The sequence below is a fragment of the Vallitalea pronyensis genome (assembly GCF_018141445.1).
Lineage (GTDB): Bacteria > Bacillota > Clostridia > Lachnospirales > Vallitaleaceae > Vallitalea > Vallitalea pronyensis.
The window spans coordinates 2,569,532-2,627,202 of the sequence record NZ_CP058649.1 but is presented as its reverse complement, the minus strand read 5'-3'; the positions used below and the strand labels follow the sequence as shown (position 1 = coordinate 2,627,202).

44 protein-coding genes and 2 pseudogenes (1 of these 46 cut by a window edge) are annotated in these 57,671 nt (G+C 35.6%); 9 read left to right on the top strand and 37 right to left on the bottom strand.

All coding sequences use genetic code 11. From position 1 onward, the window contains the following. Positions 1-38 precede the first annotated feature (38 nt). From HZI73_RS10880 to ahpC, 17 genes are all read right to left on the bottom strand, one after another. Positions 39-2,039: a beta-galactosidase trimerization domain-containing protein gene (locus HZI73_RS10880; RefSeq protein WP_212698255.1), complete on the bottom strand. Its 2,001-nt coding sequence runs from the start codon at positions 2,037-2,039 to the stop codon at positions 39-41. A 23-nt stretch (positions 2,040-2,062) separates the two neighbouring features. Next, complete coding sequence (locus HZI73_RS10875; RefSeq protein ID WP_212698254.1) at positions 2,063-3,475, bottom strand: MFS transporter; 1,413 nt, start codon at positions 3,473-3,475, stop codon at positions 2,063-2,065. 74 nt (positions 3,476-3,549) lie between these two features. Further along, on the bottom strand, positions 3,550-5,289 hold the full coding sequence (locus HZI73_RS10870; RefSeq protein ID WP_212698253.1) for an extracellular solute-binding protein: 1,740 nt from the start codon (positions 5,287-5,289) through the stop codon (positions 3,550-3,552). An 89-nt stretch (positions 5,290-5,378) separates the two neighbouring features. Then, positions 5,379-6,281, bottom strand: coding sequence for a carbohydrate ABC transporter permease (locus HZI73_RS10865; protein WP_212698252.1), 903 nt, complete (start codon positions 6,279-6,281; stop codon positions 5,379-5,381). A gap of 2 nt (positions 6,282-6,283) precedes the next feature. After that, positions 6,284-7,237 carry an ABC transporter permease gene (locus HZI73_RS10860; protein WP_212698251.1) on the bottom strand — a complete coding sequence of 318 codons (954 nt, stop codon included), beginning with the start codon at positions 7,235-7,237 and terminating at the stop codon, positions 6,284-6,286. A 23-nt stretch (positions 7,238-7,260) separates the two neighbouring features. Then, entirely contained in the window at positions 7,261-8,175 is a 915-nt protein-coding gene (locus tag HZI73_RS10855; protein ID WP_212698250.1) for a glycoside hydrolase family 130 protein, read from the bottom strand. 181 nt (positions 8,176-8,356) lie between these two features. After that, positions 8,357-10,861 carry a beta-mannosidase gene (locus tag HZI73_RS10850; protein ID WP_212698249.1) on the bottom strand — a complete coding sequence of 835 codons (2,505 nt, stop codon included), beginning with the start codon at positions 10,859-10,861 and terminating at the stop codon, positions 8,357-8,359. Positions 10,862-10,913: 52 nt separating this feature from the next. After that, complete coding sequence (locus HZI73_RS10845) at positions 10,914-12,500, bottom strand: sialate O-acetylesterase (RefSeq protein ID WP_212698248.1); 1,587 nt, start codon at positions 12,498-12,500, stop codon at positions 10,914-10,916. Between the two features lie 55 nt (positions 12,501-12,555). Beyond that, a complete protein-coding gene (locus HZI73_RS10840; RefSeq protein WP_212698247.1) occupies positions 12,556-14,685 on the bottom strand; it encodes a glycoside hydrolase family 52 protein in 2,130 nt (709 codons plus the stop codon). Then, complete coding sequence (locus HZI73_RS10835) at positions 14,678-16,720, bottom strand: alpha-amylase family protein (RefSeq protein ID WP_212698246.1); 2,043 nt, start codon at positions 16,718-16,720, stop codon at positions 14,678-14,680. The genes HZI73_RS10840 and HZI73_RS10835 overlap by 8 nt, the downstream gene beginning before the upstream one ends. 264 nt (positions 16,721-16,984) lie before the next feature. After that, positions 16,985-18,556, bottom strand: coding sequence for a response regulator (locus HZI73_RS10830; protein WP_212698245.1), 1,572 nt, complete (start codon positions 18,554-18,556; stop codon positions 16,985-16,987). After that, the gene (locus HZI73_RS10825) at positions 18,549-20,321 is read right to left on the bottom strand and encodes a sensor histidine kinase (protein ID WP_212698244.1); all 1,773 of its coding nucleotides are present in this window, start codon (positions 20,319-20,321) and stop codon (positions 18,549-18,551) included. The genes HZI73_RS10830 and HZI73_RS10825 overlap by 8 nt, the downstream gene beginning before the upstream one ends. A 183-nt stretch (positions 20,322-20,504) precedes the next feature. Then, entirely contained in the window at positions 20,505-24,380 is a 3,876-nt protein-coding gene (locus HZI73_RS10820; RefSeq protein ID WP_212698243.1) for a sugar-binding protein, read from the bottom strand. Positions 24,381-24,787: 407 nt separating this feature from the next. After that, a complete protein-coding gene (locus HZI73_RS10815; protein ID WP_212698242.1) occupies positions 24,788-26,818 on the bottom strand; it encodes a beta-galactosidase in 2,031 nt (676 codons plus the stop codon). A gap of 85 nt (positions 26,819-26,903) precedes the next feature. After that, on the bottom strand, positions 26,904-28,340 hold the full coding sequence (locus HZI73_RS10810; RefSeq protein WP_212698241.1) for a sulfatase-like hydrolase/transferase: 1,437 nt from the start codon (positions 28,338-28,340) through the stop codon (positions 26,904-26,906). 319 nt (positions 28,341-28,659) lie between these two features. After that, on the bottom strand, positions 28,660-30,186 hold the full coding sequence (ahpF, locus tag HZI73_RS10805; RefSeq protein WP_246552456.1) for an alkyl hydroperoxide reductase subunit F: 1,527 nt from the start codon (positions 30,184-30,186) through the stop codon (positions 28,660-28,662). A gap of 14 nt (positions 30,187-30,200) precedes the next feature. Next, on the bottom strand, positions 30,201-30,764 hold the full coding sequence (gene ahpC / locus HZI73_RS10800) for an alkyl hydroperoxide reductase subunit C (protein ID WP_212698240.1): 564 nt from the start codon (positions 30,762-30,764) through the stop codon (positions 30,201-30,203). Positions 30,765-31,228: 464 nt separating this feature from the next. Here ahpC and HZI73_RS26695 point away from each other — a divergent pair, with 464 nt between their 5' ends. From HZI73_RS26695 to HZI73_RS10780, 5 genes and pseudogenes are all read left to right on the top strand, one after another. After that, a complete protein-coding gene (locus tag HZI73_RS26695; protein ID WP_281418875.1) occupies positions 31,229-31,351 on the top strand; it encodes a hypothetical protein in 123 nt (40 codons plus the stop codon). Beyond that, a pseudogene (locus HZI73_RS26870) lies at positions 31,348-31,503 on the top strand (AraC family ligand binding domain-containing protein); the annotation flags it as partial. The gene HZI73_RS26695 and the pseudogene HZI73_RS26870, both read left to right, overlap by 4 nt. Positions 31,504-31,557: 54 nt before the next feature. Continuing rightward, positions 31,558-32,061, top strand: coding sequence for a helix-turn-helix transcriptional regulator (locus HZI73_RS10790; RefSeq protein ID WP_212698239.1), 504 nt, complete (start codon positions 31,558-31,560; stop codon positions 32,059-32,061). After that, positions 32,061-33,527, top strand: coding sequence for an alpha-L-fucosidase (locus HZI73_RS10785; RefSeq protein ID WP_246552454.1), 1,467 nt, complete (start codon positions 32,061-32,063; stop codon positions 33,525-33,527). The genes HZI73_RS10790 and HZI73_RS10785 overlap by 1 nt, the downstream gene beginning before the upstream one ends. 14 nt (positions 33,528-33,541) lie before the next feature. Then, positions 33,542-34,993, top strand: a complete 1,452-nt coding sequence (locus HZI73_RS10780; RefSeq protein WP_212698238.1) for a GH39 family glycosyl hydrolase — start codon at positions 33,542-33,544, stop codon at positions 34,991-34,993. 360 nt (positions 34,994-35,353) lie between these two features. On the opposite strand, the gene HZI73_RS10775 is transcribed toward HZI73_RS10780, so the two are convergent. The 7 genes from HZI73_RS10775 to HZI73_RS10745 form a co-directional block, all read right to left on the bottom strand. Continuing rightward, the gene (locus HZI73_RS10775; protein WP_212698237.1) at positions 35,354-36,097 is read right to left on the bottom strand and encodes a hypothetical protein; all 744 of its coding nucleotides are present in this window, start codon (positions 36,095-36,097) and stop codon (positions 35,354-35,356) included. Positions 36,098-36,102: 5 nt separating this feature from the next. Beyond that, positions 36,103-37,320, bottom strand: coding sequence for a trypsin-like serine protease (locus HZI73_RS10770; protein ID WP_212698236.1), 1,218 nt, complete (start codon positions 37,318-37,320; stop codon positions 36,103-36,105). Between the two features lie 698 nt (positions 37,321-38,018). Continuing rightward, the gene (locus tag HZI73_RS10765; RefSeq protein ID WP_212698235.1) at positions 38,019-39,203 is read right to left on the bottom strand and encodes a hypothetical protein; all 1,185 of its coding nucleotides are present in this window, start codon (positions 39,201-39,203) and stop codon (positions 38,019-38,021) included. 333 nt (positions 39,204-39,536) lie between these two features. Next, positions 39,537-41,549 (bottom strand): AAA family ATPase, encoded by a 2,013-nt coding sequence (locus tag HZI73_RS10760; RefSeq protein WP_212698234.1) that lies wholly within the window; start codon positions 41,547-41,549, stop codon positions 39,537-39,539. 15 nt (positions 41,550-41,564) lie between these two features. Then, positions 41,565-42,026: a hypothetical protein gene (locus HZI73_RS10755; RefSeq protein WP_212698233.1), complete on the bottom strand. Its 462-nt coding sequence runs from the start codon at positions 42,024-42,026 to the stop codon at positions 41,565-41,567. Between the two features lie 15 nt (positions 42,027-42,041). After that, on the bottom strand, positions 42,042-42,962 hold the full coding sequence (locus HZI73_RS10750) for a hypothetical protein (protein ID WP_212698232.1): 921 nt from the start codon (positions 42,960-42,962) through the stop codon (positions 42,042-42,044). Position 42,963: 1 nt separating this feature from the next. Beyond that, the gene (locus tag HZI73_RS10745) at positions 42,964-43,194 is read right to left on the bottom strand and encodes a hypothetical protein (protein ID WP_212698231.1); all 231 of its coding nucleotides are present in this window, start codon (positions 43,192-43,194) and stop codon (positions 42,964-42,966) included. 222 nt (positions 43,195-43,416) lie between these two features. On the opposite strand from HZI73_RS10745, the gene HZI73_RS10740 reads away from it, so the two are divergent. Continuing rightward, positions 43,417-44,549, top strand: a protein-coding gene (locus tag HZI73_RS10740; RefSeq protein WP_246552452.1) for an IS3 family transposase whose coding sequence is annotated in 2 segments (ribosomal slippage) — positions 43,417-43,663 and positions 43,663-44,549 — 1,134 coding nt in all. Because the reading frame shifts where the segments join, the coding sequence is not laid out codon by codon here. Positions 44,550-45,875: 1,326 nt separating this feature from the next. After that, positions 45,876-45,965: a putative holin-like toxin gene (locus tag HZI73_RS26865; protein WP_408648281.1), complete on the top strand. Its 90-nt coding sequence runs from the start codon at positions 45,876-45,878 to the stop codon at positions 45,963-45,965. 488 nt (positions 45,966-46,453) lie between these two features. Here the strand turns inward: HZI73_RS26865 and HZI73_RS10735 are convergent, their stop codons facing one another. From HZI73_RS10735 to HZI73_RS10695, 9 genes are all read right to left on the bottom strand, one after another. Beyond that, positions 46,454-46,774, bottom strand: a complete 321-nt coding sequence (locus tag HZI73_RS10735; RefSeq protein WP_212698230.1) for a hypothetical protein — start codon at positions 46,772-46,774, stop codon at positions 46,454-46,456. Between the two features lie 142 nt (positions 46,775-46,916). Next, positions 46,917-47,123: a DUF6075 family protein gene (locus HZI73_RS26690; RefSeq protein ID WP_212698229.1), complete on the bottom strand. Its 207-nt coding sequence runs from the start codon at positions 47,121-47,123 to the stop codon at positions 46,917-46,919. Further along, positions 47,113-47,271: a DUF6075 family protein gene (locus HZI73_RS26685; RefSeq protein WP_212698228.1), complete on the bottom strand. Its 159-nt coding sequence runs from the start codon at positions 47,269-47,271 to the stop codon at positions 47,113-47,115. Before HZI73_RS26685 ends, HZI73_RS26690 begins: the two co-directional genes overlap by 11 nt. 21 nt (positions 47,272-47,292) lie before the next feature. Continuing rightward, positions 47,293-47,568 (bottom strand): hypothetical protein, encoded by a 276-nt coding sequence (locus tag HZI73_RS10720; RefSeq protein ID WP_212698227.1) that lies wholly within the window; start codon positions 47,566-47,568, stop codon positions 47,293-47,295. Between the two features lie 410 nt (positions 47,569-47,978). Beyond that, positions 47,979-48,557 carry a VapE domain-containing protein gene (locus HZI73_RS26680; RefSeq protein WP_330619757.1) on the bottom strand — a complete coding sequence of 193 codons (579 nt, stop codon included), beginning with the start codon at positions 48,555-48,557 and terminating at the stop codon, positions 47,979-47,981. Then, positions 48,553-48,918 carry a VapE domain-containing protein gene (locus tag HZI73_RS26675; protein WP_212698225.1) on the bottom strand — a complete coding sequence of 122 codons (366 nt, stop codon included), beginning with the start codon at positions 48,916-48,918 and terminating at the stop codon, positions 48,553-48,555. The genes HZI73_RS26680 and HZI73_RS26675 overlap by 5 nt, the downstream gene beginning before the upstream one ends. A gap of 69 nt (positions 48,919-48,987) precedes the next feature. Continuing rightward, positions 48,988-50,226, bottom strand: a complete 1,239-nt coding sequence (locus HZI73_RS10705) for a hypothetical protein (RefSeq protein WP_212698224.1) — start codon at positions 50,224-50,226, stop codon at positions 48,988-48,990. A 19-nt stretch (positions 50,227-50,245) separates the two neighbouring features. Beyond that, on the bottom strand, positions 50,246-50,419 hold the full coding sequence (locus tag HZI73_RS10700) for a helix-turn-helix domain-containing protein (protein ID WP_212698223.1): 174 nt from the start codon (positions 50,417-50,419) through the stop codon (positions 50,246-50,248). 46 nt (positions 50,420-50,465) lie between these two features. Beyond that, positions 50,466-50,687, bottom strand: coding sequence for a helix-turn-helix transcriptional regulator (locus tag HZI73_RS10695; protein ID WP_246552450.1), 222 nt, complete (start codon positions 50,685-50,687; stop codon positions 50,466-50,468). A 123-nt stretch (positions 50,688-50,810) separates the two neighbouring features. On the opposite strand from HZI73_RS10695, the gene HZI73_RS10690 reads away from it, so the two are divergent. Both HZI73_RS10690 and HZI73_RS26940 read left to right on the top strand, forming a co-directional pair. Then, positions 50,811-51,239 carry a helix-turn-helix domain-containing protein gene (locus tag HZI73_RS10690; protein WP_212698222.1) on the top strand — a complete coding sequence of 143 codons (429 nt, stop codon included), beginning with the start codon at positions 50,811-50,813 and terminating at the stop codon, positions 51,237-51,239. Positions 51,240-51,409: 170 nt separating this feature from the next. Continuing rightward, positions 51,410-52,385 (top strand): annotated as a pseudogene (locus tag HZI73_RS26940) (tyrosine-type recombinase/integrase); the annotation flags it as partial. 111 nt (positions 52,386-52,496) lie between these two features. On the opposite strand, the gene guaA reads toward HZI73_RS26940, so the two are convergent. The 4 genes from guaA to HZI73_RS10665 all read right to left on the bottom strand — a co-directional run. Then, positions 52,497-54,032 (bottom strand): glutamine-hydrolyzing GMP synthase, encoded by a 1,536-nt coding sequence (gene guaA / locus HZI73_RS10680; RefSeq protein ID WP_212698221.1) that lies wholly within the window; start codon positions 54,030-54,032, stop codon positions 52,497-52,499. Positions 54,033-54,357: 325 nt separating this feature from the next. Further along, positions 54,358-55,173, bottom strand: a complete 816-nt coding sequence (locus HZI73_RS10675; RefSeq protein WP_212698220.1) for a carbohydrate ABC transporter permease — start codon at positions 55,171-55,173, stop codon at positions 54,358-54,360. Beyond that, positions 55,173-56,036, bottom strand: coding sequence for a carbohydrate ABC transporter permease (locus HZI73_RS10670; RefSeq protein WP_212698219.1), 864 nt, complete (start codon positions 56,034-56,036; stop codon positions 55,173-55,175). Before HZI73_RS10670 ends, HZI73_RS10675 begins: the two co-directional genes overlap by 1 nt. Before the next feature lie 395 nt (positions 56,037-56,431). Next, on the bottom strand, positions 56,432-57,671 hold the 3' portion of the coding sequence (locus HZI73_RS10665) for an ABC transporter substrate-binding protein (RefSeq protein ID WP_212698218.1). The gene runs 152 nt beyond the window's last position; only the last 1,240 of its 1,392 coding nucleotides appear in the window; its start codon lies off the right edge, out of view; it ends in the stop codon at positions 56,432-56,434.

The following is a 57,671-nucleotide window of genomic DNA, read 5'->3' as shown; positions in this document are numbered from 1 at the left end:
ACGTTATTAAATTCAATCTTGTTCACATGATAGCTTATTTATTCAATGACTAACATACGATGACCACATAGTTTTTCTATGGTAACTTTCAATTTGCCTTCATTATAATCAAAGTCTAAAGACTCCATCTCTGGTACAAGATATACTTTCCTCGGTTTTATCTTACGCATATCTTTGTTTCCCATCATATTGACTTGCATCTGAATACCATAAACAGGTAATTTCGTATCAACCAACTCCAAACGTTTAGATTTTTTTTCTGCTATATAGTGACTCATATGAATAATCAAACGATTATGTTGCTTTCTAACTGTCACTTCTCCACTACTTGGTAATGACGTTTCAATGATAGGGGTTCCCATTAAATCATGGATAGCTTTTTCAATAATCTCTCTATAAACACGTACACCGTTGACTATATAGTCTGTGAACAATGGATGACTGATATAAATAACTTCTCCGGTATTAACAATACCAGCTTCTTGAATTTTTTCATCATGAGGAAACTGTCGATGGGAGCAAAAACAATCATAGGTTCTGTTATAGTAAGGTTTATACAGTGCTGCTTGGATCTGGTCTTGGTTATTAGCAAATACTTTTGATCCTTTTTCATACAATGCATACAACATATCATCAACTTTTTCACTAAATCCATTAAGATCCAAATACATTGGTGTATAGTCTGCATCACCTTCATATGTAATTGCAGCTTCTTTTAATAGGTATTGTGATTCATCTTTATTTAACCCTGATTTATGGGTAGCAATAACCTTACCTCCATTTTTAATATAGTCACTTATCTTCATAGAAGCTTCTTTATCAAAGGTTACACGATCAGGTAAAATGATTAATTTATACTTATTAAAATCATCTTGCCACTTTATAAAATCAAATTGCTGCTTAAGTTCAAGCATCATGCGTAACGCACCTTCATCAGCGAGCATGTCTTTTTCAAAAGCATGGTGGACCATCACAATACCTATTTCTGAAATTTTCTCATCATGAACACACCATGGTTCTCTAGCCTCAATTTGAGCATAAATTTGTCCAATTCTTTTATAGGTTGCCGTGTCAAGAACACCTCTTGGATGCAATTGGTCACCAATGGAACATTTTGAACCATTAGCCAGCATTCTAAAACATTCAAATTCTAGAGCTTCTTCATTTCTGAGTGATCCAAAATCTCCCCATGCATTATGGAACTTACCGTTCATACCAATGCATTCACCATTAAAGCGATTGTGGTAATTCACATAGAGTGGAAACAGATTATATCCCCACAATTCTGACGGCAACGATTCTACTTCAACATGGGTTTGATACTTGCCTCGTTTTTCAATGTTATAATCAGGCTCATACCCACCATCCGGTGTCCACTGTCCATTAAAGAATATGGTTTTGGTTTCATCCATGGATTTAACATAGTCATATATATCTTTTTGGAACGCTTCAAGAACTTGATAGTCATGCTTAAGTCTGTCCTCTTCTGTTTGTGGGTCCATGCCTAATGCCTTCATTTCAGAAAGACAAGTCTTACATAAACACTGCTCTTGAAAAATAATGTCAAACCAGAACCCTGCAAACGCATAACGCTCCATTAATTCTTTAATCTGTTCCTTCATAAACACTCTGTATTCTTTGTTATTCAGGCATAATTTTCTCCATTTATAAAAGTAATCATCAAAAGGCGTTTTTCCACCTAGAACACCTTGGGGAGATACCTCCAACCAGCTTTCCTTCTCAGCTGCAGTTTCTTCCCAACCCATTGGAAAATAAACATTGGCAATCATGCCCTCCTCTTTAAGTTCTTTCAGCATTTCACCTAATAGGTCCCTTTCACATGACGGATGCACTACACCTAAATCCGTATCACAATAATGCATGCCATGATGACATTTGGCAAACACATTAATACCATTTACATGAGCTTCCTTTAATGTTTTGACGAAGTCTTTTGAATCAAAATCCTTACCCACATCACCTATAAATGGGGATGTATGAAAATCTAAATGTATCTGTCTGTATGGTATTAGCATCATAAACTCCTTATAATCTTTATTATTTATTTAACCCTTTTTAGGGTTTGAATGCGATAATGAATGTATATAATCGTTAATAAATATACAATAACATTAACTGCATTAAGTCCTTGTTGAGGATATAAATTAATGTTATGTGCGTCAAATAATCTTTCGAACATACTAAACAATCCGGTACTTAATAAAATAGTGACATAACCCCATACACTTGAAAACAATGACACAAGGGATAACTGTATCGTCATCTTCTTTTCATCTAATAAATCAAACTGTAGATTTAAAAGTCCGGTACCCACGAAGCTCCATGCCAAAGCAGCTGATAATATTGCTGCAGGTATCATAATTTGTCCGTTGTTTTCATTTGCAAAACTCATCAATACATGATGCATCATTAATCCTACGAATGCAAATTTCAGCACTTTTCCTGTTCCTATTTTATCTGCTAGTCTCCCAATCCTAGGTGAAATAAATATTCTTATTCCATTTGCACATGCGCCGGTGATCATGATAAATGAAAAGGACAATGAGAGCTCTTTAATTTGATAACTAGCGTTAAAAGGCAAACCCATCTGAAATCCGGTGGTAAACAGTAAGCTTAACATTAATTCCCTTCGAAAACGGTTATTCGATAGAGCTAGCTTCATTTCTTTAAACAAAGACAACGTTTCCACTATTTCTTCTTCCTTTAGCTGTCTTTTTAGCATCCGTCCATGCATCTCACGCCCAATTGTATCCAGCCTTGTAATGCGTTTCTCCTTCATACGACTAAAAGCAATAAAATTAAGCATCACCAGTACTAAGAGTGCAAACCCTACAGTAACAAAACCCATTGTTTCATTCCTGGTTTGAAAAAAATCCATGACCAATCCCATACCTATGGTAGATATCGTAATAACACCAACACTAAAAGCATCGGTTTTAGCAAAATAGTAACCACGTTTACCATCTGGTACCATAGAAACAACCCAATCTTTAGCTGGAGAATTACCAATCTGAATACCTATATAACCTAGAAGATATAATCCTGCTGCTATCAATCGGACATGAGTGTTACCCCGTAAAAACAATGGTAAAAAGAACATTAATGCAAGTCCACTTTTCAATAAGACGCTTCCACATACAAAAGGTTTTCTCTTTAACATTTTCTGAACCCACACAGCCGTAAACAATTGTAAAACCGAAGCAATGTTACTGAGTCCAAAAACCACTGCAATACCTTCTTCTTGGAAATTCAAGCGAAGAAGTAAAGATGCAAGAAAAGTGCCTCCAGCAAGCTGTGTCATCGTAATAGAAGCAGCTTCCGAATATTTATACATGTTTAAACTCATGTTGACTTCTCGATCATTTTCAGGATAAGCCATCAAGTAAATTCTTCTAAACTTTCCACCTATATACCCTTTTACAATCTTAGTCAATGTTACTCTTGATTGTGACATACATGCTCCATTTCTCAAAAAAGGACCGGCACAAGCCGACCCTTCTTCTTATTGCTTATAACGCTTACTGTCTATTATTGAAGTGAAGGATTATTAGCTTCAATTCTTTCAACAATCTTAGCATCGATAAAATCTGTGTAATCACTTACATTGATCTTATCCATTTTTTCTGCATATTCTTCCCATACTGAATTAAAATCACCTTCATCCGTAAGGATTAACTTAGGTACATAAGATTTCATTAAGTCTCCAGCAGTAGCAAGAGCATATGTTGCATCTTCGTTATTGTTTGTTCTGGGATTCATACTCCATGCAAATCCATAGGCTCTTGTTGGTTCATATGTAAAGCCTGATTGTAAAGTTTCCCATCCGTATGCATCACACACTTCAAGATCAAGCACCGTATAAGAAGCTTTCATGAAATCTGGATCTCCATTAGGTCGACCAATGTTTCCATCGCTGTAATATTGTAAGTTACTGATCACTGGATATGGGTAGTCAAATGCTTTGACACCTCTGCTTCTTAAGTAGTTATCATCTTGCCATAATGCTAATTGCTCATCGGTGAATACAAAACTTCCATCATCAGCAACTGTGTATTCAACACCTTCTTCACCCCAGAAATTCAACTTTTGATTCTCTTCCTTAAGCAGGTCATTTAAGAACTTAAATACACGTTCAGGATCTTTACAGGATGTTGAAATCATAAGACCTTTAGATGCTTCTACTGGTGTTGGCTGATTATAGTACTCTGTGATACCTTCTTCTGCTAAAATGGGAAGACCAACATATGCACGTTCAGGATAGTCACTTGCTAATATAGCAGAGTTTGCTTGTTCAATTTGCCAGTACTGATCATGCATACCAAGAACTCTACCTTGGGTCAATTTTTCATTGTATTGGTCATAGTTCGATGTAAAACTGGATTCATCAAAGTATCCACCTAAGTACATTTCATTGACTTTCTTGAAATATGCTTTTGCTTCTGGTGATGCATAGAGTAACCTTGACTTGTATGTTCCATTAACCTCATCAACCAGTACTTCACCATCATCTTGATACCCATTTATAAATTTAATGGGGCCAAGAACACCAATGCCAAATCTCCAGTCATCAGACAGCATGGTGAAACCTAGCGTTTTCTGGCCATTGATTTCAGGATACTTATCCTGGTATTTCTTTATAATATCAAAATACGCATCAATGGTTGTGATTTCAGGATAATCAAATTCTTGTAAGACTGCCTGCTGAATATACATTGCCTTTCCAGGTTGCTTTGACCAAGGCGCAAGACCTCTTGAGTTGGATATACTATAAATATGCCCATCAGAAGCTCTTAGGAGTTCAAGATCATCTCCATATACTCTCTTTAAGTCTTCACCGTATTTCTCAATATAGTCATCCAAAGGAACGACTACACCGGCTTCTATAAATTTGCTCACATTTCTTGTTGAAATTAAGTCCGGCAATTCATTACTTACAAGTAACAAACCTTCTTTTGTCTCAGCATCATCAACTAAGTACTCTATTTCCAAGGTTACATTGGTATTTTCTAAGATTTTTTGTCCAATTGGTGTTTCTTCAGGATAGAAATCCGGTGGTGTTGCATCATTATACATTGAAATCGTAATATGCTCGTTTGAAACGTCATCTGTTCCTGAATCGTTGGCTGCTTTTCCATCTTTACTGCCACTGTTTTCCTTAGATGTAGAATTGTCCTTACCTTCATTATCAGAACGACTACAAGCTACCATTGTCAGCATGGTCAATATAAGCAATAAACCTACTACCTTTGTTAACATTGTCTTTTTCATAGGAACTACCTCCGTCTTTATTACTTTTTTAGTCATAATTCATAACAAAAAAGATTGTTCAATAATATATAAATGCAGGCCCGCACATATTATTCTTTTACGCCACCGACTACTAAGCCACCTACAAAATACTTTTGTAAGAATGGATAAATAGCCATAATCGGAACAGATACAACAACTGTCATCGCTGCACGGATACTTACCGGGGTAAGGAAGTTTCCGCTTTCTGAATTTCCCATGGAATTGGCATCTCCTTTAATCGTAGCAGCGGCTAGCATTTTCTTCAATTCATACTGAAGGGTACTAAGCTCTTGGTTACTGCTATTGTAAAGAAACGTGTCATACCAGTTGTTCCACTGCTGTACCGCAACGAATAACACCAACGTTGCAATAACAGGTTTAACTAATGGAAAAATAATCTTGAAAATAATCGTAAAATGATTAGCGCCATCTAGTTTTGCCGACTCCATTATACTGTCAGGCAAACTTAATATATAGGTTCTTGTTATAATGATAAAATATGCTTGCGCCAATGGTGGAATAATGTACACCCAGAAAGAATTCGTAAGATGAAGCGTTCGCATCAAGAAAAAGATTGGAATAATTCCAGCTGATACATACATGGTGTAAACCATTAATCGGGTTGTAATCCCACGAAGCACATACTCTTTACGGGATATAACATAAGCAACCATCACCATCACAGGAACACTGGTTCCTACACCTACAAGTGTTCTAAGTACGGACATCGTAACGGCACTAAGAAAATAGTTCTTGTCAAAAATACTTGCATAAGCATAGGTGGAAAACTTTCTTGGTAACATGTTTATACCGCCACGCATTGTATCCATACTGTCATTAAAGGAAATGGCGACGACATTTAACATAGGGTACAATGTAATCATGATAACAAATATACATAAAACCAATAATATCATACTAAATATTTTATCTTGGAGAGATTTATTATGCCACTCTTGTAACATTTTCATGATTAGAATACCCCCTCTCCAGTTGCTTTTTTGGAAATTTTATTAGCTGTAATGATAAGGATGATGCCAACCACCGACTTAAACAATCCTGCTGCTGTAGCAAAAGAATAATTCCCCTGCCCTATACCATATCGAATAACATACGTATCAATGACTTCTGCAAAATTAATAACGGAGCTATTACCAAGTAAATACTGTTTTTCAAACCCTTGATTAAGCAGATTACCTACATTTATAATGAACATAATCTTAATTGTAGGCATCAAACTAGGAAGTGTAATGAATCGTATGGCCTGAAAGCGGTTGGCACCATCGATTTTGGCAGCCTCGTACATATCCATCGATATGGCAGTAATAGCCGATAAGTATATAATAGCAGTCCAACCTGATTCTTTCCATATCTGAGAAGTCGTTGATACGAACCAGAAGTATTGTTCCATACCTATCCAATTGATGGGTTCGTCAATAATTCTCAAAAAAAGTAACAATTCGTTAAGCTCACCACCATCGACACTCATGACGCCAAGAATAATACTCGATGCAACAACCCATGATAGAAAGTGCGGCATATAGGAGACTGTTTGTGTTATCTTCTTTAGCCCCCTATTCTTAACTTCATTAATCATTAAGGCTAAGAACACCGCAAACACTGTACCAAGGACAATATCAAGTGCTCCCATAGCAATGGTGTTTCTCAAGGATCTTAAGAATACTTCATTGGAAAACAGCCTTTCAAAATTCTTCAATCCTACAAAATTATCCAACATACTTGTATTTGGTGACGGCTTGTAATTCGTAAAAGCCATCACCCAGCCAGCTAATGGCACATATGCAAATGTTAGGGTATATATTAAGAAGGGTATGCCTATAATCAACAGCTGATATTGTTGTTTAATGGTTTTTAACCATCTAGTTGTCTTTGTTTTTTTTTTGGTATTGATTAACGACCGTACCATAGTCAACTCGCCTTTCTAAATTATTATTTTGCTTGTAGGCAGAAAGCAAGAAGTTCTTCTACCGTTGTCTGTGCAAGACACACTCTTGTATCCGCACCACCATAATACACATTCAACGTTCCATCAGGCATGACTACAGCACCACTTGTAAATACTACATTAGGCACCTGACCCATACATTCATAAGGCTCTTCCGGAGCTAGGACGAACTTTCTTGGAGCAGCTACTACTTTACTTGGATCCTCTAGGTCAAGAAGGGCAACACCCAAAAAGTAGTTCTCTGTTGAAGCTGTGTTCTGTGTACCATGATATATTTCTAACCAACCATGTTCTGTCTTAATTGGCACTGCACCTGCACCGGATTTATTCTCATTCCACAACATAACCGGTAAATCAATTGGCATGGATTTTCCCCAAAAAACTAAATCAGGCGAATAACTAACCCATATGTAACCTTTTCCACGATCATCAACAGGTCGTTCCATTCTAGCATACAAACCATTGATTTTCTCTGGAAAGAGGACTGCATTTCTGTTAAATGGTAAGGATGTGTTTCCTACAGGTTCAAATGTAATAAAGTCTGTTGTTTTTGCGATGCCAAAAGTTGCACCAAATTTATTGTGAATGGCGTGACAGATATAATACTCATCGTCTATTTCTGTAATGCGCGCATCGTATCGATGTGAACCATACATTTTCTCAAAGGCTCTATAGGGATATTCAATGGGCTTATCACTTATATCAAAGTTAATACCGTCTTCACTAGTCGCTACATAGAAGTTGCAGTGAATCTCTGAATTCTCAGCTCTAAGTAGTAATAGCACCTTATCTTCAAAAATTGTTGCTCCTGCATTATAAACTGCATAGCAGTCAAAAGGCATATCTTCCGGCGTAATAATCGGGTTTGCCGTATATCTCTTTAAAAATCCTGATCGCATATCGTCCTCCATTGGTTATATTTTTTTGTTACATATAGTATATCAAGAGATGACATCATAAACCCCTAAAAAACTATGGCAGAACCCCTATAAAAAATACATACAAAAAGTATAGTTACATAAGGATTCTATAGTTTTTAGGGGTCTAAAAAAACGCATTCGTTTTCATACATGCCAGGTTTTATTGACCATAACAATGGATGCTTAATGTGTCTAATCGTTCGGCATCCACACCTTCAAAGAAGATTTCCCTACACTCTCCTGGCAGCAGATCAAAGTATTCATCTGACAAACGGATATGTACCGGTAGATTAAAGTGAACCCCATGAGCAAATGACGTAGAGCTGACCTTAATCTTGTTTCCTTCAACCTCATAGGATAGCTGACTATCCAATACAGGTAATTCTTTAACATAATAATCCGTCAGTATCACCGGATCAACAATCGGGCAGTTAAGCGGCATACCATAGTACAATCCTTCTTTTGTTCTTTTAACATAGGGCATAACATCAATAACATGTCTAGTATGCTTACCAAGAGAATACCGTTTTACCTCAACGTTTTTTTGGCCATCGTAAGTCACAAATCCAATTTCACAGTCAAAACTTACCGCTTCACTTGTCTCATTAATACCTATTAATCTTAGTTCATCACCCACCACTTTCATGATTAGTTTTACTGGTGAAAAAGCCCGTCTAACATAATGATACGAAATTTTCCTATTCAGATAATAATCAATCGTCGTCCATCCTTCTTCACCCCATGCATCGTTATACATCCATAATAAAGCACCACTACAATGACATTTACTTCTAAAAGCTTCTAGGGAATATTCAAGCAATTTACCTTGGGCCAGTCCGCCTAGAAGGAGATACGCTTCCATGGACAACTCTTTATCCAAGCCATACTGCATGGCTATACCTTTTGCTACCATCCCCTTTGTGTAATCTTTATCAAAATAATGGGAATGGTATTTATAATCACCTTCTTTATAATGAATCACTTTATCCGTATCACAATATTGCTTAATGGTTTCTAATTTGCAAGGACCAAGATAGCCATACTCTGACATAAACTTCGTTTCCCGTTGGTCATAGGTTGCATAATCTTCAAATACAGGATGTTCATGTCGCCAGCTGGGCCAAATATGATTGTCACCCATGTTTTCACTAGAAGCGACTTCTCCACCATAAGGCGAGCTGTTCCAATATAATCCTTTTGGCACATTCTTCTCAACAATTTCAGGCAGCATATAATTATAAATGTTGTGAAGGGTTGTCTTCATCTCCTCTTCGGATAGTTTAAAAGCAGCTTCTTCTCCATAGATCCAATGCATTTCATTATTACCACACCATAAAGCCATAGAAGGGTGGTTCACTAATCGATTGGTCTGATACTCTGCTTCATTCTTACTCTCTTCCATAAACCACTTTTCATATTCCGGGTAGACAGAGCAAGCATACATAAAGTCATGCCAGATTAAAATGCCATATGCATCACATAAATCATAGAAGATATCTGGTTCATAAATACCACCGCCCCAAATGCGTAACATGTTGTTATTTTGAAGGGCACACTCTTCAATGAGTACCTTATATTTATCATGACTGACCCTTGCATATATGGCATCTGATGGTACCCAATTAGAGCCTTTAGCAAAAATATCAATACCATTAACTTTGAAAGAAAACATGCGATTTTCATCGTCTATAGGATTTTGGTTAAGTTCAATTGTTCTAATTCCAAACTTGGTTGTGTAAGTGTCACTATCTATTTCTGCTGTTATTGTATAAAGTGGTTGATCACCATAACCGTTTGGCCACCATAACTGAGCTTCATCAATGGTTATCTCTGTTTCATAACAGTTATAGCCTCCTCGTAGTATCAACTCCTGGTCAACAGTTGCCATAACCTCCTTGTCAAAATTTATGGATAGTCTGAGATTGGATATACGTGTCGCAACAAGTTCATGGTTATCAAGCTCTACTTTTACTTTCAAATGAGCCATGGCAGGTTTTTCTGTCATCAGCTTATTGGTGGAAACAATCAGATGTGTAATGGATACCTCTTTTTCCATGATGACATAAGCATCACCATTCATACCACAGGTCATGATTCTTTCCATCCAGTCCCATCCACTGCAATACTGAGGTTTTCTAGAAAACGCTCTTCGATGATCACCACGATTACCACAAGGTATAACCTTGTCGCGAATCACATCAACTCTTTCATCTTCTATGGTTTCAAACCCTGTCGTTAAGCGAACAGCTATTCGATTATTACCCGGTACTAACCTATACTTAATATCTTTTTCAAATGGGTAATGCGCACTTCTATGTTGCCCTATGAACTTGCCGTTAACATACACTTGACCATCCATGTCCAATTTATCTAGAGACAATTTAATATTCATAAAGTTACTTAAATCTTCATAGGATAACGCAAAGTCACGGTAAAACCACCATGCTTTATCTTCAATCCACAAACTATCTTGACTATAGGTACTTTCAACAGGGTCTTTTATAACACCGGCTTGAATTAAGGGCATGTGCACATCACAAGGCAAACAAACATCATACACCTCAACTTTACCCCTTTTCATGTCAATAAAAGCATCTTTATAGTCACACGCCATAGCTGTTCCAAATAATTTCCAATGTTCGTTTATGTTCTGTATTTTTTTCATCTTATTCCTTTCCAGCTCTTTCGTCTTTGAATTTGCCACCCTTTGGATCGCTTCATTGCATGGATAAACTTTGTGAAAAAGGATAGAGTGGCAGTTTCTTCCAATTTTTAACTGTTCCAATTGTCATACTTTCATAGGCATATTCAATTTTTTTAACGTGTGAGAAGTTCTTTATCTCGTGATTGGGAATGACAATATCATGGCCAACGATGTCAGCCTTCACATCATAACGTTGGTTTTCTTCAACCACTTTAAACCCTAAAACCTTTCCATAATCAGCATAGATGCCATGTTGAGCATTTGTAAAACTTAATTTTAGACCTTCATCACATTGAAATACTTGTCGTATACGAGGTCCTTCTGCAATCTGTACTTTCTTGTAAAGATATTTACCAGCAAGTAAACCCATGCGATACCCAATATCCTTCTTAAGAAAAGGATGAATATTATAGCAATCACCTAAGTCTAGGCTACAAGCAATAGCTGAATAAGGATCAGATATTGCAGCTTGAAATTGTGCTTCACGTAGCAGAACCCGTCCTTTATCCTCTTCTGACGTGGATGAAAACACAGGTAACTGAACCAAGAAGAAAAATAATGCCTTCTGTTTAAATAGCTTTCTCCAGGATCGGAACAACATCCTTAACATCGCAAGATATCCCGATCCAAGCATTACATCTGTCTCCCCTTGATACCACAATACGCCTGCAACCATGTAAGGTGCAATTGATTTAACCATGTGTTCATATAGCCCGCCGGGTCTTAGGAAACTTTTGTAACCCATTGGTGGTGGCCATGGACCATCCAAGTGCTTGGTTTGATAATAGAAATCTAAAGGATATGATGCCTTTACCATAGGGTTATCATGAAGATACCTTTTAACCTTTTTATCATATAACCGTACCTCTGAGTCGTATTTTAATTGTTCATTTTCATACTGTTTCTCGGATTTCTTCGTCATTTCTTGAAGCAAGCTTTCCATGTATTCATGGGTTTCCTCAACTTCCAGACACTCTTGTTCACTAATCCAAGAAAACAAAGAGCTTCCGCCCCAGTTACATCCAATAATGCCAATTGGACAATCTACATACGCTTGAATCTTCTGTCCAAAAAAATAAGCAACTGCAGAAAACATCTCGAATTGCTTATCTGTTGACAGGTACCAGCTTGAAGGTTCCATGGACTTATCTTCCCCTTCATATGAGATTCGAGGGGTAAAATAATAGCGTAGGTCCAGAGTCTCTCTCGTTGGAAAAGCCTCTTCAAGTTCAAAGGTCTCTTTTAGCATAAACTGCATATTGGACTGTCCCGCAACTATAAAAACTTCACCAAATACTGCCTGTTTAATCTTAATCGCTTCACCTTTGCAGCTTACATGTATATCAACAGATACATGTTTAAGATCATCAACATCGTCAAGTCCAAGTATGGCAAGGGGTTCTGGAAAAACAACTTCCCATTTGTTATCTACTATAATAGTTTTACAATAATAGGGTAAAGGCATATGTTCACCATGACTAAACGTTAATGTCACTTCAACTTCATCATCTTGTTCACCATAACCAAAAATCCTCATTTCCTTATCCCTTTGTAAAATCATATGCTCACTAAAAATTGGTGCTAATTTGAATTTACTCATTATACCAATATGCACCAAGTAGACAACTTATCCACTTGATGCATTCTCCTTTCATTTACCACCACAAGGTATTTGTTACAGCTCTAGGATAATGAAAACCTCTTTCTTCCTGATGCCCATCAAAAACCTGATCAATACCTGGATTAGTAGGGCAATTCACTATCCACCATTTTACATGGGCTTTGTTTGCTTCACGCATATCCATATCCATATCTAATATCTTCTCTACAATATGTTGGCACAAGAAAATCTTACTCATCCATGAATTAACACTCGTTGCCGATAACTTCCACCCTCCGTCATCAAAAAGACATTTTCCTTTTGTAAGAATCACATCTATGTGTCCTCGTAGATGATTCAATAACGCCACGGTTTCAGGCTGTTTAAGAAGCCAATCATCCATTCCTGCATAAAAAGGGTAAATAACACCTTCTACAATTGGAATAATCATGGTTTCATTTCCTTCTTTAACAATAGCTGGGAAAGTACCGTCTTCTCCAACAAAACCATTAATGGTTCTTGCACCTAACAGTGCTTGGGCTTCAGCTTGCTTACGTAATTGATTAAATGCTTCTACGAACATTTCTCTCTTTCCAGCTTCTTGATCGTCTATTTCTCCAATACCCTCAAGAACAGCTTCAATGAGACTAACCAATCCTAAGTATGATGCAAAACATTTTACAGCCATGTATATGTTTCTTCTGGCCTGACCTAAACTCTCATCTAATGAATCATATGTTGTAATCTCTGCACCTGTTCCGCAACGGCTTGAGTCCACATCCATTATGCCGTCCAGAAGCGCTTCATCGCCATCACGTTTCATCATTGATGCTAAACTATCCTTAATCACATCTTTCATGTCCATAGCAAACGCTATATCCTGTTGTTGATGGACATAAATTGAAGCCGTAATAATCCAATTACACAATTCTTCCTGAGTCATATAGGAAAAGCAATCTTTTGTATTTGGTATTTCATAACTTGAATGACCTTGTGGTGCAAATAGGTTGCGCACACCTTGGTCATGACTGAATGAAATCCCACACTGATCATAATAAGAATATTCCTTCACATAATACGCCAGTTGATTTCTAAGTACCCAACCGTGATACCTTAAGTCAAAAAACATATGGTCAATAATCAAGTCAAAGGTATTCATCATGAGAAAACTACCTTCATTCATCACCCAACGCACTTGGTTTCCTTCACTAAACAGCATCGAACTAACATAGTAAGATTTAGCAGCCTGATTAACAAGAATCTTTTGATCTTCTGTCAATTCTGATTCCAGAACCTTCTTGTCTGCTTCTAATGCTTCAACCCATAAATAGTCTTTTTGTGAGAATCCATAGTCAAACACCTCTAGTAGAGAGTTGAAATAGTCTGTATACAAATACTTATACCGATGTAATCCTTCCGTTGTCTCGTGTTCCTTAAACCAACCAAAGACCATGTCTACTTCCACTTTTTCACCTTTTGGCACCTGAAATAAAATACCTGACATAGGTCCAAGCACTAAACATGCTGGGAGTGTTTTACGATACAATGACGGAAAGTCAAAATCTGATATTTCTGTAATCGTTCCCCCCCTATTATCCACCGCAAATCCATAACCATCAGCAGAGCGATAACCGGCATAACGCCCTTTCGTTTCTTGCTGCAAGAAAATCTTTCTTGTATTACCACTAATGGCAAAAATCCCTTCTTTATCGTTATCACCTAAACGGTTATCAATAACCAATTTTCCAACAACCACCGGTAATACTTTACGTTTTATATCTTCATAGTATTCGCCGGATAGAATACCTTGAGCGACCGGATTATGCTTCTCAATATCTGGAAGCTGATTAAATCTACTTGTAATGGAAAACTCAATATCTTCTGTTCTAAAAGTGTCTGTACCATAACCGAATGTTCTACTGATTTTATCTGGCGCTATGCTTTCTACCTTTATTTCTCCCGAATCTTCCTCTTGTGTATAGGATTCTTTACCGGTTTTCTGCCCTTTCTTATAAAAAGGTAATAAGCTAACGCATTGTTCTTCTCTATAACCAATAAAGATGTCTTGCTCCGGTACATAATCATTTTCTAACATAAAGCCACCGCCTGTACCTTCAAGGCCAATGGCAAAAGCAGCACCTGCACCTATAGGGCTGTGTAAACTTTGAAACAAGTTATTATGCATAATCCATCACCACCATTTGATGACACTCAACTTTAGGAATCTCAAAACTTACAGCATTGTCCTTATTGCTAAATGCCAATTCTTCTTTAGAAGGTGCCAAATAGACCTTCTTAATTGGCTTACCTGTTTTTACTTTCATCTCAATATGATAAACCGGTTGTATATCTTCAATCACATTAATATGACGGCCTCGCATAACTGGAACTGCATACACCGTATGAAGTACGAAACGTTTCTCTTCTTCTTGATGCATAAGACTCACACTACCATAAGAACCAAGTGTTGTCTCAACACTTTTTTGTTTCTCTAACATCCTATCAAGAAGATATTGGACGATTTCTTTGTAGATAATGCTTCCCACCATGGCATAATCTCTAAACACATTCCAACTCATATAACAGGTTGAGTTCCCCATAACAATTGCAGGACTAATGGTCTCATGACTGGTTGGAAAGTGCTTATGGGAACAAAAAGTTTTGTAAGTTCTGTTATGGTAAGGCTTTTCTATAACCCCAAGAATTTCACCACCTTTTGCTTCTACTTTGTAACTTTCATCATAGAACACATAGGAGCTTGAATCCACTGACTTTAACTTAAATTCAGGTTTAATATATGCTGGACTATACGGTATCTTACCTTCATATGTCACCATTAAATCTAGTTTAAAATAACTAGCATCATTTACTGCATCATAACGTTCGTCTGATTTCTCATTAGAGCCATCTAATCTAGCAAGACCTGATTCACCTGAAGCTAAAACCTTACCACCCCTTTCTATGAATTTATTTATCTTATCAGCTAAACATTTATCCACACGAACTTTATCAGGAAGAATCAATAGTCGATATTTGGTAAAATCACTTCGATCATCTATTAAGTCAAACAGATAATGCCCTTCTGTTAACATACGAACAGCTCCAGAGTCAGACAGATTATTAAACTCTGACATCATCTTAGTACCTTCAATTACTTCCGCCGAAAAAACACCAATGTCAGCAACACTTTTAACGCCATCGCAATAGACTTCTTTATCTTCCACTTCCTTATATGCTTGACCAATCAGACGATATGTGGCTAAATCCATCTCTCCATCAGGATGAAGCTGGTCACCAATACAGCACTTCGCTCCGTTCATTAGATCAAGTGCCATTTCATAACGTAAAGCATTGGGATGTTTAAAACCGCCAAACTCTCCCCATGATGTATGAAACTTACCCGTCATACCAAGAAAGTCCACACCAAAGCCTTGTATATATCTGGCAGACATTGGAAAATGATCATAACTCCATCCACCCGTTGGTAAAGACTCTAATTCGTAATGGGTGTTTGCAGACCATAAATCTTCTCTTCCTCTTGCAAAATGACCGCTATTATGAAAGATATGTGTTTCTGGGTTAAGTCTTTCAACCAAATCACATACTTTTTGTTGATAATTTTTATACGTTTTCTCCCATAGCTTAATCATGTCTACTGGGTTATCAACATCTAATGAAAGGTCATGAGCTTCAGCCACACAAGTTCTGCAGTAACATGGGCGAACGCCTACAATATCTAGCCACAACCCTTTGGGTTTATATAAAGTCACGACTTCTTCAATCTGAAGCAATAATTCATCTAAATATGGTGTATTAAAGCAAAGCTCGTGATAGCCCGGATTCATAAAATCCGACGTCCATCGCGTACTTTCATCTTTATTTCTGATTAACCATTCTGGATGTGTTTTAGCATATTTTTCATCAAGACCTGCTGAAATATATATAGGAACCTCCACATCTATTTCTTCCGCTGCTTCAATAATATTTCCAAGAAGATCAATGGAACAGCCAGGGTGTTGTGCATTAACCTTGGAAGGAAAATAGGAATAACCATGATGGCATTTTGCAAACACGTTAATGGCGTTCACATGCCCTTCCTTTAATGCGAGCTGAAACTGCTCTTTTGAAAATTTGTTTCCTACTTGTTCAATAACCTCTGATGTATGAAAATCTAAATGTATCTGCCTAAATCGCATGTTTTTTTCTCCTTTACTATTCATATGCTATAGTCATGTCATCAACCAAAATCATCTGTCATTTCAGGTGTATGTAAACCCATATGTAAGCGTCGTTTACAGTTTTTTATCTCCATCTTCATTGTCGTCCTCCTGATCCTTATTGTCACTATCATAACTTATCCTTGAAAGAATATAACCAGATAAACTAAAGGCAAATCTGTAAAAAAAACAGATAAACATATTATCTGTCTACAATAAGCAGGAGCATAGACGCTAAGCCTATGCTCCTTGTAAAAAAATTATTTATCATTGTTGTTTATACTGACTTGGTGTTACGCCATAGGCTTTGTAAAACACCCTGGAAAAATACTCTGGATCATTATAACCTACTTCAAAAGCAATTTCATAAATGGGCTTATCCGTGGTCTTCAATAGCTTTTTTGATTCTTCCATTCGAAGATTTTCAAGATACTTTTTAAATCCAATCTTAAGTTTTTTTTGTAGTACTTGACCTAAATATACAGGATTAACATAAAACTTCTCTGCAATCATCTTAAGGGTAATATTCTCCCTAAAATACGCATTGATATAGTCAACTATATCATCTTTGTTTGTTGATTTTTTACCACTTTCCTTAATCGTGTCACTTACCCAAAGAGCAAAGTCCAATACCTCTTTCATCAATATGCTTAATGAAGGCATTCTTTCTTTAATGGAGTAAAACAAATCATTTTGACTATAGTTTTCATCTGGGCAATATACTTTTAGTTCTTTGGTACAGTCCATAAATATTTTGTTGATAAAAATGATGATATCATCTATACTCACTCTGTCTTTCTTAAACACCATAAAATTCAATGAAAAAAATGAATAAATAGCATCATATTCATTGGTAATAACGGCTTTTATTAGCTTGTCTACTGGAATAAGTTTATTATAATCAATCTTGTTAATGGTGTATTGTTTTATGTCTGAATAAGTAATCTGGGTTCTAGAATCATAGTAAATCATAAACTTAGATGCTTGAATGGCCGTTTCATAAGATAAGTGAAAATCGACCATCTGTTTCACTTTTTTTCCATAAGAAACCGTAATATGATGAGCTGTACTTATAGGCAGCATATTCTTTAAACGTTCAGATAGTCGTTCAATGTACTCATGGATTTCATAGTCGCTATGATAAGCAAGAAGCATACCTATGCTATGTTCTTTAATTCTAAAGAGATAACCTTCTATCCTATCACTAAGACCATAACTATCTATCGCTTCGTTGCATCGTTCTTCAACCGTTCGACGTACTTTATCCAAACTAATTTCATTTGTTTTTGCAGGTCTTATTCTAACAATACCACAGCGATAAAAATCATACCTGTCTAAATGGGTATTATTGAAAAGATACTCTAGGGATTCATCGGCAGTATTTTGCTCAAGTAACCCTGTTATTTGTGATTGAATATGAATCTTTCTGTAATCATCAATAACACTACTCATACTCTTCTCTTTATCTAATTCTTTCTTCACCTGGACAAGAGACTGAACTAATTCATCTTCAACAATAGGTTTCAATATATAATTCCTAGCTCTATATCTAAGTGCTTCTTTAGCGTAACTAAACTCATTATAACCTGTCAAAAATATGACCTTTGGTTGATCGATGTTCATGTTTCTAATGTTTTCAATTAATTCAATTCCATCCATTTTACGCATTTTAATGTCTGTAATAATGAGATCCGGGGTGATGGTTTCTAAAAGTTTTAGACATGTAGATCCGTCATCTGCCGTTGCGATTATCTGATAACCTAGTGATTTCCAATCAATAATTCTCTGAAGGCCTTCAAGAACGATACTTTCATCATCAACTAATATAACTCTATACATGTCTTTCCTCCTTTTCTAATTCATTTATCTCGATTGACTTGTCTCTAAAGCCCTGTAAATCAATATCTATATGAATCTTGGTACCTCTAGGTGTAGCTTTTTCAACTTCAAACGTTAGATTGTCACCATAATAAAATTTTAAACGTTTATAGACATTAATAATGCCTATACTTGATTCTTGGATGTCTTCCGTTACCATCCTTTCTCGAATGATATTCAATTGTTTATCACCAATGCCAACGCCGTTATCTGTAATCACAATTCGAAAATGCTGGTCTTTAACGAAAGCATGTATTTGTATCATGCCTCCCTCAGCATTTTTTTGAATGCCGTGTATACATGAATTTTCTACTAAAGGTTGTAGTGTCATACGTGGAATGGGTTGCAGTCTAGCCTGATCATCTATTATTATTGAATACTCTAGTTTTTCCTTAAACCTAAACTTCTGAATCTTTAAATATGTTTCAATAAAATCCACTTCTTGCCAAAGTGCAGCCATGGGTTCACTGTAAAGCATGAGGCTTCTAAACATTTTACTTAACTCACCTAGAATGTTGGCCGTTTCCTTTTCACCTTTTATGACACAATTCATCTTGATACCATTTAAGGTGTTGGATAAGAAATGAGGATTAATCTGGGAATAAAGAACATATAGTCTAGCTCTTGTATTCTCAAGTTCTAAGTTCTTTTCACGAAGCTCGTTTTGATTTTTTTCGATAATCATTTCATGAATCATGCCCACCATCTTATTGTAATTATCAATGGCATTGCCTACTTCATCTGAATAATCTTCACATGAAAAGGTAGTGAGTTCTTCCGTCATACTATCCATGTGATCGGAAAAATCAACCAACCTTTTTGAACTAAAATTGATTAATTTTCTTAGAAGAAAGTAAGAAAGCATAAAACTAAGCATCATAGCAAAGAACAAAATAATATATACATTGATAAAATCTTCAATTAATGCATATTTGGCTATTCGAGAGTATAGTTTATACCCTCCAAATCGATTGGCTGTTCTATAATACGTTTCATAAACAAGATACTTATGATTATCTTCTTCTATTGCTAATGCATCATGACTATTGGCATACATAATTTCTTTATTACTGTTTAAAAAATAGTATTCAATATTTCTTGTGTTTTCAAATTGCTTCAAGAAGGCATCATCATTTAGTTGGACTTTCGCCAAAACTTTGTACTTCGGATTACCTTTATAAAGGCTTAATAATTGATAAATAATATAATTCTCTACCGAATCATCATAAGTAATAACACCCTTCTCTATATTCTCCATATGAATAAACTGATTGTACTCCTCTTCAAGACCGTCTCCAATATATAAAAACTCAGATCCAGAAGTAGTCGTTGGATTGTTATGAAGAAACTCGATTTTTTCAATTTCAACATATAGGCTCCTGAGTTGCATAACGGAATTATGCACTGTTTGAAACTGTTCATAATAGTCGATAGGCGATGTGTACTCGTCAATTAACAATCGATGGAGAGCATTATCAAAAGCTATCCAATTCATAACAGCTTCCACATTATATAAATTCTGCTGCAAATTACTATTAGCAGTTTCGGCTTCTTTATAAAATTCTTTATAGGTGGTATCTAGAATGACGGTTGACAGTGAATAGATAATGACAGACGTTACAAGGAACAAAGGCAACATACCTGCAATAATATAGATAAACATCTGCTGTTTAAGAATACTCCAATGATGTACTTTCTTCATTTTGCTTATCAATGCTTTTATCATAAGACACCTCTTTTGCCTATAATTGTCTCCATTATATCATACATTCCCCAACCATGATAATGGCATAACATACCTTTCCATCCCAATGACCCTAAGCAGTATACAATGCTTAGGGTCATTCTATGATAAACTGATTTTTAAACACTAGCTAATCATCATTCTAAAAAAACACAACTCGTTTAGCTACTTCACCTCAGTCAAATAGCTGACTTTAATATTATCAAATGATAACTGTTGTTTCTCGTCTCCTATTGCTTTTTGAATTTTAAAAATAAATGAATCAAGTGCTTTTGGAATGAACTCCGTTCCTGCTGTATGAACTTGTCCATTACTCACCCATTCTACATCATCTTTATATACCTTATAACTACCGTTGTTCATGTTGAACTCGTATCGAAAATTGATGATTCGGTTGAGATTAGCTTGGTCTTTATAGTTCACCTGATTCCAAGCACCCGGTGCAAAATTCCCGCCAATACCATTAGCATTTTCCATAATAAGCACACCATAGTCAATGGTATTATCTTCTTTTTCAAAAACAACCTTAGGAAAATCTTGCCATTTGTCTTCCATGGTCCAGTTCAAAGCATTTACATCATAGGATATAACGACCATATCAGATTCTGGTACTTGAATATCACTAAGTGCTAATTGTATCTGACCATAATCATTATCTGCAGGTCCATTATCCTTTTCAAAATATAACGCACCATCTCTTACTTCCACCACGTCACTATCACTACCAGATGCATTAATCTGTAGTGTTGCAACCTTTCCACTATCTGAATGGATATCAAAGCTTCCATAAGTGGACATACTGTTATCTTCAAAGTCAAGATGAAAAAGGTCTACCATTTTTTTCTCTGTCACTTGTTGGATAATCGGTGTATCACTTCGATAGAAGTTGGCCCAGTAGAATTTACCCATTCTAAGGTTTGCATGGGTTTCATTACCCGGTTCACCCACAAAGCGCATATATAGCGTATGCTTCCCTGTAACGTTTTGTGACATGGTTGCTGCCATAAGACGACTGTTATCATAATGCCAATCATCCAAACTATCATCTAATTTTTCACTGGTATCTTCAATGATTACTGCACCAAAAGCTTCATTATCAGGGCTATCAATTCTGAATTCAATCTTTCCACCTGCCATCTCTTCACCAATGGCATGACCCTGAATCTGATAATTCAAGTAAGGTAGGTTTGTATCTTCATCACCAAAGTCCACACCATAGAAAACAAGTTCTGTTCCACTTGTCATCCATTCACAACCATAAGGATAGAGAGTAATCTTTCCAACATATTCATGAACCTTATCTAACTGAGGACTAATGTCTTGATAATCAAAAGCACTAAGGGTTCCTGGAACCACCACTTGTGATACTACCGTCTTTGTACTTCCTTCATAAGTAAATCGCACACTGACCATTGTTTTACCACTAGATAGTCCTGTCATATGTCCGTTCGTGTCAATGCGTAATATACTTTGGTCTGCACTTCCGTATACAATTGACCCTAGCTCTATCTGCTCTTTCGTTAATTGTGTTCCGTCACTTAAAACGGCATCAATCGTAATATCATGTTCTGAACCTATTTCTAGAACGGATGGTATGTCTGTTGTCATGGATTCTACAAATAATGGTTCAGGAATCGTAGCAACGTCTACTGCTGAGTTAACCAGCTCAAGATAACCCCAATTAGCTGTTGAGTTATAGCCATTAGCTGTTTTATCATTCCACATCTGGATACCACGACGACCATAAACACCAGCCACTTCACGTTCATCAGCAATTTGATAATCAAATCCCATGACTCTACCTTCAACCATGGAAACGTGATTCACTTTTATTTTGCCTTCAACCACATAGTTATCATCATTGATGACTGCTGCATATTCTTCAAGTGCACTTAAATCCCATGTCAATGTTTTCCCTGATCGCTCACCATCGTGTCCAATTCTATATTGTCCATCATCCGATTCATAAGCACCTGATTGGTTGTAATTTTGATCAAGAAAAACCTCAACGTTATCACATTGCCAGTTAGAGTCTGTTCCTCTTGTGGGATTAGCATCATCTACTGTTACGATGAAGTATAAGTAATTTTCATCCCAAAGGAGGCTTGCAATACCAGTAGCATTCACCACACCATTATCCTTATCCTGATTTTCAAACTCATAATCAGAGATAATGGTTGTCGTTGTATCCCAAACATCATCTTTAATACCGTCAATAACAGGTGCTTGATTAGCTTTTGATGCCTGAACCACACGTTGGCCTGGTTTTGGTGAAACATCACCACTGGTCACACCACTTGGTGGCTGTTCTTCTGAATAGCCAATACCTTCATTGGTAAAAACAGAGTCTCCGTCTTGAGATGTAGCTGTCTGCCAAGCCGTAAAATTAACAAATGCACCTTCACTTCCTGAAGTGGCAACATAAAAAGCTTTTTCAGGATTAAAGTGACTATATGTATTGTTATTCGCTGTTAATGAATCCATCCAAGGTTTGTAAGAATCCTTATCATCACTTTTAACATAGATAAATAATGGTGTTTCACTTAAATCACTACCCACAAAAGTACAGTTTTCAATGGTCATGTCCACTGCGTGTGACACAAACCCTTCACCGGTTTCAAAATTACCAAATGTATTTCCATAGTCTCCTGCCCATACAGGGTCACTAACTAAAGGACCTCTTCCTTTCGTGTTAAAATCACCAATGGCCACTTCGCCTTTATTGTTTTTAAAAGTTACACCATCTAAGAATAAGTTCTCTGTACTTGAATTATAAAGACCAAAGTTTTTATTCTCTTCAACACGTCCATTTTCCACATAAACCGGTCCCACATTTGCTTCTATCCAAAGTCCGTGGTTTTTATTCCCGACAATGGTTGGATTTTCGATATACATGTTAATAATATCTGTATCAGCCCAAATACCTTCACAGAGGTTATCACTGGATGAATGGTTGATAATCCTCATTTCATGCGCTCTAAATATCTTCATACCAGCAGGGTCCCACTGAATCCAACCATAAGGATGTCCAAACCAGTTGTTACCATCTGTTGTACTATCTTTGACAATAATATTCTTACCGTTTGATACAGCAATACCTTTACCACCATTATAGCTAGCATGACAATTATCGATAAGACCGTTTTCTACATCATCGAATCGTAATCCGTTGTATGCACTACTACTAAAAGTACAGTCTTTAATGACAATATTTTTTCCTTGTTGTATCGATACAGCATCAGAGACTCCCGCTGCTGCTTTCTCAAAGTTAAGATTTTCAAGCATTAGATTTTCTATGTTATTTAATTCCATTAAGTTACCCATTGCCAAACCATTAAGGTTGATAAATCCACCTGACTCCGATACTTCAACTTTTTCATCGTTCAAGTTATGCACTGCTTCATCTGGATATATAAAGATCCTGCCTTCTGTTTCTGAAACAAACATTGTCCCAGGTCTTAACGCTTCATAACTTCTAACCGGAACCATTGGCTCTTCATTAACAAAAGCAATCTCTCTATATTGAAGGGCTTCAGGAATTCGTCCTTCATATGTATTGTTAACCTTACCCCAACGATAATGCCAATCTTTACTGTATATGTTAGCTCCGTTTTCTCTGTCCCAATCTGTCCACTCTCTTGCACCGGTTATAACAACTTCACCTTGACCTACAATATGGAGAAAGTCATTAGCCGCTGGGTATAGATTATTTAAACTAATCATAGAATCAAGAATATACACACCTTCTCGTACGATAATTCTGGTGCTTTTACCCCTATCAATACATCCACTTGCTTTCAAAATTGCTGCTTGTATTGAAGCTAACGGTTTACATCGTTTACCATTATTATCATCATCTCCGTTAACGGAAACATACAAAGTCACCTCTGGATTATTTACAGATAAATCACTTCCTGTAATAAGTTCTTTTTCCACAGGCGTTGAATAATGATAAGCAGCATCTACATCTAAAGATGTAAATGACCCTACAACTATAGATAATGTCATGAGCATTACCATGGTTTTTCTGTACAACTTCATAAATAAAACCTCCCTATAATACCTTCTTATATTAAGTTATCTATATAATGGACTAAAAGCCCCATAGGCTCCATCATCCTTACCTTCTCTCTTAATATGATTTGGATTTTTTATCTATTCTTTTCTTGCAATATTCTTTAGTCTTATAGGCTTTGCCATGTTCATTCCTAACTACCTCACTCTATAATATTACTAAATTCATTCTTTCCATATCCCTAAGAAACTTTTGAACACCCCTATAAAAAGTATATACATACATCCAAAGAAGACATAAAATAACCCTTCAAGCCACCAATATGACAGGATATAATGTTGGTGACCTAAGGGGTATTTGCTAAGCATGGTGTAACATTTAATCAACTTAATCTATATAATCATAAGTCGTCAAAGCCATTAAACTTAAACCGTTAAGATATAAGGTAAATAGCATATCCCCAGGGAGATAATGATATATTTTGAGAGCTCTTTACTTTTACATGGGTCAAAAGATTGACCCCGTTTTCTTCCTCCCATTGACAAGTTTGAATCTTCCCAGAATAATTAAACATAAAAACAATCTTTTGACCATCTCTATTAATCCCTTGCCTTATTATTATTGGAAAAGATATATCCGGTGCTTTCAAATCCTCTTTATTAATCAACTCCTTATAGATTTGCTTAATCACTGTTTTATCAGGACAGCAACCTACATAAACACTGGTTCCACCTCCATCTTTAGCAAGGGTAATAGCACTATACTCTTTCCAATGCGGATGATCATAGCTATACAAGGTTTCTGTGTTTTCACTTGGTTTTAACAGCTCTATTAAACTCTTAGAATCTAGCCGAAGATCCTCTTTCTCTCCTTGAACGCTTTTAGGGTTTTTAAGATTTGTTCGCTTCGCTAAGGTGAACTGGCTATAAGTAACACCACAAGATTTTGTAATTCTTCCTGGTTGTTGTTCCGTTCTTACTTTTACATGTTCATCACTAAAGCCTGATCGCATACCGTAGATGACTATTCCACCTGATTTCGTGTAGCTTACAAGCTTGTCCAAGACATCATCTGACACACTATAAAGAGCAGGTACAATGACCAGTTTATATTGATTCAGTTTTATATCTTCCTGATGCACAATATCACAACCCATATTCATAGCATAAAGGGCGTCATAATAACGGCGAATTTCCATGTTATAATCTAAGTCATGTCCATACTTTTTCATATCTTCCAAAGCTAATAATGAATGCATATCAATCATGATAGCAGCTGAATTTTCCACCATGTACCCTTTCATATAAGGTGATATTTTTTTGAACACTTCATTTATTTCTTGAACTTCTTTATAGGTTCTTCCAGGTATGAAATCCTGACTTAGAATACCTTTCCAATAGGTTTCACAGCCGTTATGTAAGGAATGCCAATGCCAGTATGCAACCATCGATGCTCCTGATGCCACATGGCTAAGTGCTTGTAATTTTAACTGTCCTGGATAATGCAGCCATCCTACATGACCTTGTGCTTGCGTTTCTATAACCAAATAAGGCTGGTGCTTAAGATTTCTTGCACTGTCACCACAAAAAGCGATTTCACAACCCGTTAACTCATCTTGTGAAGGATGATAAACATCAATACCAATCAAATCTAAAGGCAAACTTGCTTCATAGTGATGTACATCTTTTTGCACGCCAAAAGAATAATCTCTCCAATCATAGTCAAAATTATGGGTAATAAACTGGTCATCTCTGGCATATTCCCTAATAAGATCACATTGCCACTTTAAAAAGTCTTTGACTAAAGAAAGTTGAAACCCTTTAAAGGCAGTATTTAGACTTGAATTGATACTACCTATTGCAGAAGGAAAGTCCTCCCAGTCATTGACCCTATTACTCCAATAATCCAGTCCAAACTTATCATTAAGTTCTTCTAAAGTATTGAATTTCTTCTGAAGAAACTTAATAAATTTCTCTTGTACCTCTGGGCCTGCAGTGTCATAGTGTTTGGTTTCATTATCCACTTGATAACCTACAACAGCCGGATGATCGCAAACATGTTCTACAAGCTTTCGAATGATTCTCTCAGAGTAGAAAAGATAGTCTTTATTGGTTATATCCATCTTTTGGCGATGTCCATATTGATTGACCCCTTCTGGTGTCTCAGCCATCACCTCAGGATGACGTTTAAAAAGCCAAGGTGGAATGGCATAAGTAGGGGTCCCTACCATAACCTTGATACCTGCACCATGCATGGCATCCAGTACCCGATCAATGTGATAAAAATTATAAGTATCAGGCTGAGGTTCTAGGGTACTCCATGTTGACTCTGCTATTCTCACTAAACCAATACCTGCTTCTTTCATCAGCTTAATGTCTTCCTGAAGCCGCTCCTCTTTAATATATTCATCATAATAAGCTACACCTAAAGCTAACTCAGTAAAAAAAGATTCTATATTTTTCATGTATACTCACTTTCTATATCCTATTATAGTCGATTAGTTTACGAGAAGTTGTCTACCATCTTGCTAGATGTTATCCACCAATGTACTATATATTATCCACCACAGCATGAGGCATATAATGGTTATAAGGCCTATTAGGGATTAGAGAAGTGCCATCTGTAAACCCTTCTGGCCGATTAAGCAACGTCTTTATTAAGCGTTCTCGCCAAATATTCAGCTCTACTGTAAAATGATCTTGTTCTGTTAGGTTTACCCTTTCAAAAGGATCATCAACCAAGTTAAACAATTGTTCCTTACCATCCGTAAACCAGATGTACTTCATTTTTCCATCAGTCAAATAATGAAAACCCGCATGCAGCAAACGTTCACCATCTTTTCCTTTAGCTTCGTGCATAGGGGCATGTTCACCATGAATGAATTCTCTCCAGCTTTCACCTTTTGCCAAACGAAGAAGACTCTTCCCAGTCACTTGATTTGGTATATCCGTTCCTGTAAGCTCACAAACTGTGGGCAATATATCTTGAAGTCCAATGGGTTCATCTTGTACAATGGGTCCTTTCATGCCTGGCCCTATCAAAAAGAATGGAATATGCGTCACGCCTTCATAAGGCTGAGATTTTCTAAACCGATGATGATCACCAAGCATTTCTCCATGATCTGCTGTGTAGATAATATACGTATTGTCTTCATATTCTAAGCGTCGCAATAATAGATTTAACTGTTCATCCATATGCTGAATCATGGCATAATAGGCTGCTCGTGCCAAACGCATCTCCTCAGACAAGCCATCTTGAATTGCGCCACTCATCTCACTAACACCACCCATATCTTCAAGTTTATCGACCCACTCACCAATCACAGGACCTTCACATTCTCGATTAGCGTAATAATCATAATAATCTTTTAGAGGTAGAAAAGGAGGATGAGGAGCTAAAAAGCCCACATACATAAAAAAGGGATTAGAATAATCTCGATTTTCAAGAAATTCAATGGCTTTATTAACCGTAAAGTTGGTCGTATGATATTTTTCATCACCTTTCCAATTTTTCACAGTCAGGCCATTTAAGGACAGTCCTGTTGTTTCCAAGTGATGTTCCCCAATGGTTGTCTCATAAAAATGATCCCGATAAGTGGAATAGATATTAGCTCTCTCTTGCTCAAATCCCATCAACACATCAAAACCATAACGTTCATATTTCGGGTACTGGTGAATATCTCTGCCAATCATAGCCGTTTGATAACCATTAGCTTTTAGCAATGATGGAAGAGTCAGCTCCGATTTGGCAATTCTTTGCCTGTCCGACCAACCGACACATCCCGTTTTGTCAGGTGCCATTCCGGTAAGCATCGTATGTCTTGCAGGAATGCAGACTGGGCATTCTGTGTAAGCATTTGTATATCGAATTCCCCTTCTTGCAAGACTATTCATATTGGGTGTCAGCAGGACATCATGCCCTGCTACACCTAATGCATCACCTCTGTGTTGATCTGCTATGATTAGTACAATATTAGGCTTATTCATCCTTTTCATCCTTTCACAGAAGATGATTTAAACAACAAATCATCACTATCATTGTTCACCTCTTCTTTTGCCGTTCCTATAACTCTTCTTATCATAGAAATAACAATACTATAGTAACTAGTTTACAAGTATTGTCTCATTATTTTCTGGACAAAGTAAACCTTCTACATAGAAAATATATAGTGATAAAGAACAACTACTTTATCATTATAAAAAAAGTCATAGAACATCGGAATAATATTTTCCAATATATCTATAACTCTTATTAGGTCAACGGCCAACAATCTTATATTAATCTTATATTAATCTTATATTAATCCTATGTTCTAATTAAGTAGTCAAATGCCGACAAAGAAGCATTGGCTCCAGAACCCATAGCAATAACAATTTGCTTGTAGGGACTATCGGTACAGTCCCCTGCAGCGAATAATCCAGGAATATTGGTTGCTCCGTGCTTATCGACAATGATTTCACCAAAACGTGTGCGATGAACCAAATCACCTAACCAACCTGTATTGGGTACAAGTCCAATTTGAACAAATACACCTTGTAATGCAACATGGTTTTCTTCTTGTGTTTCACGGTCCATATAGGTTATGCCATCCACTTTTGTCGTTCCTGTAATTTCTTTTGTCTGAACATTTTTGTGAACCGTTACATTAGGCAGGCTGTACAAACGCTTTTGTAAAATGTCATCCGCCTTTAGCTCGGGCATAAACTCAAGTACTGTCACATGATGAGCAATGCCTGCAAGGTCAATAGCTGCTTCTATTCCAGAGTTTCCTCCCCCAATAACGGCCACATCCTTACCTTCATATAAAGGTCCATCACAATGTGGGCAGTAAGCAACCCCTTTGTTTTTAAATGTCTCTTCACCAGGTACACCAACATTTCGCCATCGCGCCCCAGTGGATACAATAACCGTTTTACTCTTAAGAACAGCCCCATTTTCTAATGTAATCTCAAAGTGCTCCTTCTTGTTAATGTCGCTAACACGATGGCTTTTCATCACATCAACGGGATACTGACGTACATGTTCTTCAAGATTGGCAACAAGTTTTGGACCTTCTGTGCTGTTTACGCTGATAAAGTTTTCTATACTCATGGTATCTTGGACTTGACCGCCAAAGCGTTCTGCCACGATACCTGTACGAATGCCTTTACGTGCGGCATATATGGCTGCACTGGCACCAGCAGGACCTCCCCCGATGATAAGTACATCAAAGGGGTCTTTATTCGAAAGTTCCTGAGCGTTAACACCAACATCCAACTTGGATAGAATCTCCTCTAATGTCACACGCCCACTACTGAAAAATTCGCCATTTAAGAACGTAGTCGGTACCGCCATGACCTCTTTACTTTCAACTTCATCTCTGAATACGGCACCATCCACCATGGTATGTGTAATATTTGGATTCAACACACTCATGGTATTTAACGCTTGAACCACATCAGGACAATTATGGCAACTTAAACTAATATACGTTAAAAAGTGATGTTCACTTTGAATGTTCTTTATTTGCTCGATGACCGTGTCATCTATTTTGGGGGCTCTTCCACTGACTTGTAGCAATGCCAAGACCAGTGAGGTAAACTCATGACCTAAAGGAGTACCAGCAAAATAAACACCGGTATCTTCGTTCATGCGGTTAATACTAAAACTTGGCGTTTTGTCTAACTTAGTTTCTTCTACGAATATCTTAGGTGACATGGATGCTAGTTCCTCAATAAGAGCTAGCATGTCCTTAGAGCTGTCACCTGAATCAGCACTGACTTTTATCCTAATATCGGATTCTAGCAACTCAAGATATTGGGATAATTGTTTCTTAATATCTGTTTCAAGCATGATTATCTCACTCCTTAGATTTTACCGACTAAATCAAGGCTAGGCTTCAAGGTTTCAGAGCCTTCTTTCCATTTAGCTGGGCAAACTTCATTTGGATTCTTACGTATATATTGAGCAGCTTTAATTTTATTAATAAGAATAGATGCATCACGCCCCATACCACCTGCATTAATTTCAACTGCTTGGATGATACCATCAGGGTCAATAATAAATGTACCACGATCTGCTAAACCATCTTGTTCATTTAATACTTCAAAACTACGGCTCAATCGTTGTGAAGGATCACCAATCATCGTATATTCGATTTTACCAATGGCATCGGAGTGATCATGCCATGCTTTGTGTGTAAAATGCGTATCTGTTGAGATGGAATAGACTTCCACTCCTAGTTGTTTTAAAGCTGCATATTCTTTTTGTAAGTCTTCAAGTTCTGTAGGGCAAACAAATGTAAAGTCTGCTGGATAGAAACAAAAAATATTCCATTTCCCTTTTAAAGATTCATCTGTTAGGGTAACAAATTCACCGTTTCTGTAAGCATCTGCTGTAAATGCTTGTACTTCACTTCCAATTAATGACATAATTAAATCCTCCTTAGATATATTTTATTAAATAGTTATTAGTTGATAATTATTATTATGTAATATATATTAAGCGAAAACTATCGTCTTGTCAAGAGAAAAAGAAAAAAATTATCAACATATTTAAATCCATCATTATTTCAGTAAGGTCTTCTATTCCTTAGCAATCTGTGCATTACTATTCATCCTTCACATTACTATGATAGCATGAACACCTATACTTTATTGCTCTCATAGCCACTTGACAATTCTGTTCATCCAATTCATAGAAATATCATGAACGGTAGTACTTCTCTCACCCTTGTAGTTGCTATATAAGTTAAACATAAGAGAGAATAATAACCTCTTACTGGACAATACTAACTTTTTATTGATATTGTACAAATCTTATGTATAATTATAAGGGTCGACATGTATATATTAACCGAAAATAATTAGGATGCTAATTATGAGGAGGTTTTGAAATGCTTAAATCTGAAATATTAGAAAACTATCTTGCAACCTTAAAGATAGACTCGGTTATTTTAAATCAATATCATCAAGTACCTCCAACTTGGCAGGATTATGATGTTTGTGAGAACTACTGAAAATTTACCTTATTTGCGATGGTGAAGGTTGGCTTAAAATTAATAATAAAGAATATTATCCTAAACCTGGCCAAATTATATTCCTACCGGATAATACAGATCACTCTTATTCATTTATTAACGCAAACAGATATACAAAATATTGGAGTCATTTTACTGCAACATTATGTGGTGTGAATATATCTAAAGTAATACATTTTAACTACATGATCGATATTGGAAATGATACTTTTTGCAGAGATACTTTTGAAAAACTGCTCACCTTATCCAAGTCATCCAGCTTCACTGCTAAACTAGCACAAAAAGTTAAAGTTATGGAGCTGTTGTCATACTTCTTTGGACATCAGAAAATTGATGAAATATCATTAAATAATACCAAGCAGATTGATAGTATGCGAAAAATCCTCAAGTATATTGATACAAACTATATAAACAACGTAACAATCGATGAGCTCGCTGAACATGTATTTATGCATCCAAACTATTTTTTTCGCTTCTTTAAGAAAAACACAGGAGAAACTCCTATTCACTATATAAACAATAAGCGTATAAACAAAGCAAAATATATATTAAGTACAACAAAGTATACCGTTGATGAAGTTTCAAAAATGGTTGGGTTTCATGATAGTTCATACTTTTATAGAGTATTTAAGAAATGGGTAGGCATAACACCCATTGAGTACAGACTAATTAATACGGAGGAACAATAATGAAAAGATTTAATCCTACATTTGAATCTTTAGAAGAATACACCTGCCCCAAGTGGTTTCGTGACGCCAAGTTTGGTATATGGAGCCATTGGGGAGCCCAAAGTGTGCCGATGTTTGGCGACTGGTATGCACGTAACATGTACATCCAAGGCACACCGCAGTACTACTACCATCTCAGGCACTACGGGCATCCCTCCAAGTTCGGCTACAAGGATATCGTCAAGCTGTGGAAAGCGGAAAAGTTTGATCCCGATGCACTGATGGATCTTTACTACAAAGCCGGCGCACGCTACTTCGTCGGACAAGCCATGCACACCGACAATTTCTTTAACTTCCCATCAAAGTATAACCGCTTCAATTCCGTTGAGATGGGTCCCAAAAAAGACATCTGCGGACTGTGGAAGCAGGCAGCTAAAAAGCGTGATATGTATTTTGGGCTGACGGAACACCACGGGTGCTCTTTCCAATGGTATGCTCCCAACAAGCGCAGCGACAAATACGGTCCATATGCAGGTGTACCCTATGACGGCAATGACCCCGAATACAGGGATTTTTATTACGACAATTATGAGCACCTGGACAACGAGTCCGATGATCCTGTAGCCTACCCATGGTATACCACCAACGAAAAGTTCTTCCAGTATTGGCTCAACGTCATGAAAGAGCTTATCGACATGTACCAGCCCGACCTGCTGTACACTGACGGTGGATTGCCATTTGGTGAGTGGCGGGTCAGCAATTCCGACGATGAGCGCTTTAAAACCGGTCTCGAAGCAGTGGCATATTACTATAACACCTCCATCGACCTATATGGAGAAAATCGCTTTATCTATACACAAAAGGACAGGCGTAAAGACATCTATCGTGTGGGCACCCTCGATATCGAAAAAAGCCAATTAACAGACATCGCCGAAGAACCTTGGCAAACCGACACCTGCATTGGTAACTGGTTTTATGACGTTCAAAAAGCCTACAAAAAACCAGGGCACATTATTGAAATGCTTGTGGATATTATTTCCAAAAATGGACAGATGCTGCTTAATGTTCTGCAATTGCCCGATGGCTCCATCGACGACGAAGCCCGCTACATCCTCAAAGAACTTGCTGCATGGTTTGCAATCTGTGGTGACGCAGTGCACAGCACACGACCATGGCGCATTTTTGGTGAAGGTGACAGTCTCGTTGATGTAGATAGTGGCTTCAATGAAACAGCGGTGGCATGGAATAGCTCAGACTTTAGGTTTGTGACAAAAGGCAATACACTTTATGCGTTCATGCCAACAGCTCCCAAAAATAGGGTCACTGTCATCAAAAGCTTGACGCCTAAGGAAAAAGTCATATCTGTCAAACTAATGGGCGGCAGGTCACTTGCGTACAGCCAAAACTTTGGTGCACTAACCGTACAGCTCCCACAGGAGCTACCTACTCCATATACTAATTGTCTTGCAATCGAACTTAACAGATAAAGGAGGAGACAACTATGCTGTATTTTGATTTGGATTCTAAAGGCAAAACCCAACCTTTCCCCCACTACTGGGAAGGCTGCATCGGCAGCGGTCATGCCGCTATGGGGCTACGGGCAGATTGGCGGGAGCAATTGACGCGGTGTAAGAAAGAACTTGGCTTTGAGTATGTGCGCTTCCACGGCCTGCTTTGTAACGACATGAGTGTGTACACCAAACACGAAGGCAGTTCTTTTGTCAACGTCAATAACTTATTTGACTTCCTGCTGAGCATCGGTATGAAGCCCCTAGTGGAGATCGGCTTTATGCCAAATGACCTTGGTTCCGGCACTGAGGAAGTATTCCACTACAGGGGCAACATCACCCCACCCAAAGACTACAATCAGTGGAAAGTGTTCATCACAGAGCTCGTGCAGAACCTCATCAATCGCTATGGGCTGAAAGAAGTACAAAAATGGTACTTTGAGGTGTGGAATGAACCTAACCTGGAATGCTTCTGGTCATCGGATATGCAAGAGTATTTTAAGCTTTACAAATACACAGTCGAAGCTGTCAAGTCCGTTGACGAAAACCTACAAGTGGGGGGTCCTTCCACTGCACGAAATGAATGGATACCTGAACTCATTGACTATTGCGCAGAAAACAACGTTGCACTGGATTTTATCTCAACACACCACTATCCCACGGATGTGGCGCTGGCGCATTTTGTAGATGTGGAGGACCGCATGGCGAAGGCACCAAGGGGCAACATGCAGGAGATGGCACAAAAAGCCCGTGAAGAAACGGACGTTGCTACAGACAAGATTGGCAAACCCCTTCCCCTATTTTACACTGAGTGGAACAACTCTCCCAGCTGTCGCGACAAGTATCACGATAAGCCGTTTTGCGCGTCCTTTCTTACTAAAAGCATCATTGACAACACCGGCATCGTTGATATGTACTCCTTTTGGACGTTCTCCGACCTCTTTGAAGAGATGCCGCAGAGCTCAGTCCCTTTTCATGGTGGATTCGGATTGCTAAACTACAATGGAATACCCAAACCATCCTACTGGGCGTTCAAGTTGCTGCACGAGATGGGCACCGATCGACTGGATATCGTATCCCCTGAAAACACAAACGTGGAAGCACTGGCAACCCTTGACGGCAATGTAATCAAAGTACTGCTCTATAACCATAACATGCCGCTGCAGCCAATTGAAGATGAAGAAGTAACACTGACCATCCATAATCTCAACGCTATTAAGAGCGCTACGCTACAATGCGTAGATGACCATCACAGCAATCCCCGCAAAGTGTGGCAGGACATGGGTGCGCCTAAATACCTAAAACCCCATTTGGTCGAAAAGCTCAAAAGAGATACTAAGGTTATCGAAGAGGATTTGACATACGATATCGCTGGTGATAATCTCGTGGTTAAGACGACAATCCTAGCCCATGGCGTGTCGTGTGTGACAATAGAACTTGGATAGTTAACCTATACTAATTTTTTAGCAGTTTAAAACCCTCCCAAATCATCAAGAGGGTTTTTGGGCTCAATTGTTTGTTAGTAAGATTTTAATAATTGTCATATTGGCATGTCGCTTCGTGTAAATCTTTACAAACAAAAAATCAATATAAAAAAATGACAGCACCTAAGCTTGGTGTCCTGTCATTTTTCTTTGATTTTCAAATCATTCTTACGTTAATATTTGTAGGGTATAGAAACAATTATTACTGACTTAAAAGTGGCTAGATACAGAAAAACCATAGCCACTCTCAGGTAATTCTTATTTTTCTTTGTATCAAAGTTGAACAATAAATGCTTGGTTAGGGGTGTTTTGTGTGTCAGTTTATGAAGTGAACTTATACTTTATTAATAAAAATAATACTAGTAAAATTGCTGAAATAAGTAAACTTACAAGCGTTGTAGCAGAAAAAATAGGATTGAACAAATCTTGGGATAAAAACACACCCTCTGAATATAATTTGCGATCAATAAATAGTAATATATATTTACCGGCATTATATTTTGTTGGTAATATTCCTTGCTCCAGCATGCTTCTTTGCAACGTGTTCATTGCTGTTGGATTTTCCTTCAGCCATTCACAAGAAATATCTACCAAGTTGTCCAATTTAACATATAAAAATTCATTGATTGTTTCCTTCCCGTCTGCTAAAAATGGCTTTGCGATTCGCCAACCTAAATCATTAGTAGGAATACTCTCATTACCACAATAAGTAAGTCCACTTCTTGTTTTATCTCCAATTTTAAAGCGTATTAAATCTCCCTCTTCTATAATATAGACAGGAGTTTCGTCATTTATATTTTCATAATATGATACAGTTATTGGTGAGATAATGCTTTCTTGATAGTTTGTACCTAGCATTGCCACATTATCTGTAAATAAATTGGATATTTTATTGAAATCAATATCTCCTTTTTCAATTGCTTCAGCATAAGGATAGGTGTCTTCTTTTTGTGTAAATTCATTTTTTAACTTAACATTGATATATAAATTGTATGAAACCAACCCTACAGTAACAATTGTAAAAAATATGAACATACATAATAGTATTTGCATTAATCTTTTCATATACATCAATCTAACTTAGGTTGAAAACCTTGATGTTGAGCATAATATATTGGCGTTGTATACATAAGATTTGTATCGTAAATTCCAGCAGTTACAATGCCATGTATAAGGTTTTCACCAGTATCGGATCTCCAGACAGGCCCACCACTATCTCCGCCATTAATTGCATTAGTACCACTTGAATTTTGCAATGGAATACTATACAATCCACTAACTGTATATGTAGTAAACAACCCAGCGGTATAAGAAATACGCAAGCTAGTACCTGTTACATTTCCCCATGCGTATCCTGTTCGAGAACCAAACTTATATACTGTTGTACCTACAGGTACTGAAGAATATGTACCTGTAATTTGTCCACCTTGCCAAACATCATTTGTAATTGTATCAGATGATGTTATGTCAACTATTGCAAAATCACCTAAACTTGAAACCCCATAATTGCTAGAATCAGTATTAGCTTGTTGAAAAACTACTTGTCCAATACGATGACTTTGCGTTTTATGCTCTATATATGGGTATCGTGGTGAGAAGATACCTACTTTTTCATTTCCATGACCACATGTTAGTATTGCATCATTACCATTATAAGTTCCACATATTCCAATAGACATAAATCCGCCAGAATCTTCATTATAAATCCTGTCCCCACCAATAAGAGGAGCTGAAGCTCGTGCATATGTTCCTTCCTCAAAAATGACAAGCGAATCTTTTGTATAAGTTGTAGCCATTTTATCTAAATCTTCTTTTAACACAGCTATTTTATATCTATTATCAATAATATCTACTCCGTCCGATACGACACGTACTCCAGAAGCATATAGTTTATCAGCTATTTTTTTTTGCGATATTAACTCATCATATGAATGCTCAACATATATAATTTGAATATTAGGACTACTTTTTAAGTATGATAGAATCTCTTTATCGGCAAATTCACCAGTTAATTGAACCACTAACTTATTATCCTTATTAATATATTCCCCTGCATAATGTTGTGGGTATATTGGAACTCCATAATTGTCCTTTTTGAAAAATCCAATTAGTTCAAAATATTCTTCAAGAGCCTCAGCTTGATTTTCCATAGCTTCTTGAATTTCCAATGGTATCATTTGATCAAAAGTATGGTTATCGCCAAGAGAACTACTAGAGCCAAAAATTGTTATACTAATTGAGCATAAAAGCGCAATGACTAAAAATGATGATAATATTTTCTTAAACATAATAAAATCCTCCTTTTGTATCCTTAATTTAAAACAAACATTTTTTATGAAACATTATATAACCATCTGAATCACCTCGATTTTTTGAATAAACACCCGATTTGTAGATAGAACTTTGCATTATTCAATTTATAATTCATTATATCAAACATATCAAAAAAATTCTATCAATAAAGTTGATGAAATACATTTTAACGATTATGTTGTCTTTAAATGAACAAAATAATAACCATAAAAAAATGACAGACACCTAAAGCTTGGCGTACTGTCATTTTTCTTTAATATATATAATTATTAAGTTAATTGGCTTATTTTTTAAAAAAAGAAACATAGTCAAAAGCAGTCACGAGTCTATTTTTATTTCATAAAACCCAGTGTTTGCAAGGATTTAAGCGATTCTGTTTACTACTCCCACTCTACTATAGTAGATTAATTAGTAGTTGTAAATACTTATATCTAGTTGATTTTATGTAATTATTACGTGTGTTTTTCTTGGAAAATTTAGCTTATAATTATTATTAGAGCCAAAATAGAACCACAATGTATGATTTGGTGGGAAATATTAATAAATAATTCTATAGGTATTATGATACAATTATTTACTTAAAACTAAAGCTTGTTAGGGTAGCTCCTATTAGTTATTGCCCTGTATAAGTACCTGTTCATTTAGAATACAGTAATTCAAGAATCGAAAGACCTTAGAAACCAAAATATTTGATTAAAAACTCTCTAAAAATAAACCCACCGACCTCTCTAAGTGCATGAAGATTTACTAGTGGTAATTGCATTACGACTCCTATATCCGACTTATCTAATTGAGGATTGCTTACACCTCCATAGTATGACCTATTACTAAAAAAATTACCCGAATGCACATATGCACTTCTTTTTTTGTAATATTCATCAATTGAGTTTTTATCCATGTACCCACCCGAATAATTTTCAATTAATTTTATTACCTTTTGTCTTATTGAATAGATATTTTGATTACATTTTTTACATTTAGTAACACTAGAGTCCATAATAGTTGATAAAACTTCAAATGATGACATATATAGCATATTAGCAACTTCATCAAAAGATAGATCATACTCCACAGGCTTGAAATCATAGTGATCAATGTTATAAATAAAACTCGTATACTTAGTTGCTGTATGAAAGAGTCTACATGCGTCAAGATACTTCTCCAAATCTTCATTGTAATCCTGTCTTATTATTTTATCTATCACTGCAATACTACTTTCCATTATTCTCATTCTATTATCAATTATAGGGTATGTATCAACCCAATTTTTGCTCACAAAATCATTATGCCTATCGCTATTAGGTAATTTTTTAACAGTAGTTGTTGTGTAAATCACATGACTTGTTTGAGTAGATAAGAAGTCTATAACTTTAGTATTTATCTTGGCTAATACACTACCAACATCTTTATCATCAAATCCTTCAATTGCAAAAATAGTAGAGAATTTTTTACCGTGATTCACTATTTCGAAATTTCGACCTATGTAATTATCAATTCCAGCTCCAATTGAATTGTACGTCATGTAACGGTAGGATAACTTGATTTCCTTACTAAAATCTATAGCTTCACTAATTAATTTTATAAGTGTATCAAAATCACTAGATTTATCGCCCCCAGAACCTACTGATTCAAAAATTAATTTCATAATACAGCCTCTAATTTTATATTTAACTTTAACTTTGTACAAACATGACAAAACTGGACTTGCAACAAACCCTAATTCAACTATTTTATTCTTAGAATCTCGATATGGGAAAAATTGCCACCCCATTTTCTTATTATCTCTTAGCTTGGACCATAGTGATCGTAAAAACATATTTGATTCTTCTACCGTATTATAATTAATTTCAAATTCCATCTATTACCCCTTAAAAGAATATCGTCTATATGTTGAATATATGCTTGTTATTTATCGTTAAAATCCAATGATTTATATTAGCTGGATACCAGCTTCCATCTTTTTTAAAAAGATTAATCTTTTTACCTTTGTTCTTATCATGTAGATAATCATTAACTTATCTCTAAAAACATAGCCAAATCTTGACTATAACTCATTACATGTCTTTTTAAAACTATTGTATCACCATTATCAATAACTTCCTCTATATTAAATATAAAGTAGTACCTATAATAGTGATTAGATAGGTATGAAACCTTTAAATACCATGAATTAACCCTCAGCTTATAATTTTCACACTGGTCGAAATGCCTTATTTTTAAGCATAATTAGATTATACCCATACTCATCAGCCTGATCAATAACTAACTCGTCTTCAATGGTTATACCAACAATAACTTGTACGTTAGCATCAGCTAATTCATGAATTAAACTACGCACATCATTATTAATTGCCTTTTGCTGTCCAGGTTCGTCAAAAACCATGAACCCAATATGTCTTCCATCTTTAGATGCTATTTGACTTAATGCTAATTTATATGCCCATATTGATCTAATATTATCACTTGCCGATGAATCATATTTTATATCAAAACCATTTACCGCAGGTGAATAACTACTATTATTGAAATCTAATTCAGCTTTATCGAATTTAATACTTTCAAAATTGAATTTAAGTAAATAACTATAATATAGATTTCGTAATAAGGTAAGCTTTTTCTTATCTTCTATTGAATACATATCGCTAGGTATTTCATTTAGTTCTTCAATAATTAATTTCCATTCTTTGATTAATTCAACGTAATAATTCGTGACCTCTAACACATATGATTCTAGCTTTAACATATCTTCAATTTCATCCTCTATGCTAATTTTTTGCCGTATAAAACTCTCACTTGAATTACTTGTATTAGTTATATATTGACTTTTTAATGCTCTAATTTCTTTTGAAATCGAACTAAGTTTTATAGTTTTTTCTTCAATAAGGCTTTCTGTATCTAATAATTCTTTTTTCTTATTATGTAATGAAAACTCGAACAACTCTTTTTGGGATTTTAAGTAATTTATATTCTCTTCAATAGACATTGTTTTTGCATCAATGTCATTTGGTAATAAGCTGTCATTGATTGTTTGACTACATGTGGGACATACACATTTTATAATGCTCCAGTTTTTAACGGATCCATACCTAGAGATTTTGAGCGCATCTTTATTATCACTAAGATCATTGAGTATTATACCCAGTCTCTCTTCTATTACATTCACGTCATTTCTAAGATTGCTTAATGACTGTTTGTTCTCTTTTATCAATTTTTCAACATTATTATATTCTTCTATTAACTTAGTTAATCTTTTTGTATTTATTTCATCAATTTGTTCATCGAAATCACACTCTAATTGTTCATTAATTGTTCTTAGTTTATTTTCCACAATTTCTTTATATGTTGCAAACGATATTAACCTATTATCGTATCTTTTAAACATCTTCAAATTTGGATTATCCGTCATTGGATTTTTGGCAATTCCTTCTAATACAAATCCAGCTGACGTTACTCTTTCATATAATCCTACGTATTTATCTTTCCATTGTGCTTTAGCTTCCTTTTCTCTTTTTTTAAGAGCATAATATTCTTTCTCTAACTCTAATGTATCAAAAGCTAACATATATTCAACTATTTTTTTCCGACTCTCTTTAATTTTATACTTATGATTTAACGGAGCAATTAAATCGCCCCACCCTCTCTTTTGTTCTGTAAAAAAAACCGGGGCTAGTGCCTGAAGGTACAGTTTAACCTCCTTACCATCATAGGTATCTACCATTGGTAGCTGCCAATCTAAAAATTCCTCAAGATACTTGTGAAATCCTCTTTTATTAGTAGCTGCTCCTCCATCGTGTACATACATATCTTCATAGTCTATATCTTTATTTAGACTATTATCTAAATCGCCCTCATACACAGATACGAGCTTGTTATCTCTTAGTGAATTTTTAATTGAACGCCTTATTGTTATATTCTTAGACTTTTCATTTTCAATTTCTAAATATACATCAGACTCAATAACATTATAATCCACATTATTGTATTCCAATATAGATTTTAGAGAAGGTTTTAATGCTTTATCATTTTGACCTGATAAAATTTCTTCTAGTCCTAATGCGTAGAACATACATTCAATTATTGAGCTTTTTCCTTGTGTGTTTTTACCATCTGTACCAATTAGATTTAACCCCTCAGTAAATGAGTGATCTGCACCAAATCGACCGTTATTCGTTTGAATTATTACTTTTATCCTATTTATCTTCATGTGAAGTACCCCTATCTACTTTATACTTAGAAACTTATCAGTTACTTTTTTCCCAAATTTACTTAAAAACTCTTTATCTCTAACCATTATTTCTAGGTCTTCCATTAAACAGTTATATAAATTTTCGCCTTTATTAGTAACAAAAATTTTTCCATCATTTCTCTGATTGATTATTCCTTCCGCAAGACCATAATTAATAGCACGGTTCAATGCCGGCTCCATACGAATGAATGGATACTTGACCAAAACCTTATTTTCAAGAAAATAGACCAATCTACTCATTTCTTCATCTGATGATAATGCACTCGACAGTACATGTAATTTTAACACAGAACAGTTACCTGTTCTATTTGATAGGTTTATTATCAACACAATTTGAGATAATTTATATATTATTCTATAATTATAAGGCACCGGAATAGGTTTTCGTTCAAAGAATATTTCATTGATTTCATCTGATATAATATCTATACCCATACTCTTTCCTCCCGCCTATTTAAAACTCATTGGACATTCTAATAACCAACTACTGACAATTTGATTTTTTAATGCATCAATCATTTCTGGTGAAAAAGGTACACTAAATTCATTAGTTAACTTTTGTGAGAATTGATTCGTAATTTTTTCAAATAAATCCTTGTTGCTTATAGTATCTGGGTTATTCAGCAAACACTCTATTTCAACATTTTTTTCATGATTATTTTTTATACGCATAAGTTTTTCATAGCTATCTGGATGTCTTTCTTGCAATTTATTTAATGCTTCATAACCCCTTAAGTAAAATTCCATATAAATACCAACAACTTTATCTATGACTTCTTTGTTATCTGGCATTAGAACTTGGATTTTTTTATATATATTTTTTACTAAAAAAGACTTACAAAATGACCAGTCCCTATTCCCCTCATATTTAACTGTATAGTTAAGCTGATAGCTATCATTATTATGTACAAGATGATCAATTTGTTTCATAAATGCTTTTGCTTCTAAAATCTGTATATCAAAATCCTCTGATATTCCTGTATGCTTCTGTTTTAGAATTTGTTTCTTTTTTTTATTACAATGTTCAATTAGCATACGGTTATTAAAATAAGGAACAACAAAACACCATTTACGAATTGACATGCAAATATATTTTTCAACAAGAAGGTCTTTCGTTTCAATTAATCTTTTCAAATCGTTCGTTATTTTTTTACGCATATGTGTGTACATATCATCTGCAGTATAGTCAGCATCAGGACAATAACATTGAAATACTATTCCATCTTTAGTATATCCCTCTATACCCAAGTCGCCTTTATACTCTGCTGGTATACGTGTATATCCCTCGTCTTCATACTTCATATAAAAACATCGTTGACATAGATCTTCCCATGAATCTCCTTCAAATTCCCCAAAACTCATTTTTATCAAATTATAACGCTCCCTTGTCATTATTGTATATAACATCAATATCAATTAATCTAACATTTAACTTTGTATTATGTAATGCTCCTATTGAAATACAAAAGGTATCATGGTCAGAACAACAATAAACCTCTACAAACCCGAAAATTCTCAAATAGTTTTTTACAACTACTTTTTTATTTTTATAATAAAAAATTGGTTTCTGTTTTAATTTTTCTTCAAAGTCTAGCTTATCCATTATATCACCATCTTACAAATCGTTTATATTCTTAATATATCTATCAAAAATTTCAATAACATTTATATCTTATAATATGTTGATTAATATCTTATAATTACCTTCAATCTTGATGATATTCTATTTTCATTACAATATTTTTGTAATATGGTGTTAGTATATAAGTGTGGACACGAAAAGTTTAACACGATAAAATGTTTATAAGAAAAGGAGTGTTAAACAATGTCCAAAACAGGTAACAGATATTCTGATGAATTTAAGCAACAAATTGTTGAGCTGTATAATGCCGGGAAACCCGTATCGGCATTAAGTAGTGAGTATGGCGTAGCAACAGTAACTATCTATAAGTGGATTAATAATCTTTCTCCAATTAAAGTTTCTGAGGATGAGACAATGTCCGCTAAAGATTATCAATCAATGAAAAAGCGTATTGCTGAACTTGAGATGGAGAATGAAATATTAAAAAAAGCTACCGCCATATTCGCAAAAAAACACTAAATGAACTTGTCAAATTCATTACTAAATATCGTGAAAAATATACTGTAAAGCTTATATGTAAAGTGTTGAAATTTCCTAGAAGTACTTATTATAAAGCTCTACTTAGTGTGCCTTCAAAAAGAATACTTGAGCGTCAACAACTTCAAGAAGATATTTTGAAAACATATTATAAAAGCAAAAAACGCTATGGTGCACCTAAAATTCACAAAATGCTTTTAAAAGATGGAAAATCTATTAGTTTAAAAAGAGTTCAAAGATATATGGCTTCTTTAGGAATACGTTCTATCGTTGTCAAGAAGTATAAACCACTGTCTTCAAAAGCACCTGTCATGGAACGTGAAAATCTATTGAATCAAGCATTTGATGCAGATACAATTAATCAAAAATGGTGTACTGACATCACCTATATTCATACGATTAAAGATGGTTGGACTTACTTAGCTTCAGTAATGGATCTCTATAGCAAAAAAATAATGGGCTATGCGTATGGACAAAAAATGACCAGTGATTTAGCCATAAAAGCTGTAGAAAATGCTTGTTTAAATGTTGAGGATACATCGGGTATTATCATCCAAACAGACCTTGGTACTCAATATACAAGCCATCAGTTTATGAACTATATCGCCAGAAAAAACATGCTACAATCATTTAGTGGTAAAGGTAATCCGTATGATAATGCTTGTATAGAATCTTTTCATTCGGTGCTTAAAAAAGAAGAGGTACATCATCACCATTATTATGATTTCAATATTGCTAGTAAAGCAATATTTGAATATATTGAATCCTGGTACAACAGAGAAAGGATTCACAGTGCAGTTAATTATATGACACCTCAATCAGCTTACGATGCTGCTTAGGGTCAAATAGAAAAGTTAAACTTTTTGTGTCTACTGTATTGACGTAAGTCCAATAGGAATAACTACTTCAAAACAAATTTCTCCACAGAACAAATTTACTAAATCATGCATAGAAAAATTATATAAACAAAACTATTATAACAAATTTTACTATATTGTAACATATTTAGTTATATATGAGAATATTTTTTTAATTAATTCACTTAATTTCACATAACTATGCGCAAAAGTCAGCTTATGCGAATAACAGGGTTGTATTCATAGCTAAAACTTCGTGAATATGGGAATAAATAAGCCAATTAATGAATAACCATACACAATACCATCAAATATTAGTATATATATTCACATACAATGTATGTATATAGTGTATATTATACGATGGATTAACTCATTACATGCAGACTGTATTTTGGACAGTCCAAAATTGTATTGTCCTATACTCCTGCAATTATGGTTTGGATTTGCATACTATGCCTATCCAAAGTAAATATAATATTAGATTTATCCACTGTTCTAATAACTTCCCTTTAATTTTCAAATTTTTCACGCCCTGTGAAAATTACCTTTGACACTCGGTCTTTTACAGATACCACCTTATTTTACACATGTAGGTGTTAGCCTATCTTTAAACCTTAGCAAATACTAGTATTTCTTAGTGTCATCGTTGCGATTCGTTTGGTTTTTAAATTGGTGGTAACGTATGATATTTACTTGATTTTGACTACTGTTACAATCTATTTAGAGCGTTCCAAACGTTCGGAACGTTCCATTCCTTTTTACCCTTACCAACCAAGACAATTATCAAGAACTTACAAGGATTTACAAGGGTTACTGATAAGTAACGTTACCATTCAGCGTTACCATTTAACTCATTTCACAGTCATATTCATACCACATTTTACAACACCATCATGTCCACTTATGGGAACGTCTTAATGTCAACATTGGTCAACATTCTTAATTGCAACGTTGCAATAGGATAAACGCAACGTTGCAAATAGAAATCGGCAATCGATTGCGAATCTGATTAGATTTTAATGAGAAGCTAATAGCTTTTTTAGATTAGCATTTGTTAGCATAATAGTGCATTTTATTCCTATCTGTTACCTTACGATTTCTTACGGTGCTCTATCACAATACCTTAGGTGTACAACACATAATACATAGTATTTATCTTTGTATCATAAATGAATGGCATAAAAGCATTAAAGAAATAAATTATTCTGTAAAAAATATAAGCAATAGTGTATAATAGTCTTGAAAGTAAGCAATTATGCAGGGTGATTTGGCGATACTCCCACAAAAGATAAGGGGGTGACGCCCATGTCTACATTTGAGACGTTATCTCTAATGATATTATTTGCGATGCTAGTCATCGCCATCATAGATACGGCAAAAAAGACAAAAAAATAATCACACCTGCCTGCCAGTAGGACTGTGATTATTTTTTCACTTTATAAAATATGATCGCCAATTGCTCGGCTAATTGCTTACTTTTTCTTAATACCGTTTTAAACAACTTTGATTTACCTTAATAATACTGGAGATACTATATTATATCAAGTAAGACATACAATGTCAACACACCGTCTTTGCTTTTAAATATTAGACATTATTCAGTATAACCGTTTACAGATTATATAAACACGACTTCATATTTGCTTTTTAAACCATTTGAGATATCAATCTCTCCTATATTATACACGTCTCATAATACAGTAAATCTATATGCCTCTAAAACTTTCATTTATATCTTTATTTTTCATTTTAATAGCCTGTCCTATATGTTATAATGTTTTGGTATATAATGGATTTAATCACGTGTATTCGTTGTTATACCATCAATATACTTTACGTCAATAAAAAGGAGACCTAAGTCTCCCTTTGTAAAAGTATGTATTTTAATCATCTAAGCTTTGTAATAGCATAATAGCATTATTAATAAACTTCAATGCATCCTTAAAACCTCTCTCATACATATGCTGATTCTCAAACCATGCTACCCAATTAATATTTTCTTCAATCGCTAATCCTGCCTTACCAAGCTGCTTTAACTGTTCAAAATATAGTTGATTACGTTTGGTATGATATAAAGATTTATCTATCTCTTTTAATTCCTTTTCAAGCTCTGTTACCCTGTTTTCTAGGTACATTTGATAATCTCCCATACCTAAGTCTCTCATCATCTTTTCTATTGATTTTTCAAATGTTTTTTTAGCCATGCTTTCATCCTCCTGGTAATTTTAATTTGATTTTATGTACCAGGTAAGCTATAATAATATTTGATAAGAATATGGTTTAGCCTACCTGGTTAAATTATGAGGGTCACATTACTGGTGTGACCCTTTTACTATACAGCCTAACTTAAGAACACCTATACTTTATTGCTCCCATAGCCACTTGAAAATTTTGTTCATCCAATCCATAGAACATGTCCAGTACGGTTGTTTTACTATCTCCCTCATAATTGTTGTACAGATTAAAGGCTAATTCTAACAGATTCCTACTACTCGTACAAAGGTCTATATCTTGAAATGCTTCTGTCCTGATAACTCCTTCCTCAAAAGTCATAAAAGGATTGTATTCCCTTTTCTCTTAGATTCTTACAACCTGCTATGATGTAGAATAGAGCATATCTTTCCACATCATGAATTGATGTATCGTCCTTATCTATGTATTGATTGAAAATTACCTGGTGGTTATTGTCTATGAATTTCATGGGTGAGCCTCCTATACTGTATTAACAGATGTATCTGTCCTTTCTTTGGTTTATTTCAACTCTTGTTACCATTACCTTCCAGCAAACAGTATCTGCTTTTCTCTCGTTATTATTTATGTCATCGACAAGTCTTTCAAAATCATCAGAATAAGGATCTATACTTTCAATTTTTGATTCACAACAACGGATCAATAATCTTAGTCTTCTCAGCTCTGACTCCAACTCAAAAAAGAATTGCTCTAATTCCTCTTGTTCCAGGTTCTTAATATGACTAAAAAATCCTTTAATCGCTTTCATGTTATACCGCCTTTCTATTCTAAAGGGAGGTGTACAATGTATCCATTTTTTCTATATATATACATATATGCGTATTATGCGGGTCGGGTATATGTATATCCCTTTAATTAAATATATTATATAAATAACTATTTTTGTTCACAATGTATACCGCCCCTATTCAAACCATTGATTTTACTAGATTTGTTTCAGTTGACAATACTGTGAACACTACTATAAAAATTGTCTACTTTGTTCACAGCCACTTTATAAAAGTGTTCACGGTTCAATTTAACTTTGTTCACTAATTCTAACATACCCCCTTTGGGTCTTGTATCCTTTAATTCTTAACCTCCCCCCTGACTTTGAATACGGCTCCCATCCATCTATACAGGCTAATATTTTCTTAATATCCCTGGACTTTTGATTTGTTAAGTCTTTTTCTTGACCGCCAAAACACTCTGTCCAGATTTCCACTGCACTAACCCTTTGTCTTTGCATAGTCCCTTTATAACTCTATCTGTTTTACACATTTCATACCAATCGGTAGGTAATAGAATATCAAGGTACTCTTCAACCATACTTACTCTATCATCTACCTCTCTGTGTTCTCTTTGTATCTCACGAGCAACTTCTTCTAAATCATTAGACAAATATAGTTTTTCACCTTTTTGGTATAGATATAGTGCCTCTGCCCATATCTGATCTACTTCATTATGTGTCAAATCATCGAAAACGTTCTTGGTCGATTCCTTGTAGCCACTATCTAGAACCCACCATCTCCTATCGCCTGTTTCATCTCTTAGAAATTCTCTTGTATTTGTAGTACCGAAAAACACACATTGTCGTGGAAAATTTTCTGTTCTTTTTCCGTAGGATACTCTATACCGATCTGTAGTTTTGGATATGAATTGTTTGACTGTATTAACCTCTGCTTTCTTTAAGCCCGTTAATTCACCGATTTCAACTAACCACACACCTTGTATTAAATCATATGTATCCTTGTTAATATTTGATAAATCTATCCCCTTCTGCAGACCAATCCTTACCGAGTTTTCTGATTATAGTACTTTTACCTGTTCCTTGATTACCAACTAGTGTAAGCACGTAATCAAATTTACACCCAGGTTGTAATACCCTTGAAATACACGCTACTATAGTTTTTCTTGTTACAGCTCTTGTGTACTTATCATCTTTAACCCCTAGGTAATCTATGAATAAAGTATCTACCCTTTTTATTCCATCCCATTCAAGGCTATTTATATAATCTTTTATAGGATGAAACGCCTCTTTATTTATAGCTGATTGCCAACCATCACGTATTTTTTGAACTCCTGATACTCCCCAATGCTCTTCTAAATAAACTCTCATTTCCCCCTCGTCAGAATCTTTAAGATACGAGTTATGTTTCTCTAATTTCCGCCAAGGTAAATCTTTAAATTAAACTTCACGCTTAGAGAATTTATCAAACCCTACCGTACCAATTAACATGGGGTCATTAAGTGTAATTAGCTTAATATTCTTAGTAGTATTCTTAATCCTATTCTTATTATCAATATCAAGATTCTCTGTCCAACTAGTATCAAGTGTCTCCTCTTCAATTGTTTCCCCTGTGAAGTCCGTTATAGCCGATTTTATCTTTTCTCTACCTAATTGCTTCTTGATTTCTTTATTCTTAGATACAAACTCTTCCATGGCTTTATACGAAGGTAATTTTGCAACAGGCGTACCCTCTTTAGCATCTTCATCCTTTAGACCAAATAGATGTATCCTGACAAGGTCAAAGGCATCACACAGCTTACCACTAGATGGGTCCGTACCGTGATGACTGAATGCAAACTTGTCATCATATACAACGAGCCCTGCGGCGGTGCTACCACCCTTATACGTATAACGATTCTCCATACCGCACGCTTCGTAATCATCCTGTAAGTACTTGTCTATGGCTTCATGGATGGTGTAACATATACAAAAAGCACCTATAAGGTGAGGCTTTTCTAATGGGTCCCCTTGCTTCTTCATGTTCCTAGCAACGATTTTGTCTATACGGTCAGATATTGGCCAGCTACTACTATCCTTCCAGTCAAAATACGTATTAAGAACCTCATCAGCATCAAGCCATGGTGCATCAATCTTTTGGAATAGGTACTCTCCATCCCTTGAAGTAGATGGAAAGTACATGAGCCTTGAAGGTTGAAACGTCGTATCATCAAAATCATTAATGCCTAAATCCCCGGCTATCCGTCTCGAGATAGCCTCATATTCATCTGTGAATACTGGACGATTTAAAGGAATAACTAACCTAAGCTTTGGGTTATCTGGTGTATGCTTGTGCGTACTATAGATAACTGCTGAACACCCATACAACATGTCCAGAGTCTCTAATAAATCATTGCCGGCTTTTGCATGGTCGATGTCTAGGGTTATGATAGACCTGTTCTGTACACTATCAGCCTTTCTAACACCTTGACTAAGATAACCACCCACATAAGCTCCTACGTCTTTGATTTCACCTTGACGGCTCTTAGGACTGGCCATATACTCGTTGTGCGTCTCTGCTGTCCTCGTGGTCTCGCTAAGCCTTCCTACGAACTGCGACCATAGTATCTCTTTATTTTTCCATTTCTTCTCTTTACGGCTTCGTCCAACCGCTTTTGATATGTTTCCGTCATGTTTCAAAGTTAATCACCTACTTTTATTAACTAGCTTCACAATAGTACTTTTCGTAGAAGAATTTACGTGAAATCTTTCCTGCTACCGTTATATAGCCTTTCGACTTCAACTCTTTATTAAGATATCTAATAACTTGATAAGCCTTTGATTGACCTACACCTAATATCTCCATAACGTCATTTACTGTTAGATAACTCATATAATCAACTCCTTCTCCTCAATAACTTTTGTAACCCATTAGGTTACTAGCTAACAAAAAAAATACCCATTGGATTATCAATCTCTAAAACTTCTATTAACTGTTCAATTTCACTTATCCTAAAATCACCTTTATTATTCAACTTTGAATTAATCGTTTTTACAGTAATTCCTAAGATATCTGCTACCTTTTCCTGAGTTAATCCCTTCGCTACAATTCTTCCTTTAAGCTCATTTACTAATACCACCTTATCACCTCGATTCGTCACTTAATATGTTACAATAGTATCATTACTTTTTGTCACTTGTCAAGAGATTTTTTGCGTGTTTTTTAATTTTTATGTTGCATATTAGGTGATTTATGGTATACTAATTCGTATGGAGGTGATAGGATGGCTCTTAATGATAACATTAAAAAGAGAAGATTAGAATTAGGCATGACTTTAGAAACCCTTGCCAATATGGTGGATACAACTCGTCAAACTATTCAAAGATATGAAAGTGGAGTTATCAGCAATATCCCCCAAGAAAAAATTGAGAAATTGGCTATTGCATTAAAAACTACACCCACTGCTCTTATGGGTTGGGATCAAATCTCTATGCGTGATTGGTACTACTTAGAACAAAAGCTTGCTCAAATAGGACATACTATACAAGGAATTGAATCGGAAGGTTACTTATGGCTAGAATACCCCGATGGTGTGTTAGAAATAAGTGAAAAGGATTTAGCTGAACTCGATAAAGCAACTACTTCCTTTTTGAAATTTAAATTAGCTGAATTGAAGGAACAAAATATAAAAAACTTTAAAAAACGAAAATAAGATAACAAAAATCGCCCCTGTTGGAGCAGGAACGATTTTCATAGAACAACATCATCCAAGGGACAATGCTAGTCCAACACATGACTATTATAGCATTTAACCCCTTGAATAACAAGGAGGTCATTAATATACCAGCATACAAAGATAAAGAACGTAATTCATGATATGTTCAATTCTATTATACTAATTGGACAGGTGAAAAGAAGAAAAAGAAAAAAAGAGGTTTCAAGACTAAACGTGAGGCATTGGAGTTTCAACGAGAGTTCATGAGCAAGCAGACTCAAAGCCTTGATATGACATTTAGTAGTCTTATTGAGTTATATTACGAAGATATACAAAGTCGATTAAGACAATCAACTATTGAGAATAAGAAGGTCATGATTAACCTTAAAATACTTCCATATTTCAAAGAGCTGCCACTTAGTAGCATAACTCCTGCTCACATTAGAAAATGGCAAAATAAGTTACTTAAAGAGGATTATGCAGATACTTATTTGAGAAGTATCAATAATCAACTTGTAGCCATCTTTAATTTTGCAGTAAGGTATTACAATCTAGCTGAAAACCCTTGTCACAAAGCAGGAACTATAGGCAAGAAGAATGCTTCTGAAATGCAGTTCTGGACCCGTGAAGAATATAACCTGTTTATACCGTCCGTGCAAGATAAGTCACTTTCATGCATAGCTTTTAAGGTTTTATATTGGACAGGTATTAGGATAGGTGAATTAATGGCACTAATGCCCCAGGACATAGATTTTGATAATAAGCAGCTATCAATCAATAAGCTCATATCAACGAATTAATAAAACAGATGTTATCACAGAGCCTAAAACACCCAAGACTAATAGAATAATCGCCTTACCTGACTTCTTATGCAATGACCTGCAGGACTACATCAATAAACTGTATGGGTTAGAACCTCCTGACCGTATATTCCATTTTACCAAACACTTCTTACACCATGAAATGAACAGAGGTTGTAAAAAGTCTGGAGTCAAAAGAATACGTCTACATGATCTAAGACACTCCCATGCATCACTTCTCATTGAACTTGGATTCTCTCCAATACTCATAGCTGAAAGGCTAGGTCATGAAAAAGTTGAAACTACTCTTAATACTTATTCCCACTTGTACCCAAACAAGTAAAATCAAGTAGCTGAAAGACTTCAACAATTACAAACAGAGCCAAACTAGAACCACAAGCAAAATAATAAAGCCCATAACCCCCATTTTATAAAGGTTACAGGCTTTTCTTTATTATTCCCACTCAATAGTTGCCGGCGGCTTACTCGTAATATCATACACAATGCGATTCACATGACCCACCTCATTCACAATTCTAGTGGACATCTTCTCAAGTACATCATATGGAATACGCGCCCAATCAGCTGTCATACCGTCAATACTGGTTACTCCTCTAAGCGCAATGGTGTAATGATACGTACGTTCGTCTCCCATCACACCTACGGATTTGGAATTGGTTAATACCGCGAAGTATTGCCAAATCTCTTGGTCAAGACCTGCATTTTTTACTTCCTCACGGAAAATATAATCTGCGTCTTGTAAAATCGCTATTTTCTCTCTGGTAATATCACCGATAATACGTATAGCTAGTCCTGGACCTGGGAAAGGCTGGCGACTTACTAAGAATTCAGGAATATCAATGGCACGGCCCACATTTCTAACCTCATCTTTAAAGAGATCTCTAAGAGGCTCAATAATTTCTTTAAAATCAACGTGTTCAGGAAGTCCACCAACATTGTGATGACTTTTAATAACGGCCGCATTTTTCGTACCACTCTCGATGACATCAGGGTAAATGGTGCCTTGAACTAAGAAATCAACGGTTCCAATTTTCTTCGCTTCTGCTTCAAACACACGAATGAACTCTTCACCAATAATCTTACGCTTTGTTTCTGGGTCGCTCACACCTTCAAGTGCGTTGATGAATTGGTCCTGAGCATTTACACGAATGAGATTCATGTCGAATTCTTTCTTGAAAATACGTTCTACATCATCACCTTCGTTTTTACGCAGTAAACCATGATCCACAAAAATACACGTTAACTGCTTACCAACTGCTTTATGAATAAGTACCGCTGCTACAGATGAATCTACGCCACCTGATAGAGCACATAATACTTTTTTATCACCAATTTTTTCTCGTAATGCTTTGATTTGCTCCTGTGCAAAATCATCCATAACCCAGTCCCCTGAGCAAGCACATACTTTGTATAAAAAGTTTTGAATAATCTTGGTTCCTTCTGGTGTATGAACAACTTCTGGATGGAATTGAACAGCATATAATTTTTGTTCAGGTTGAACCATGGCAGCTACTGGACATGTTTTGGTGGTTGCTATGATATCAAAACCTACTGGTGGTTCACTGATATAATAGGTATGGCTCATCCAACAGATCGTTTCTTTTTCTACATTTTCAAATAAGAGGTTGGTATCATCTACTGTTAAATCTGTTTTACCATATTCTCTGTGTTCCGCTTTTTCAACTTGTCCCCCAAGAACATAACCCATTAATTGAGACCCGTAACAGATACCTAAGATTGGAATACCACTTTCAAATAACGCTTTTTCAACCATAGGTGCATCGTCTTCATAAACAACACTGGGACCACCTGTAAAGATGATGCCTTTTGGATTCTTTTCTTTTAATGTCTCAATGGGTGTGTCATAAGGCATAACTTCACAATACACGTTGGCTTCTCGAACACGTCTGGCTATCAATTGGTTATACTGACCACCAAAATCCAACACAATGACTAATTCATGCTTCATAGATGTTTTCCTCCTAAAAATCATTCATATATCGTTTTTATAGGTTATCATTATTTAAAAATAATACATTAGATTACTTGCCACTGTCAAATCTTTTTTAGTTTTTCTCTAAAAGCTTCTATAATAAGAAATATTTATAACGTTATTTGTGCATTTTTTTGTTTCTTCTAGTATAGGTTGCTTACTAGGCAAATAGTAATATCCAGAAAATGCTGCGTTTAGCATCGACTAAAATAGAAAGGACTGTTTCTATACCATCGTCATATGTTAATTGACCCTACAACGATTGTAGGAAGTACCTAGAAACAGTCTTTTATCCATGCTATTAACTTTTAATGCTGCCTGCTGTTACACTCTCAACAATATGTTTCTGTGCAAAGAAATATAAGATTATAACGGGTATAATACCCAAGGTTAATCCTGCTAAGGCTAAATGCCACTGCTTCGTGTACTCACCAAAGAAATAGAAGATTCTTAGTGGTATGGTATGGGTCTTTTCTGTATTGATGGTTAAGGATGGTAACAAATAATCGTTCCATATCCATACCATGTTCAACATGGCAACTGTAATGGATATGGGTTTTAGTATTGGAAAGATAACGTGTATATAGGTTTGTATACTATTACACCCATCAATGGTCGCTGCTTCATCAAGACTTCGAGGAATACTCTTAATAAAACCATGGTATAAGAATATGGATAAACTGGACCCAAATCCAAGATACATAAAAATAATACCCGGTATATTCAGTAGATTAAGATTGCCCATAAAGCGAACAAGGGGTAACATAACGGCTTGGAATGGAATCAACATGGCTGCTATGAATGCGTATAAAATAATGTTTGCCATCTTATTATTGGTTCTTTGAATCATCCATGCTGCCATGGAAGCAAATACAACAATCACCACAATACCGATGACGGTAATGGTAAGTGAATTTCTAAAAACATGTAAGAATTCAAGGTCTTCCCAAGCTTGAATGTAATTGTCAAAGTTAAATTCTTTTGGAAGGCTTAAGGTACTCATAAAGAGCTGTTTCTTGGTTTTAAAGCTATTGGTTAAAATAATATAAAACGGAGATAAAAAGAGTAAGCCTATTATAATGCCTATAAAGGTTATGATCACTTTTTTGAGTCGCATTACATCTCCACCTCCCCTTTCTTAGATAGATACACTTGAATCAACGAAAAACAAGCAACAACCACAAAGAGTATAATGGCTTTGGCTTGTGCCTCACCCATGTTATTAAACTTAAAAGCCGTGTTATAGATATTGAGTGCAAGCATTTGGGTTTTATTCTGAGGACCACCAGCTGTTAAGGAAAGGTTCTGGTCATATAGTTTGAATGAATTGGACAGTGTCAAAAACAAACATACCGTAAATCCAGGACGAATAAGTGGTAAGATAATGTGACGCAACCTGGCTAATCCACTGGCTCCATCAATCTGTGAAGCTTCAATTAACGACTTTGGTATATTTTGAAGGGCAGCTATGTAAATAATCATCAGATAACCTGCCATTTGCCAAGTCATGAGAATAACCAATCCCCAGAATCCTGTCTCCCGATTAGTTAACCAGCCATATAGCCATGTAGCCCCTGTGGCTTCACCAATGGATGCAAAAGCTTTTACAAAAATAAATTGCCAGATAAAACCAAGAATAAGTCCACCAATGAGATTCGGCATAAAAAAGACCGTTCTCAAGACATTCTGCAATCTAAACTTACGCGTGACTAAAATAGCAAGGCCAAAACCCACTAAATTGATGATGATAACAGAAGCGATTGTAAAGACAGCTGTAAATAAGAAAGAATCTTTGAATAAAGCATCTGTAAATATGGCTTTATAATTCTCTAATCCAATAAAGGATATATTGGATTTAATACCATTCCAATCTGTAAATGAATAATAAATACCCATAATAAATGGTATGATGACTGTAAATGTGAATGCTATAAAACATGGTGCTATGAATCCATAAAATGCTAATTTACTACGTTTCACTTGATTACCTCCTATAACCAATATGTTTCCCTGTTGTATGACCGCATCTTGTAATATGTTAGACATTTATATGATTTACAATAAAGTTATACTCTTACTATATCCATTCTGTATTGCAAAATCAATATAAAAGCTTCATATTATAAAAATTTAACATGTGCCGTATAAAATAATAGATTTATATGTAATAATAATCATTTAAAAAATGGATACGCCTTCTTAAATCATTATTATTACATTACTTCTCAAGATAACCTCAGCTTTATAGCTATAGAAGGGACTGTCTCACAAAAGCAAATAAACGTTAATACCGTCCTACTATTTTGCTTTTATGAACAGCCCTTCTTCATTACTTATATGACATAACTCTCATTTATTCATCCCAGTACATTTTACTATTTTCGATCGTCAGCCCAAGTCTTTTTAGCATTCTCTATCACTTGTTCCCAAGTTAAATCATCTGCTAAGTATCCTTGGATGTCAGCTCCTAATCGATCCATTCCCCATCCAGAAGGATAACCCATGAATACCCATGGCATTGTTTTTCCTTCATTAGAGAATCTTAAGATATCATTAGCTAAAGGATCTTCAAGTTTTAAATCATCACCTTCGTATCCTCTTAAAGCTGGAATAAATTTAAAATCATGAATGATACGTTTCTTACCTTCATCTGACGTGTATAACCAGTTCAAGAAATCTTTTGCTGCTGCTTTCTCATTATCACCTATGTTACTGTTAATGGACCAATAGAATGGAATACCAACTGGAATGGAGTCTTCAACCACACCTTCTAGTGGTAATGGCAATAAACCAGTATTTGCAGCTAATTCTTCATCAATACCAGCAATACTTCCATATGCCCAGTTACCTTGTTGAATAAAGGCAACTCTACCAAGTGAGAACATTTCTTCTACTTGAGTTGAATAATCCACTGCATTCAGTGAACTCTTCTTACCATCTGGTGTATACGCATAATCTGCTTGTAAATCAACAAGTTTCTTCCATGCATCAGCATGAGGCATTGTAATTTCTTTTGCATCATAAGCTTCTTTTACATTAGCAAACTCATTTGAAAATTGAATATTGGAAAGATGTAAGCCAGTAACCCAAGTTTCTTTTGCCGGAAAAGCAAAGACTGCTTTTAATCCTAACTCATCCTTCATACCATCCATCTTCTTAACGGCTTCTTCAAGTGCTGCAAAAGTCGTAATAGACATGGGGTCAATACCTGCTTGATCAAGAATCGCTTTGTTATAGATAAGACCATAACCTTCTTGGTTAAATGGCATACCTAGAATTCTTCCATCTAAAGTAACAGAATCCAAAACACCTTCATATGCCATATCCACCCATGGTTCGTTAGATAGGTCTTCTAATTTCTCTTCCCAATCAAAGGCATCTTGTAAACCACCGATACAATAGATTGCTGGTTCTTTTCCTGAAGCAAATCTAGATTTTAAAGCTGCACCATAATCATCTCCGCCTCCAACCGTTTGAACATTAACGGTTACATGAGGATTTGCTTCTTCGTAAGCTTCTGCCGCTGCTTCAATAGCATCTTTAGATTCTACTTTGTATTGGAATATATCAACGGTTACTTCTGGTTTTTCTTCAGGCTCGGATGCTGGTTTGTCA

Bases quoted from the DNA above. Each gene is read 5' to 3' on its own strand.
- HZI73_RS10880 (WP_212698255.1), bottom strand. From the start codon at position 2,039: ATGATGCTAATACCATACAGACAGATACATTTAGATTTTCATACATCC.
- HZI73_RS10875 (WP_212698254.1), bottom strand. From the start codon at position 3,475: ATGTCACAATCAAGAGTAACATTGACTAAGATTGTAAAAGGGTATATA.
- HZI73_RS10870 (WP_212698253.1), bottom strand. From the start codon at position 5,289: ATGAAAAAGACAATGTTAACAAAGGTAGTAGGTTTATTGCTTATATTG.
- HZI73_RS10865 (WP_212698252.1), bottom strand. From the start codon at position 6,281: ATGAAAATGTTACAAGAGTGGCATAATAAATCTCTCCAAGATAAAATA.
- HZI73_RS10860 (WP_212698251.1), bottom strand. From the start codon at position 7,237: ATGGTACGGTCGTTAATCAATACCAAAAAAAAAACAAAGACAACTAGA.
- HZI73_RS10855 (WP_212698250.1), bottom strand. From the start codon at position 8,175: ATGCGATCAGGATTTTTAAAGAGATATACGGCAAACCCGATTATTACG.
- HZI73_RS10850 (WP_212698249.1), bottom strand. From the start codon at position 10,861: ATGAAAAAAATACAGAACATAAACGAACATTGGAAATTATTTGGAACA.
- HZI73_RS10845 (WP_212698248.1), bottom strand. From the start codon at position 12,500: ATGAGTAAATTCAAATTAGCACCAATTTTTAGTGAGCATATGATTTTA.
- HZI73_RS10840 (WP_212698247.1), bottom strand. From the start codon at position 14,685: ATGCATAATAACTTGTTTCAAAGTTTACACAGCCCTATAGGTGCAGGT.
- HZI73_RS10835 (WP_212698246.1), bottom strand. From the start codon at position 16,720: ATGAATAGTAAAGGAGAAAAAAACATGCGATTTAGGCAGATACATTTA.
- HZI73_RS10830 (WP_212698245.1), bottom strand. From the start codon at position 18,556: ATGTATAGAGTTATATTAGTTGATGATGAAAGTATCGTTCTTGAAGGC.
- HZI73_RS10825 (WP_212698244.1), bottom strand. From the start codon at position 20,321: ATGATAAAAGCATTGATAAGCAAAATGAAGAAAGTACATCATTGGAGT.
- HZI73_RS10820 (WP_212698243.1), bottom strand. From the start codon at position 24,380: ATGAAGTTGTACAGAAAAACCATGGTAATGCTCATGACATTATCTATA.
- HZI73_RS10815 (WP_212698242.1), bottom strand. From the start codon at position 26,818: ATGAAAAATATAGAATCTTTTTTTACTGAGTTAGCTTTAGGTGTAGCT.
- HZI73_RS10810 (WP_212698241.1), bottom strand. From the start codon at position 28,340: ATGAATAAGCCTAATATTGTACTAATCATAGCAGATCAACACAGAGGT.
- ahpF (WP_246552456.1), bottom strand. From the start codon at position 30,186: ATGCTTGAAACAGATATTAAGAAACAATTATCCCAATATCTTGAGTTG.
- ahpC (WP_212698240.1), bottom strand. From the start codon at position 30,764: ATGTCATTAATTGGAAGTGAAGTACAAGCATTTACAGCAGATGCTTAC.
- HZI73_RS26695 (WP_281418875.1), top strand. From the start codon at position 31,229: ATGCTTAAATCTGAAATATTAGAAAACTATCTTGCAACCTTAAAGATA.
- HZI73_RS10790 (WP_212698239.1), top strand. From the start codon at position 31,558: ATGATCGATATTGGAAATGATACTTTTTGCAGAGATACTTTTGAAAAA.
- HZI73_RS10785 (WP_246552454.1), top strand. From the start codon at position 32,061: ATGAAAAGATTTAATCCTACATTTGAATCTTTAGAAGAATACACCTGC.
- HZI73_RS10780 (WP_212698238.1), top strand. From the start codon at position 33,542: ATGCTGTATTTTGATTTGGATTCTAAAGGCAAAACCCAACCTTTCCCC.
- HZI73_RS10775 (WP_212698237.1), bottom strand. From the start codon at position 36,097: ATGAAAAGATTAATGCAAATACTATTATGTATGTTCATATTTTTTACA.
- HZI73_RS10770 (WP_212698236.1), bottom strand. From the start codon at position 37,320: ATGTTTAAGAAAATATTATCATCATTTTTAGTCATTGCGCTTTTATGC.
- HZI73_RS10765 (WP_212698235.1), bottom strand. From the start codon at position 39,203: ATGGAATTTGAAATTAATTATAATACGGTAGAAGAATCAAATATGTTT.
- HZI73_RS10760 (WP_212698234.1), bottom strand. From the start codon at position 41,549: ATGAAGATAAATAGGATAAAAGTAATAATTCAAACGAATAACGGTCGA.
- HZI73_RS10755 (WP_212698233.1), bottom strand. From the start codon at position 42,026: ATGGGTATAGATATTATATCAGATGAAATCAATGAAATATTCTTTGAA.
- HZI73_RS10745 (WP_212698231.1), bottom strand. From the start codon at position 43,194: ATGGATAAGCTAGACTTTGAAGAAAAATTAAAACAGAAACCAATTTTT.
- HZI73_RS26865 (WP_408648281.1), top strand. From the start codon at position 45,876: ATGTCTACATTTGAGACGTTATCTCTAATGATATTATTTGCGATGCTA.
- HZI73_RS10735 (WP_212698230.1), bottom strand. From the start codon at position 46,774: ATGGCTAAAAAAACATTTGAAAAATCAATAGAAAAGATGATGAGAGAC.
- HZI73_RS26690 (WP_212698229.1), bottom strand. From the start codon at position 47,123: ATGACTTTTGAGGAAGGAGTTATCAGGACAGAAGCATTTCAAGATATA.
- HZI73_RS26685 (WP_212698228.1), bottom strand. From the start codon at position 47,271: ATGAAATTCATAGACAATAACCACCAGGTAATTTTCAATCAATACATA.
- HZI73_RS10720 (WP_212698227.1), bottom strand. From the start codon at position 47,568: ATGAAAGCGATTAAAGGATTTTTTAGTCATATTAAGAACCTGGAACAA.
- HZI73_RS26675 (WP_212698225.1), bottom strand. From the start codon at position 48,918: ATGAGAGTTTATTTAGAAGAGCATTGGGGAGTATCAGGAGTTCAAAAA.
- HZI73_RS10700 (WP_212698223.1), bottom strand. From the start codon at position 50,419: ATGAGTTATCTAACAGTAAATGACGTTATGGAGATATTAGGTGTAGGT.
- HZI73_RS10690 (WP_212698222.1), top strand. From the start codon at position 50,811: ATGGCTCTTAATGATAACATTAAAAAGAGAAGATTAGAATTAGGCATG.
- guaA (WP_212698221.1), bottom strand. From the start codon at position 54,032: ATGAAGCATGAATTAGTCATTGTGTTGGATTTTGGTGGTCAGTATAAC.
- HZI73_RS10675 (WP_212698220.1), bottom strand. From the start codon at position 55,173: ATGCGACTCAAAAAAGTGATCATAACCTTTATAGGCATTATAATAGGC.